Below are 42,816 nucleotides of genomic sequence, written 5' to 3'. Positions count from 1 at the left end.
AGCGCACCGAGCGCAACGCCTGCCGCCAAACTGGTGATGACCGGTCCCGGTGTGTTTTCAGTTACCTCGCGCGATACCATTAAAAGTCAGGTCACCCGGCTGTCCATCATCAGCGTCGTGCTCATTGCAAGCTTGTTATTGCTGGTCTACCGTTCCTTTACTGCATTGGCATTGGGATTTTTACCTGTGATCAGCGGCGCCCTGGCGGGTATTGCCGCAGTCAGTCTGGGATTCGGCGCGGTGCATGGCATCACCCTGGGGTTTGGCACCGCACTGATCGGCGAGGCCGTGGATTATTCGATTTATCTGTTTGTGCAATCCGAACAAAGCGGGGTGGATCAGCAAAACTGGATCAAGCGCTTCTGGCCAACTATCCGCCTCGGTGTGCTGACCTCCATCTTCGGCTTTGCTTCGCTGCTACTATCGGGCTTTCCGGGGCTGGCACAACTCGGTCTCTATGCGATTGCCGGTCTGATTGCTGCCGCGTTGGTTACGCGCTTCGTCCTGCCGCATCTGTTACCGACGAACTTCCGTATCCATGATGTCACGGCGATCGGTATCTCTCTCTCGCGCCTGGTTGGACGTGCCTCCATTTTGCGCTGGCCGGCCATCATTATCCTGATAGTGGCCTGCGCCATTCTTGTTGAACACCGCAACAACTTATGGAATGACAAAATTTCTTCATTAAGCCCGGTGTCGCAAGCAGATGTAAACCTGGATGCAAAATTACGGGCCGACATGGGCGCGCCGGATGTTCGCTATCTGGTGGTGGTACCCGGGCCAAGCCGCGAATCCGTACTTGTCTCCGCCGAACAGGTCTCCAAGGTGCTGAAAAAGCAAGTCGATCAAGGAGAACTTGCCGGATTTGAAAGCCCGAGCCGTTATCTTCCCAGCATAGCCACGCAACGTGCCCGCCAGGCCAGCTTGCCTCCCATGGCGGTCCTTGAATCGAATCTGGCGCAAGCCACCCAAGGCTTGCCGGTGCGTGCATCCCTGTTTGCACCCTTCCTGGCTGACGTCGCTGCGGCACGTCATCAGCCCTTGATAAAAGCCACTGACCTGGATCAGACCTCGATGTCGATGGCTGTGGATGCATTGCTCATCCACCAGGGTGGTCATTGGAGCGCACTCATGCCGCTCACCGCTCCTGCAGGCGCAAGCATCAACGCTGACCAGATCCGCACGGCATTAAGCAGCACGAAGCTGCCGAATGTCATGTTCATGGATATGAAAGCCGAATCCGACCGTCTTTATTCCGGCTATTTGCATGAAGCCATCCTGTTGTCGCTTGGCGGCCTGGCTGCCATTATTGCCCTGCTGTTATTCGTATTTCGTTCACCTGCGCACGTACTGCGAATCGTCATACCATTGGCGGCAGCAGTCATTACGGTTACTGCTGGATTGGCTGTGTTCGGACAACAGCTGATTATTCTGCATCTGGTGGGCTTGCTGCTGGTCGTGGCGGTGGGTTCCAATTACGCACTGTTTTTTGACCATGTTGATCAACCACCGACGGGTGGAGATACAAAGCCTGAAACCAGGCTGAATAACCCAAGCATATCACCTCGCACCCTGGCGTCCATGCTGTTCGCCAACCTCACCACGGTTGCAGGATTCGGTTTGCTGTCATTTTCCAATGTATCGATATTGCAGGCCATGGGCGTTACCGTGGCACCCGGCGTTATCCTGGCGCTGATTTACTCGGCTATTTTTGCGCGCAAATCCAATGCGTAATTCACCCTGGCAGCCCACACCATTGATCTACGCAACCCTCGCGTTGCATGTACTGGCAATTATTCTGGTCATCGCGGAACCTGCTCAATGGCGTTGGGCACTCGGTGCTGTGCTGGCAAACCACGCATTGCTGACGCTGCTTGGCCTATGGCCGCGCAGCCACTGGCTGGGAGCGAACTGGACGCGACTGCCGGCGGCCGCCACAGCCAGAAACGAAATTGCGCTGACTATCGACGACGGCCCTGACCCTATTGTCACCCCCCAGGTACTGGATATGCTGGATCGTTACGCGATTCAGGCCACGTTTTTCTGTATCGGTGAAAAAGCTGCGCATTATCCGGACTTGTGCCGCGAAATTGTGCAGCGCGGCCATGCCGTGGAAAACCACAGCCAGCATCACCGTCATTATTTTGCCTTGATGGGGTACTCCGGCTTCAGGCGTGAATTACAGGCCGCGCAAGACACGCTTACCACGATTACCGGGCAGCGCCCGCTGTTTTTCAGAGCGCCTGCCGGTTTGCGAAATCCTTTTCTCGACCCCGCGCTTGCCCAATTGGGTCTGCAGCTTGCCAGCTGGTCAGCACGTGGCTTTGATACCCGGATCAATGATGTTGAACGCATCAAAGCCAAATTATTGGATGATCTGTGTGCAGGCTCCATTTTGCTGGTGCATGATGGCAATGCAGCACGCACATCCAGCGGCATCCCCGTTATTCTTGACGTGATTCCCACCGTGCTTGCCGCGGCCACGACAGCCAATCTGCGTTTCGTTACTTTGCGTCATGCGCTTTCGTGATGCCGATCAATCGCACAGTAGCAGATGGAGGGCAAGCTGTGAGTAGCAGCCACTTGCAGATACCCTGGTACCGCCAGGCAGCGGCGGTAATCCCAAAATACTGGTATCTCAAAAGTACCGGCACCATGCTTTTTATCGGCGTGTTTTTCGGCGCTTATTTCTATTTGCTCAAACATCCGGCCTACCCGATCACCGTCATGCCCATCACCTGGCTGGATCGCTGGATCGCTTTCCAGCCGCGTGCCCTACCGATATATTTATCGCTGTGGATTTATGTTTCCCTGCCCCCGGTATTCCTGACCACACGGCGCGAGATGTATCGCTATGGAATAGCCATGGCTACAGCTTGTCTCGTGGGTTTAATCATTTTCTACTTCTGGCCTACCGCAGTCCCGTCAGCAAATATCGACTGGACCCGCTACCCGAACGTGGATTTTCTTAAAAATCTGGACGCATCAGGCAATGCCTGCCCTTCCCTTCACGTCACGACTGCCGTTTTTTCAGGCATCTGGCTGCATCACTTGCTACGCCGCTTTGGCACACCATTATGGGTACTCAGCTTCAACTGGATATGGTGTACTGCCATCCTGTATTCCACATTGGCCACACGCCAGCATGTGGTGATAGATGTATTGGCCGGTTTAACGCTGGGGGCGCTGGCCGCCCATCTGTCTTTGCGACTGTGCGACGCAGGTAAGATACGGTGCCAATCCGGCTGATCCAAACCGCATAAGCTTAATATCTGTTAAAGTTGCCTCGCTGAATATCCGTAATACAAAATAAAACAAAAGCTTGATGGTTGAGGGCAATGACCTGTCGGCGCGAATACCAAAGCGCCGCCTTTCACATTTCCGAGCAGTCATTCATTGGCTCGCCACAGCGTCAGCATTGTTGCCAGGCCCGGTTCTCGGTAAGTTTGCCCCTCAGCTTATCTTTTAAGATTATAGTTTGTAGCACTTTTTCGTTGATCAGCAGTTACCTGATTGAACTGCATCACAATCCGGAAAACCATGATGACTTATGAGTTTGGAATCACTGATTTTCAATACATTGCGGCGGGTGCAGCCATTCTTGGAAGTGGTGGAGGTGGTAGTTATGGCGATGCGATCAGAGTGATCGAAGAACTCGCCCAGCGCGGTTGGCAGGGTTCAGTGCAAATAAAAAACTATGATGGCGCAACAAATTGCTGTGTGCTGGCGATGATGGGTTCGCCGGATGCGGCGGACAGTCTCACCCTGGCAGATGTTGAATATTCCATCTTGAATACCATGAATGCCTTTGAAACCGCGGCCGGCACAGTGCTGGGATGCGTCATTCCCGGTGAAATCGGCCCGATCAATTCGATCGTGCCACTTATTGCAGCGGCTCTGTCCGATAATGCCATCTGGGTCGTCAACGGCGACGGTGCGGGACGAGCCGTCCCCGAACTGCCGCAAACCACCTATGGCGGCAGTCTCACACTTGCAGCCGGTCCATGCATACTGGCTAACGATGACCAGACGGCAGAAAATTCACAGTCCGCCACGCTGAATGCCCCGACCGCCGCTCAAATTGAAACATTGGCAGGCGGTATCGTTTCTGCCTTTGGCAGCTTTGCCGGAATCGCGCTTTGGCAGTCCAATTCAAACAATCATTATGCTTTGACAGGTAATTACATTGCCGGAACATTGACGCAGGTGTGGGCTTTGGGAAAATTCCTGCTAGACGCTTCCTCCCCGCCTTCCAGTGCGGATGTTGCAAACCAGATTACCGATATTACCGGACGTACGGCTACAGTCGCATTGAATAGCTTTTATATTACGGCGGTTACACAATCGACCAACAGCGCATCGCTCGATGCAGGCATCATCCGCCTTGATAATAATCCTGACCAGGAAAAAAGCACCGAGACACACTATATTTACAATTTGAATGAAAATCTGATCATGTATTCAAGCCAGAGCAGCGTACCGGATATCATCGCCCCTGATTCAATCTGTTATTACTCGGAAAGTACCGGACTCGGGTTTACCAATGCCACGGATGATCTTGGGGCTTATTTTGATTCAAAGAAAAATAAAAGTACCGGTTATGCTGTCAGTATTATCAAAATCGAAACCGCATCACAACTATACGAAACGGCCGGTGTGATCGCATCGTTCGCCGGATTGCTGCGTAACATCGGCTACGCCGGTGCGCTTCCCTACCCTGATCATTGATACATGGCTGAAAAAGACATCAATAAGGAACGCCTGGAGCTTGCCCTGGAAGCTGCAGGGCTTGACCTATGGGAAAACGATTTACTGACCGGGGAGGTGATCTGCAAATCGAACAAGATATTTGTCGAACTCGGTTACAGTGAAGAGGATATCGCTTCAAGCATGGACAGTATTTTTACTATCGTTCACCCTGATGATATCCCTCGAATCAAAAATGCCATCGCCGATCATTTAACTGGCGCTACGCCCCAATACCGGAGCGAGTTCAGGGCGCGCGCCAAGAATGGCCCATGGGTCTGGTATGCCAATTATGGAAAAATCATGGATCGCGCTGAAGATAGCCGGGGGCAACGGTTTATTGGCGTAACCTTCAATATCGATGACAGAAAACGACAGGAAGAATTACTTGCTGCACGCGAGATGGAGTGGCGTACTTTAGTCGAAAATTCCCCGAATACCATCGTCCGTTACGATAGTGAGTGCCGCCGGATTTATGTAAATCCATCCATGTGTGCAATGTGTGAGGGCGGAAAAACAGCATTGCTCGGAAAAAAACCTTCGGAATATCCTGGCGGTGAAAACCTGACGATATACGAGACAAAAATTCGACAGGTATTTGACACAGGAAATGATGTTGAATTCGAATTGAATTGGACAGGCCAGAACTGCAAGGAATTTTGCAGCCATATCCGGCTGACAGCTGAGCGCGATATGTATGGTGCAATCGTCTCTGTCATGGGTGTTGGGCACGATATCACCGAGCTCAATTCGCAGCGCCTGAAGATTCGTGAGATTGCGTTCTATGATCCACTGACCAATCTGCCCAACCGGCGACTTCTCATTGACCGGCTTCAGCTTGCATTGATTTCCAGCGCGCGTAGCGGCATGCAGAGCGCCCTGATTATTATTGATCTGGATAATTTCAAAGCACTGAACGACACGCTGGGCCACGACCATGGTGACCTGTTGCTGCAACAGGTCGCTCAACGGCTTACTGCTTGCATGCGACAGGAAGACACTGTTGCTCGTATGGGCGGTGACGAGTTTGTGATTATCCTGGAAAATCTGAGCGAAAAAGCTCAAGAAGCGGCATTCCAGGTCGAGGCATTTGGTGAAAAAATTCTAGCTATTCTCAACCAGCCATACCAACTCGCCAATCATAATCGCCATAGCACGCCAAGCATTGGCGCTGTTATATTTTCCGGCAACTCAATTTCCATTGAGGAATTGATGAAGCGCGCGGATATCGCCATGTATTCGGCTAAAAAAGCCGGACGTAACGCGATTCGCTTTTTTGATCTGGATATGCAGTCCGCAATCGAGAGCCGATCCTCCCTCGAGGAATCGATGAAACAGGCACTCACCCAACAGCAGTTCGTGCTTTATTATCAGTCTCAAGTGGACAATGCAGGCTCTATTATTGGTGCCGAAGTGTTGCTGCGCTGGCAACATCCTGTTCAGGGCATGATTCTACCTGATGATTTTATTGCGATAGCTGAAGAGACCGGATTGATTATTGCCATCGGTCAGTGGGTATTGAAATCTGTTTGTCATCAACTAAAAATATGGGAACTACAGCCGGGGAAAGCGCATCTGCACCTCGCTATGAATGTAAGCGCACGTCAATTTTTACAGGCAGAATTCGTCGACCAGATTATCGATATACTGAATGAGACCAAAGTTGATCCTGCGCACATCACCCTTGAACTGACTGAAAGCATGGTATTGAGCAACATTACCGAAGCGATCAATAAAATGCAGGCGCTCAAGAAATTGGGTATAAAATTCGCGATTGACGACTTTGGCACCGGGCACTCATCATTATCCAGCCTGCAAAAATTACCCCTTGACCAGCTGAAAATTGATCAGAGTTTCATTCACGACATCGCCGACAATCACGACGGTGTCATCATAGTGCAAACCATCATCGCCTTGGCGAATAACCTTGGTATGGAAGTATTTGCAGAGGGTGTGGAAACACAAGCGCAAAAAGATTTTCTTATCCAGCATCACTGCCTGAACTTCCAGGGGTTTCTTTTCGGGGAGCCAATGCCGGTGAATGAGTTTGAACAAGCATTGGAATGCTGGGCAACACCACCAGATGAATCACTGTCTGCATAACGCCAATCTCTCATATGGGCTACCCGCCTTACGAATCAAAATCATCGTCACTCAATGACGCCTCCCATTCAATTTTTTATTAACAGTTTGTTCTATTTGTACTGGGTTACCTGAACTTGAATCCGCTTTGGCTTTCTCATTTTACCGCGACCAGCAGCATCGGCTGTGGCCTTACCCAGACTCTGGATGCCTTGCGCCAAAGTCGTGCCGGATTGGCACCCTGTGCTTTTGACACCGTGGAACTGACAACCTTTATTGGCGAAGTAGCCGGGGTGGATGAAATGACACTCCCTGCGCATCTGTCAGAATTTGATTGTCGCAACAACCGCTTGGCGTTACTGGGATTGCTACAGGATAGCTTTGCTGAAGCTGTGCATGCCGCCATTGAAAAATACAGTGGCCAGCGGATAGGCGTCTTTCTCGGCACCAGCACTTCCGGCATCCTGCAAACCGAATTGGCGTACCGGCACCGTGATCCGGAAACCGGTGCATTCCCTGCTGACTTTATTTATGGAACCACACACAATACTTTTTCCGTCGCCGATTTCACGCGCCATTATTTTGGCTTGACCGGCCCGGCGGTGGTGGTGTCATCGGCGTGTTCGTCCAGTGCCAAAGTATTTGCTTCGGCGCGACGCATGATGGCTGCGGGACTGATAGACGCGGCCGTGGTGGGTGGCGTGGATTCGCTGTGCCTGACAACACTGTATGGATTCAATTCCCTCGGCCTGATTTCCGAACAGGCATGCCGCCCGTTTGATTCACAGCGCGATGGCATCTCGATTGGCGAAGCGGCTGCATTCGCGCTGCTGGAACGCGCTCCGGAGCATCCGGATACTGATGCCGTGTTACTGCTTGGCATAGGTGAATCCAGCGATGCCTACCACATGTCTTCTCCCCATCCGGATGGACTGGGTGCGCACATGGCAATGCAGGATGCATTGCAGATGGCGAGTTTGAGCCCCTCTGACATCGACTATATCAATCTGCACGGCACTGCCACGCAAAGTAACGACGCTGCAGAAGGCAAGGCAGTGACGGGTTTGTTTGGCTCAGGCATACCATGCAGTTCCACCAAAGGCGCAACCGGTCACACGCTGGGCGCTGCCGGTGGTGTGGAGGCCGTGATTTGTGCGCTGGCACTGCAACACAACTTGTTGCCTGCCGGGCTGGGCACCCGGCAACTCGACCCCGCGCTGAGTCTCGATTATATATTGGAGAATCGCGAGCAGTCAGTGACGCGCGTGCTCAGCAACTCGTTTGGATTCGGCGGCACCAATTGCAGCCTGATTCTTGGACGGGCGGACAATTCATGATACTCACTGCCTATATCGACGGGATCGGCCTGCTCGGTCCGGGCTTGACCAGTTGGCCAGATAGCCAGGCTGTGCTCGCCGGGCAAGCGCCCTATCAACCAAGCAAAACCATTCTGCCGCCCCCTGCCTTGCTGCCGGCAGCAGAGCGTCGGCGCAGCGGCGCGATCGTCAAACTTACCCTGGCAACCGGGCTGGAAGCCATCGCGGCAGCCGGACTCGATCCTGCCACGCTGCCTAGCGTGTTTTCATCCTCTGGTGGCGATGGGGAAAACTGCCATGTCATCTGCGAAATGCTTGCTACAGATGACCGGCAAATCTCACCAACCCGTTTTCATAATTCCGTGCATAACGCGGCATCCGGTTACTGGAGTATCGCCACCGGCGCGATGACCAGCTCATCGGTATTGAGCGCATTTGATGCCTGCTTCGGAGCCGGATTGCTGGAAGCGCTGACCCAGGTGGTAGTTGATGACACACGCAGCGTATTACTGGCGTGCGATACAGCCTATCCCGAGCCACTGTATAGCGCGAGGCCCATCCCCGATGCATTCGGCATTGCCTTGGTGCTGTCTCCCCAGCGCAGTGCACAGGCGCTTGCACAAATTACTGTCGACCTGACCGATGCCAGCGCAGACGAACTCGATGATGCCGCGCTTGAAAACCTGCGCAATACCATTCCCGCCGCACGTGGCTTGCCACTGTTGCGTGCAATCGCGTTGGGCCAAGACCGGCACGTGGTGTTGGACTACCTGGATAACACACGTCTTTCCGTGGCAATCACCCTATGCTGAATCCAGTTCTGGACCAAGCCTGGATTGCCAGCCATATTCCGCACCAGGGCAGCATGTGCCTGCTGGATTGCGTGGAGACATGGGATCAGCAGTCTATCCAGTGTCGCGCCAGCAGCCATCGTGCTGCCGACAATCCGTTGCGTGCTTACGGACGGCTCGGTAGCGCTTGCGGTATCGAATACGCGGCACAGGCCATGGCCGTACACGGTGCCTTGCTGGCGCCGCCAGACAGCACCGGCGCACGGGTCGGCTATCTGGTCAGCGTGCGCGGCACACAGTTGTATGTGCCGCGGCTGGACGACATCGCCGCCGATCTGCGAGTGGAAGCCACCTGCATCACGCGCAGTGAAAACAATATTCTTTATCAATTCAGCGTCAGCGCAGCGGGTTACCTGCTGCTGGATGGGCGCGCTGCGGTCGTGCTCGATGCTGACGCACTCACATCCCCTTCAGGAGAGGTTCCATGAAAAACGCTCTGGTTACCGGTGGCAGCGGCGGCATAGGCGCTGCCATCTGCCGCCGCCTCGCTGCCGATGGCTGCCATGTCTACATTCATGCCCATCATGGACTGCAAGCCGCGCAGACGCTGGCCGATGCCATTTGTGCAGACGGCGGTAGCGCACAGGCACTGACATTTGATGTGACTGACAGCACAGCGGTAGCGGATGTACTGACCCCGCTCGTCGAACACCAGCCGATCCAGATTCTGGTCAACAATGCAGGCATCCATGACGACGCCGTGTTCCCCGGCATGCGCGCCGAGCAATGGCACCGGGTGATCGACGTATCCGTCAACGGTTTTTTCAACGTCACCCAGCCGCTGATGATGCCGATGATCCGCAGCCGCTGGGGACGCATTATCAATGTGTCATCCATTGCCGCGCTGACCGGCAATACGGGCCAGGTCAACTATTCTGCCGCCAAGGGCGCGCTGAATTCGGCGACCAAATCGCTGGCCCGGGAAGTCGCCAGCCGCGGCATCACCGTCAACGCGGTGGCACCCGGCATTATCGACACCCCGATGAGCGAATCCGCGTTCGACGCCCAGGACATCGCACGCCTGGTGCCGATGAAACGCGCGGGTACCCCCGACGAAGTGGCCGACCTGATCGGCTTTCTCGCCTCGAACCAGGCGGCCTATATCACCGGGCAGATTATCTCCATCAACGGCGGCATGATTTAACCTTAAAAGCAGGTGGTCCACGAAAAACACGAAAGGCACGAAAAAAATGGGGGAAGAAATCCGCTATCGAGAAGAGTGTTATCAAATACAAGGGGCAATATTTGACGTGTACCGTGAGATGGAGTGTGGTTTTCTGGAGGCTGTCTATCAAGAGTGTCTTGCGAAGGAATTTTCAAAACGAGGGATTCCATTTGGAGAGCATCAAGAACTGAGGCTTTTCTATAAGGGCGAGCCCTTGCGGCAAACCTACATCCCCGACTTTATTTGCCATGAATCCATTATTGTTGAGATTAAAGCGCTTGCTGCCACAACGGGCGAACATAAGGCACAGGTACTGAACTACCTGAAAGCGACAGGAATGCGCCTGGGTCTACTAGCCAACTTCGGTTGCCATCCGAAAGCAACAGTCGAAAGAATTGTGTTATGAAGTCTTTTCGTGCCCTTTCGTGTTTTTCGTGGACATCAGTGATTTAACAGTGAGTGACAATATGAAAACACCCACCCCTACACCCGTGCATGCACCGCACATCCCGCTGACCGATTACTACCAGACCGAGCAGGATCGGCAAGCCTATCTGCGCCAGATTTTTGACAATACCGCGCCGGATTACGACTGTATCGAGACGATGCTGGCGTGGGGATCCGGTTCCCGCTACCGGCGCCAGGCGCTGATTCGCGGCGGCTTAAAGCCCGGCATGAGGGTGCTCGACGTCGGTGTCGGCACCGGCCTGGTTGCAGCACAGGCCTGCATTCTGACCGGTGATCCCGCCCTGGTTACCGGGGTCGACCCCAGCCCCGGCATGATGGCAGCCAGCAAGCTGCCCAGGACCATGGTGCTGATGGAAGGCCGGGCGGAATCCCTGCCTTTTCCCGACAATCATTTTGATTTCCTGAGCATGGGCTATGCACTGCGCCATATCAGCGACCTGGGCGTAGCGTTTACGGAGTTTGAACGGGTACTGAAGCCGGGTGGCCGTCTATGCCTGCTCGAAATCACCCAGGCGCAAAGCCGTGTTGGGCAATGGCTGCTCAAAACCTACATGCGCGGCGTAATACCGCTGCTCACGCGATTCATTTCCAGACAGAAGGATACCGCGACGATCTGGCGTTATTACTGGGATAGCATCGAAGCCTGCGTTCCCCCCGAACAAGTCATGGCAACGCTCAGCGCGGCAGGACTGACCCAGGTTAAGCGCCATCTGGAGGTCGGCATATTTTCAGAATACCAGGCGATCAAGATCAATCCCGGCCAGCCTGGCTGATTGCCCGCAAAAACCATGACGACAGCCGTTCACATCGCCGCGCATAAAACCGAAGCACTACTGTTTTTTACCCTGCTGCAACTCACCGTGATCGTGCTCGCTGCGCGCATCGGCGGTGGCATCGCGTTGCGCATCGGGCAATCAGCGGTGGTCGGTGAAATCGTGATCGGCATTCTGCTCGGACCTTCGCTGTTCGGGCTGCTTGCACCCGACGTATTTCAGTATGTATTCCACTCCGGCGCGCCCGAACCAATGCAAATGCTGTCGCAAATCGGTCTGGTGCTGCTGATGTTTCAGATCGGTCTGGAATTCGATTTTTCGCACCTGGGCGAACGCCGCAACCGCAGCGCAGTGATGTGGGTGGCGGGCGCCAGCCTGGTTGTGCCGTTTGCGCTGGGTTTTGCAGTCGGCCAGATCAGCGCGCCGATACTGTCCCCCGGCGCACATGCGTTGGGGTCTGCGCTGTTTGTAGCGACCGCCTTCTCGATCACGGCACTGCCGATACTCGGCCGCATCATGATGGAATTCGACATGACGCGCATGCCGATTGGCGTGATCGCCATCAGCGCGGCGGCGATCAATGATGTCATCGGCTGGCTGCTGCTGGCGCTGATCACCACACTCACGCTGTCCGATTTCAATGCCGCCAGCTTCGCTCTCAAAGTGCTACTGGTACTGGGATTTTTCCTGCTCAGCTGGTTTGGCGTGCGCCCGGTCATGAAGCGCATCCTGCATCGCTGCGATGCACGCTCGGGCGCGCTTTCGCACAACCTGCTCGGGATCGTGCTGGCAGCCATTTTCCTGTCGGCAATGACCACCTACCAGCTCGGTATTTTCGCCATCTTCGGCGGTTTCATGATGGGCGTGTTGCTGCATGACGAGCACGCTTTTGTGCGCACCTGGAAGGCGCGCATCAGCCCTTTCGTGATGGTATTTTTCCTGCCCATCTTTTTTACCTATACCGGGCTGCGCACCAATATCGGCAGCCTCGACAGCGCAGCCGCCTGGGGCTGGTGCGTGCTCATCGTGTTCCTCGCCACGCTGGGCAAGTACGGCGGCGCCTACGTGGCGGCACGTATAGCGGGGATGAGTCACCAGGAAGGCAAAGTCATGGGCATCATGATGAACACGCGCGCACTGATGGAATTGATCGTGATTAACGTCGGCTACGACCTCGGGGTGATCTCGCAGCAGATGTTCACCATTCTGGTGATCATGGCGATTTTCAGTACCGTGATTACCAGCCCGCTGTTGCGGCGCTGGCTGCCGCGTATCGGTATCCCGGTGCCATCGCGTTCAAATGCGGCCGAGCGCACGGCGCATGAGCAACACGGGTAAGCGCAGCACGAAGCCCAGAAACAGTCGCGTGTGCATCCAGCTCAATAACACGTTGTCTCGCAGGTAGCGGAAATGCGACACGCCGCCCTCCTCCGCGCGGTAGTAGCGCACCGGGGCAGGCAGATTCACCGGCCTGACCCCACGCCAGCACAGGCGCACCACCGCTTCGGGATCAAAGTCGAAGTGGCGCATCCACGGCTGATGGCGCATCACCTGCCGCAACGCTTCAACCGGATACACGCGAAACCCGAACAGCGAGTCGCCTATGCCTGCCCACAGCGTTTCCAGGTTGGCCCACCAGTTGGAGATGCGCCGCCCTTGCACGCGCAGGCCCGGCGCACTGGCATCGAACACCGGCACACCCAATATCATCGCAGCTGGCTGGCGCGCGGATTCCGTCATGAACGCCGGGATACGCTCGGGTGGATGCTGGCCGTCCGAATCCATGGTCAATACGTGGCTGAAACCCGCCGCAGCCGCCTGCTCCAGGCCGTGCAGTACCGCCGCACCCTTGCCCTGGTTGCGTGGCAGGATGATTACCCGCAGGCCGTCGTCTTCTGCCGCCATCGCCTGCAAACCCTCGATGCTGCCGTCGTTGCTGCCGTCCACCACCACCCACACCGGGGTCCAGTATTGGCGTGCCGCGCGCACGGTTTCATAGACTTTGGCGCCGGGGTTATAGCTGGGAATAAGGACGAGATGCGTGGTCGAGGCAGCGGTCATGGCGGCGAATAAGAAATCGAGTTAGAGCGCACGCTCAGCCTGCATAGGCAGGGAGTTGGTCGGGTAAAAAGCCGAGCCTTGCACCAGCTCGTGCGCAAAGTAATGTTCCAGCTCAGCCATGAAGTGCTGGCTATGTTGTGGCGGATCAAAGCGCCGCCCCAGACGCACCCGGTAATGGATCGGCATCGGCGGTTTGCGGAATAGTGTCCAACCCTTGCTCAGATACGCCGAGTCGGTTTCTATCAGCACTGTCTGCACCGGCACCTGCGCATGATGCGCGATCAGGCCGATACTGCCCTTGAGCGGATTGACAGGGTTCGTAATGGTGCGTGTTCCTTCCGGGAACAGCAGCAGATGGCTGCCGCTGGCGAAATCTTCTGTTGCCAGGTGCACCATGCGCCGCACCGGTTCATTGCGGATATAGCGCGCCAGCCGTGCACCTGCCCCGAGAAAAATATTGTTCATCAGATCTGCCTTAAGCACGCAGGCGACGTTCGGCAAGCGCGAAATCACCATCACGGCATCCAGCAGGCACGGATGATTGGGTGCAATAATCAGCGGCGGCTCATCGCGCAGCGCATCCAGCGCCTTCAGATCGAAGCTGCAGCGGCGCGACATGGTCAGGCTGGCAAGATACAGGCGAAAACCTGCCATGATGACGAAGCGCCCCAGTGCCTGTCCCTGGCGTGCCGGCAACAAGGGCATGAAGATCATGGCCAGCGGTGTCCATGCCAGGCAGACCACTCCCAGCCAGACCAGGCCCAAGTACAGCACCAGATAATCGTATAGATTCACCAGCACTCGCCATACGCCGCGCATGATCAATCGCTGTGACCAGCCAGGTTCATCAATGCTTGGCTTGCCGTCGCTTCGATTTCCACCAGCAGATCATTGCGGCACACATCCGCCTGCAGGTAGACTGCATTTGGCTCAGTACCAATGATGCGTTTCAGTTCGGTGCGGATTTGCGTCAGATCCGCGCTATGACGTACATATACCTTGTAATGCATGGTGGCCAGATCGAACCCGGGTTGGCTGGCCTGACGGTTTGCCTGCGTCAATACGGCCTCGATATTTGCCATGGTTTCGCGAGTCTGTGCCAGGATATCGGTCGGGTGCAACGTTTCATGCCCCACAATACTGGCGGTTCCGGATACGAACAAGACTTCGTCCTGTTCTAGCCGTACCAGACTGGCACGCGAAAACGTCGGACTGCGCGGGCCATATTGCTCAGGGTATTGATAGGCGCTCATCTGGCGCGGATTTTCTATACTCAGCGGCGCTGCACGTCCGGCCATGAACGCAATAGCCAATGGCCCCTGAGCAGAACCCAGGGCACAGGCGGCGGGGACATTTCCCACTACATCGCGTCCATGGGCCAGGAAAGCATCCTGACGCCCCAGATTGAACTGACGATAGCGTTCCAGTCCAAAGCTGTGGGTGTTGATATCTGCAATGTAATTCCAGAAACGGAACAGATAGGGGTAGTGAAGCCTATCAAGCAAGTTGAATATCTGACGGTAGGCTGATTCCGTGGCTTGTTGCAGCGGCGTCTTGGCAGGGTCGGGCGTAAACATTTTTTCGGGCAATTCGATCACACCGAACAACACGGCATCATCATGGCGATAACGGATTGCGCCACTTTTTCCTTCAGTCAGCGGGCTGTTGCTGTGCCACACCTCGCAAACAGAATCACCGGTACCCAGCCTTTGCATGGGCACACGCATGCATGGGATTCCCATATCGATTTGTATCGGACACTCCTCTGCATCTGCGGAAAAACACAGCGCGCCCAACACACTGTTTTTCCATTGTGGTGATTGCTTCAGGAATGCTGCGATGGACAGGCTGGCACTATGCAGGGGCGATACAGTATTGCGCATCAGCTCACCGTTGCACCAGCTTCATCCACCGGACGGATATTGCGTTTACGCATCCGCCACGCCTTCAAGGTACGCCTGAAATTGAGCAGGGATGCCGTGTAATACAGCCCCTTGAAGATCAGCAACGGGCCGTGAATCGGGGTCTTGCCAAACACATCGCCGGCCAGTATCGAGAGCAGCGCCTCTTTGACGCGGAAAATATTGCGCGGCCCCATGAACATATCGCGCATGGTGGGATTGGTTACCCGGTAAATAAACCAGGAAAATACTTTTGGCCCGGTCCGCATGGCCCGGTCGAATCTCTTGAAGGCCGCTGAAGCCTGTTCAGGGTGCCGCAGGCAGGTGTCGACGGTTTCTGCGCCGACAAAAGCGCTTTGCATGGCCAGCATCACCCCTGAAGAAAAAACCGGGTCGATGAACGTATAGGCATCTCCCAGCAACAAATAATTGCTGCCGTGGGTATGGTCGCAGGCGTAGGAAAAATTGCCGGTAGCTTCCACTGGTGATGACAATTGCGCGTGCTGCAGTTTCTCGCTCAGCGGCGCGCACAGGGCAATGGTTTCCTGCAAAAACTGTTCGAGCGGTTTTTTGTTACGGGTTTTCAGATAATACGGCCAGGTCACCGCACCGACGCTGGTCGTGCCGTCAGCCAGCGGAATGAACCAGAACCAGCCATGCTCGAACCAGAAAATGGTGATATTGCCGGCAGCCTTGCCCGTGTTGCGTTCGGCGCCCGTAAAGTGAGCGTAAATTGCGGTGCTGTTATGCTTTTCGTTGCGCTGTTTGGCTTTGAGGCGATTGCCGAGAAAGGTGTCGCGGCCTGAAGCATCAAGCACAAAACGCGCATGCACAGTTTCAGTGTGCCCATCATCGTGGCGGCCTTGCACCAGGGCACCCTCATTGCCGGGAAGAAAGTCGACGTTCTGCACCTGGCAGCCTTCAACAACGCGAGCATTTTTAAAGCTGGCATTGCGGATCAGGATTTCATCAAATTCGGCACGACGCACCTGATAAGCCATGGGCATGGATTTGTCCATGGCATCGGCGAATTCGAATGTCTGCTTGTGGTCATGCCAGGGCGAGACGAATTCCGCGCCCCATTTTTCCATGCCGATGGCCTTCACCGCATCGGCCACGCCCAGCTTTTCCAGCAGCGGCAAATTGGCAGGCAGGAGTGATTCACCGATATGGAAACGCGGATGGTGCGCTTTTTCCAGCAGCGTCACACGGTGGCCGCGCTCGGCCAGCAGCGCAGCGGCTGTCGAGCCTGCCGGACCACCGCCGATGACCAGGACATCACAGTCCGAAGTGCAATCGGCAGTTGCTGTGGAAGAAGTTTTCATGGAATGAGATGGCTTGTATTCATCTCCCGAATTGTATCGCATCGCTTCACCAATTATATGAATTTGTCATGCTCAAAAATTCACATTCATGCACTTGATTTTATATTAAATATCAGTAGTGTCCGGTTAAAAACCGAACAAATTTAGTTGGTTAGTAAAATCGGTCTGATCCGAGACTTGCCCACCGCCTGCAAAGGCTTGTGATAGCGGGGTTTTCTCAAAGGCAGACACCGAAAGAGCCTGTAGCAAAGTATAGAGCGAGGCATCCAATTGAAGCTTCTTTTTAACAATGGCAATCAGCACGTAAGTGGCGACGGTGCATCAGATCTGCGTCTTCACCGCATTCTCGCTGTTGCCGATGAAACGCTTGATGCGCAGATGCTGCTTGATCCACTTGAAGAACAATTCGACTTGCCAGTGGCTCTTGTAAAGCGCAGCGATGGTCAGTGCGGGCAAGGCGGTATTGTTGGTCATGAACACCAGCGTTTGGCCTGTTTCCGGGTCTTTAAATGGATGCGCCGCAACTGATTGGGATAGTCCTGCGAGATGTAGAACCCGTTCAGCGCGATGCGCTGGTCGCAGATGATGCCCGTGTTCCGATCAGTTGGCATCGAAATAGCTGCCGCCGTCCCCGCAGCCGAACAAGCGATGATTGCAGCGTTCAGGCATACCAGCTCAGGCCGCTGTGCTCAACAATCTGCAGCAAGCTTGATTCGCAAGTGCTCCTGAGTAGTTTTGTCCTATATTGAAGTTAATCAAATACCTTGTCTGGAGACATCGCATGTGGAATCAAATGATGAATAATGGTTCGGGTTGGATGGGGGTAGGCATGGCATTGTTTGGAGTGCTAGTAGTTTCCGGTATTGTGATTCTGGTTAAAGCGCTGCTCAGCGCAGCCGCGCCTTCTGTGACATCCCCGGAGAACGGGAGCGACCTCCTTAAGGCACGCTATGCACGCGGTGAAATCGGAGCGGAGGAATTCGCGCAAAAGAAACATGATTTAAAGCAGTAGATATTTGAATCTGGACACACAACGGGAGGATACATTGATTGTTGAAAGGAGTATTCATGGAAAAGCAAGACACCCCTTCCTCACGCCGGGCGTGGCTTAGAAAAGTAATCTTTCTTTCCGTGACTGTAACTGCCTTGCCAAAACTTGCACTCGGCGACAGCAAAGCGGCTAAGGCAAGCAAAATAGCGGTGCATTATCAGAATTATCCCATGCAAGGAAAAATGTGTGGGATGTGCCGGTATTTTATTCCACCAGGCGAAACCTCTCCGGGCAAAGGCATGATGGGTGCTGGCATGTCTGCCATGAAAGATTGCCAGAATGGCTCATGCCAGGTGGTTGATGGACAGATCAGCGCGATGGCTTACTGCATTATGTATACGCCAATTCCGGCATAAGCACATTGGGAAAGCTCGGGTGGAGGCAAGCTTCTTCACGCAACCAGTTCCGGAATGAAGGCAAAGTAAGCATTCAACATATAAACACCGGAAAGGATTAACAATACCGCACCGACTATCTCGAATATATGCTGGGAGTGTCGCAACGATTTCAAGCTCTCCAGCCAGCCGATTGCCCAAGCGCCCAATATGATTGGAACAGCGCGCCCCAGGGCAAAGGCCAGCAGCAAAGTGGCGCCAAATAATGGGGAACCGATCCCGGTCGCCACGCCCAGCAGAATAATGAGGACAGGTGTGCAAAACGGGCATATCGCCACTGAAAACGGGACCCCCAATGCGAATGCACCCCAACCGCTTGTAGCACGTTTGGCCCGGAAGGTGATGCTTGGAAAAGGAAGCTTGATCCATCCAGGCCACATCAAACCCAGCACTATCAATAGGGGACCCAGTACCAGTCCCCATTCACGCCCCATGATTTTTTGCACCCATTGTCCACCCAGGCCGGCGATAAATCCCATCAGCACGTGCGTCACAATCAGACCAAGAATGAACATGCCGCCAAACAGAACAGCTTTTTTGGTCTCGTGCGCCTTGGTGACATAGGCGAGTGACACGGGAATTGCCGCGAGTGCAACCGGGTTGAAGCTGAAAATAAACCCCGCCGTGAACCCTACCCCTAACGATGCCAGGCTAGCCTGTTCGAGCGTGCTGCGTAATGTTTCCAGGTCCATTTCAAACTCCTGTTTGCCAAATCAGCAGTGCACTACCCCATAACAATAGGGCAGTAATATAGGGGCTCAGACTGGCAACTTTGGCAAGGAATACGCGATGTTCCGCACTGAGTCCATGTGTGCTGTCCCACAGCGTAGGCAGGGTAAACATCACTGCAAACAGCAGACCTGCCAATATTGCGATAGCCGGTTGTTGTGTGAGGGCAGACAGGATACCGACAATGAGCACCAGCGGCAGGGTACACGCCGGCAATGTCAGACCTAATTTCAATCCTTGAGGCAGTTCCTCATGCTGGGGAAACAGTCGATAAAGCTCGATATGGGGTACTGGCAGATAAATTTTCCGTGTAATCAGATAGACGAAGCCAATTAAACCAAGTATCAGTTCCGCCATGTGAGAAGAAAGTTCTGCTAAACCGATGATGGCAGCAAGGCTGAATATGACCACCAGTAAAAATGCCCGAGACAGGATAAGTTGACCCAATATCAGCCATCTTTTCCTTGCGGTGTTCTGGCTGGTACGTACGGCAAACAGGGTATGTGTTGCAATCGTGCAGGGCTCGAAAAAAGACAAGAACCCCAACACTGCCGCAGCCAGCAACAGAATGTTATTCATCGCAACCACCTGTCCATTCGCTGGCCCGCCACCCAATAATTGTTCATGCCAGCCACTTGTTCAATGCACTCTGCAATTTTTTGGTGCTGGGTAATGATGAAAATACCAATTCCCCATTAATTGCAATGGAAGGCGAAGACATGACGCCCAGTTCCACCGCATAATCCATTTCTTCCAGAATATCGACCTCGCGCCAGGTGATCTGGCCCCGTCCCATTTCGTCTACCATCGCTTTAAGCATATTTTTAGCTTGCGTACATTTACCGCAACCCGGTGACGAAAACACTTCTACCTTAATCATGGCCTCACTCCTTTTGAACGGCGATCCAGGCTGTTTTCCAGTGCTGCGAGAATCGGGCATTCCACCAATGGTCTGGTTTCGTCATCGCAAATAGTAATCAGCTCGCCAAGGGCTTGCGACATCAGCTGCAAGGCTTTGATTTTGTGTTCCAGATACAGTTTTTTCTCAATCGCAACACTGCGCACATCGTTGCAGCAAGCGCTGTTCTCACGCTTGAGCTTCAAAAGATCGTTAATATTCGACAGGGTGAATCCGCACTGTTGAGCATGTTTGATGAAACGAATACGCTGCAAGGCGTTGTCGTTATAAAGCCGATAACCTGCGGCGGTTTTGGATACCGGCGTGATCAAGCCTTCTTTTTCGTAGTAACGCAGCGTGTCGGCGCTGACGCCCATTTGTTTGGCCACTTTACCGATGGTGTACATGAGACTCTCCATTCCCTGTAGCCAATATAAACCTTGGAGCAGACACCAAGGTCAAGCCATGGCTAAGCCGCAATTCCATGCGGCTTCCTTGTGTCTTAACCAATTATTTGGCGGGCGTTATCTTGGTAATGACATACTGCCCTTTGTTGCCCTCGGATAGTTCGAAGTCGACATGCTGTCCCGGTTTTAGCATTGCCAGGTCCTGTTTGTCGCTAACCTTGAAACTCATGGTCATCCTGGGCCAGTTGAGGCTGCGTATTGCTTCATGGGACAGGTTTACCTTGGCTTCTTTTATATCCACGCTGTTTACTATGCCTTTGGCTTTATGCACTTTGCCAGCGGTGGTTTGAGGTGCATCCATCTTCATGCCGGCCATATTGGGTTTATCGGCGGCAACAGCTGGCATCGCGATCAATGCGACCAATGCAACGGGAACGAGTATGAAATGCAGTTTTTTCATGATGATTTCCTTTTGAGTGAATGAATTTTAAAACCCAAGCGCTTCATTTCCTTCTTTCTACAACAGCTACAGCAGTACAACAAACATGCACGAACATCCCCATCCGGATCAAGGCTTGCTGCGGCGACGGCGCATCAGACTGTATGCCGCAGGGATGACGAACAGCGACAACAGCGGTGCGGTCACCATCCCGCCCAGCATGGGCGCGGCGATACGGCTCATGATCTCGCTACCCGTGCCGGTAGCCAGAAGTATGGGCAACAGGCCGGCTATGATGACTGCCACCGTCATGGCTTTGGGACGTATGCGCAATACCGCGCCTTCGCGGATTGCATCGAGCAGCCCGGCGTCATCGCCTTGCCCTGCCTCACGCCGGGCATCCCAGGCATTCTTCAGGTAGAGCAGCATGATTACGCCGAATTCGGCAGATACGCCGGCCAGCGCGATGAACCCCACGCCGGTTGCGACCGACAGGTTATAGCCCATCAGGTAGAGAAACCACAGACCACCAGTGAGTGCAAACGGCAACGTGACCATGATTAAGCTGGCTTCATCAAAACGCTTGAAGATGAAATAAAGCAGCACAAAGATGATCAGCAAAGTCGCCGGCACCACCAGCTTGAGGCGTGCGTTGGCGCGTTCCAGATACTCGAACTGGCCGCTGTATGCCACGCTCATGCCGGGTTCCAGCTTGACCTGGCGTGCCACCGCCTGGCGCAGATCGGCCACGGTTGAGGCCAGGTCGCGGCCCTTGACGTCCACATAGACCCAGCCGGTGGGGCGCGCATTTTCGCTCTTGAGCATGGGCGGGCCGTCGCTGATACCGACTTTAGCCACGGTGCCCAGGGTGATTTGTTCACCGGTGGGAGTGAGGATGGGCAAACGCGTCAGCGCTTCGGGTGAGCTGCGCCAGGAACGATCGTAGCGCACATTGATCGGGAAACGTGCCAGCCCCTCCACTGTCTCGCCCACATTCTCGCCACCGATCAGACTCGCCACCACCGACTGCACGTCGTTCACATTCAAGCCATAGCGGGCAGCGGCGCGGCGATCAATGTCGACATTGATATAGCGCCCCCCAGTGAGACGTTCCGCCAATGCAGAACTGATCCCCGGCACGGTTTTGGCAACATGCTCAATTGCCTGGGTGACGCGGTCGATCTGCTCCAGATTGTTGCCCGCCACTTTCACCCCGATCGGGCTTTTAATGCCGGTGGCGAGCATGTCGATGCGATTGCGGATGGGCGGTACCCATAAATTGGTCAGTCCCGGCACCTGGACTGCTTTATCCAGCGCCTTGACCAGCAATGCAGGGGTCATGCCGGGACGCCATTGATCGCGCGGCTTGAACTGGATGGTGGTCTCGAACATTTCCATCGGCGCCGGATCGGTCGCGGTTTCGGCCCGGCCAGCCTTGCCGAATACGCTTGCGACTTCGGGCACGGATTTGATCATGCGGTCAGTCTGCTGCAACAGCTGCGTGGCTTTCTGTACGGATAAGCCAGGCAGTGCAGTCGGCATATACAACAGGTCGCCTTCGTCCATGGCTGGCAAAAACTCGCCGCCCAGCTGGCTCACCGGCCAGGCGCTGGTGAGGAAGACCAGAAATGCAATCAGCAAGGTCAATTTGGGCCGGCGCAGCACCGCATTCAGCGCTGGCCGGTAAAGACCGATGAGCAGGCGGTTGAGCGGGTTGCTGCGCTCGTCGGGAATGCGCCCGCGTATCCAGTATCCCATCAGCACCGGCACCAGCGTGACCGACAGACCAGCCGCGGCCGCCATGGCGTAGCTCTTGGTAAAGGCCAGCGGGCCGAACAGCCGCCCCTCCTGCGCCTCCAGCGTGAACACCGGAATAAACGAAAGGGTAATCACCAGCAGGCTGAAAAACAGCGCCGGACCGACTTCAACGGCAGCTGCAGTAATCACTTGCCAGTGCGCCTCGCCCTGTAGCGTTTCGCCCGGATGCGTATGCTGCCAGGCTTCGATCTTCTTGTGCGCGTTCTCGATCATCACCACGGCAGCGTCGACCATCGCACCGATGGCGATGGCAATACCGCCCAGCGACATGATGTTGGCGTTAATCCCCTGATGGCGCATGACGATAAAGGCGATCAGCACCCCCAGCGGCAACGACACGATGGCCACCAGCGAGGAGCGCAGATGCCAGAGGAATATCACGCACACCAGCGCGACGACAATGAATTCCTCGATCAGCTTGTGGCTGAGGTTCTCCACTGCGCTGTCGATGAGCTGGCTGCGATCATAGGTGGGAACGATTTCCACCCCCGGCGGCAGGCTTTTTTTCAGTTCCGCCAGTTTGGCCTTGACTGCCGCGATGGTGGTGCGCGCGTTTTTACCGGAGCGCAAGATCACCACGCCACCGACGACTTCGCCCTGCCCGTCGAGTTCGGCAACGCCGCGGCGCATTTCCGGTCCGAGCTGGATATGCGCCACTTCGCCCAGGGTGACCGGCACGCCGCCCTGCCCGACTTTCAGCGGAATTTCGCGGAAGTCATCCAGCGTTTTCAGATAACCAGAGGCCCGTACCATGTATTCGGATTCCGACATGTCCACCACGCCGCCGCCGGTTTCCTGATTCGCGTTGCGGATGGCTTTGATGACCTGTTCGTGCGTCACGCCGAAGCTGGCCAGTTTCACCGGATCGAGCACCACCTGATACTGCTTGACCATGCCGCCGATGGTCGCGACCTCGGCAACGTTGGGCAGGCTTTTCAGTTCGTATTTGAGAAACCAGTCCTGCAGGGCGCGTAGCTGGGCGAGATCATGCTGGCCGGTGCGATCCACCAGCGCATATTCGTAAATCCAGCCCACGCCGGTCGCGTCAGGGCCGAGCGACGGCTTGGCGCCAGCCGGCAGCTTGCCCTGTAACTGGCTGAGATATTCGAGCACCCGCGAGCGCGCCCAGTACAGATCGGTACCATCCTCGAACAGCACATAGACGAAGGAGTCGCCGAAAAACGAATAGCCGCGTACCGTCTTCGCGCCGGGTACCGACATCATCGTGGTCGCCAGCGGATAGGTCACCTGGTTTTCCACGATCTGCGGCGCCTGTCCCGCGTAAGGCGTGCGGATAATTACCTGCACATCGGATAAATCCGGCAGCGCGTCGATGGGCGTGCTCATCACCGCCCACACTCCCCATGCTGTGGCGAACAGGGTCGCCAGCAGCACCAGGAAGCGGTTGTTGACCGACCATTCGATGACGCGCCGGATCATTTGGCGCCTCCGTTTTTCTCGAGGCGTTCGATCACCAGGCCGCTATCGGTTTGGCGCACGCCGACGCGTACCTTGTCGCCCACTTTGAATCCATGGATCAGGTGCGTGTTCGCCAGCGGAAAGCGCATGGTCATGGCGGGCATGTTGAGCGTCTTGAACGGACCGCTGTCAATGGTGACTTTGCTCTTGCCGATGCCGACAATACGGCCTTCTGCCTCGTGCAGCGCCACGGGTGTTGGCGCCTGGGGTGGCGCTGGTGCCGGTGCAGCGTCAGCACTGGTGTCAGGGGCGTCGGCAGCGGCGAAAATACCCTGCAGGCTGGCATCCGAATCGATCAGGAACTGGCCGGAGGTGACCACCTTCTGGCCTTCACTCAAACCGCTCAGCACCGCTGTTTGCCCGCCTGCCTCGGCACCGGTTTGTACTTCCACCGGCCGGTAATGGCCGCCGCTTTCGGCCACCATGACCATGGCGCCCTTGCCGGTACGGATAATCGCCTCGGTCGGTACCAGCAGCACACTTTGCTGATTGCTGTCCGCCAGTTGCACCTGTGCAGTCAGCCCCGGGCGCAGATGACCATGTTTATTCGGCAGCTCGACCCGCACCTTCAGAGTGCGGGTATCGAGGTTGGCCTCCGGCAGGATATCCGTCACGCGTCCCTGGATAACTTCACCCGGCAGTGCCGGCAGCCGTGCCTGCGCGCTTTGTCCGACCCTTATCTGCTGGGCCAGCGCCTCGGGCACCGCCACATCGAGCCAGACCGTGCCCAGGCCATTCACCTTGGCCAAGGTCTGGCCGCTGGTCACCGTCATGCCGGCGCGCACATCGAGTTCGCGGATCACGCCACTCATCGGGAAGCTCACGGTCACCACCGGATGCGGGACGCCGCTGCGCTCCACCTGCTGGATCAGTTGGGACGGCATACCCAGCACTTGCATGCGTTGCCGTGCAGCGTCCATCAGTCCCGCATCGCCGCTTTTTTTCAGCGCCAGAAATTCCTGTTGCGCACCACTCCATTCCGGCACCAGCAGGCTGACCAGCGGGCTGCCCGCTGCGACCACGTCACCCGGCGCCCGTGCGAATACCCGCTCCACGAACCCCGCCGCGCGCGCCTGCACAATGGACACATCGCGCTCGTTGAAAGCCAGAACACCGGTGGCTTCCAGCTTCGGCGTCAAACTGCCCCGGGTGACGCTGGCGGTGCGCATGCCCAGGTTTTGCACGACTCTCGGATCGATCTTGACCGACCCAGCCTCCGCTTTATTGCCACTGTCATCGGCATATTTCGGTATCAGCGCCATGTCCATGAACGGCGATTTACCCGGCTTGTCGAAATGCTGCTGGGGTACCATCGGGTCATACCAGTACAGCGGCTTGCGCTCGGCCTGGGCTGGCGAAGACGCAGTTTTTGCCGGGCTTGGGCTTATTTGGGCATGGTTTGCCCACCAGTAGCCACCTGCTGCACCGACGGCCAAAAGTACCAGCGTCAGCACGGCCAGTTTCAGGTATTTTGCATTCATTATTTATGCTCCCCGTAGGCATAGTGGAGGCGTGCGGCGACCAGTGCGCGCTGGCCTTCAAGATCGATGGCCTTGAGGCGGGCATCGATCCATTCGCTGCGTGCGGCAATCACCGTTGCCAGATCGGTTTGGCCGCCACGGTAGGCCGCTAGCGCCAATTGGACCTTCTCCTGCGCCAGTGGCATCAGGCTATCGTGCTGGCGTTGCACGGCACGGTCGAGTTGCCGGTAGGCAGCCAGGTCGGTCGCCAGCATCTGTGCGTGCTCGCGCAGAGTGTTTTCGCGCTCCGCGTCAATGCGGATCAGCTCTGCACGTTTGGCGGCAATTTGTGGATCCTGGCGGCGTGCGGCAAACACCGGCAAGTCAAAGGTGAACTGGATGGAGGCCATGTTGCTGAAATCCGGGCCGCGCTGCTGGTAGGCGAGCTCCACTGCCCAGTCGGGTTTTTTCGTGGATTCGGCCTCGCGCACTTCGGCTTCGGCCTGATTCGTCTTCGAGTCATAAACGGCGAGTTCGGGGTGGCGATGCAGATGGTCTGCGAGCGTGGTTGGCATAATCGGCCAGGTCGGCGCTTCGCCTGCCAGCGGTTCTCCTCCCTCCGGACCTATCCAGCGCTTGAGGGCGGCTTCGGCATCGCTGCGTTCGCGCTCCAGCTGGTCGTGGCGATCCGCCAGTGCAGCCGCTTCCTGGCGTGGCAGGATAGCGTCCATTGCCAGGCCGCGGCCGGCGGCAATGCGGGAACGCACCGCCTCCGCCAGCAACCGGTTTTCGCGATATAACTCGTCGAACAATGCCAGCTTGCGTTCCACGGTGTAGCGGGCAATCCAGGCCAGTGCGACTTCGCGCCGCACCTTGAGCCGTTCGATGCTGCGCTCGGCGACGGCCACCGCTATGCTGCTCTGCGCCACGTCGACACGTGCCTGACGCTTGTCTGAATTGGGCACTTCCTGACTGACCCCGATGCGCCGCATGGTCATGAAATCACGGTTGAGGTTAAAGCGATCCGGTCCATTGATGGGTAAATTGTCGATACCGAGCATCAGTTTCGGGTCGGGCAGTTCTCCGGCAGGAATGGCGGCCTGTCGCGCCGCTTCGATCCGAGCGTTGTCCACGGCTAGCGAAGGCGCGGTACGCTCGGCCAGTTGCAGGGCCTTTTCAAAACTCAGGGGTGCGGCGACGGCGGGCACAGCAATAATTGCCACGGTAATAGCCAGCACATTTCGCCGCCATGCAGGCAACAGGAATGTATTCATGCTCAAAACTCCCAGGATGAGCGCGCTCATAAGCGCACAGCCCCTCACACCAGGTGAGGGAACAACCAGATCAGAGAATCAGAGCAAGCGCGGCGGACGCCAGACGCCGGATGCGTCGGAGGAAATGATGCGGGTAGATAATGGTGGCAAGGATAGCCACTGGGGTAAGGCGAAAGGAACAAATTTCACGGACAGCGCCGGAAATGGATTGGCCGTTTTGCACATTTGTGCACATTGGTTTTGGTCGCATTTGCCTGGTGTACTGTGCTTGTCTCCGCTATCGTTGCAGTGGCAGCAACATGACTGATCATTCGACATCGAAGCCATATTCTGATCTTGCGACATGGGGCAGGAGCAAGAGGGAAGCACAGCCGCCAGCGCCGCATAGCCGTTTAACGGCAATGTGAGGCTAAAAAGCAGAATAAGCAGCTGGCGTAGCACTTTCATAACCGGATCATATTAGCTTTATGGCCTTTTGCGCAAATACCTGGCATTCAATATGCAATTATTCAAGCCGCTTGACCCGTTTGTCACCCGCGCATCAGCGTCTCAGTTTGCCTCCAGCATACGCTTGAGGCGCGTTTCGTTCATGCCTCCCAGATGCACCTGACGTATCGTATTGTCTTCCACCAAAACGAAACTGGGCGTAGCAGCTATCCCGAACGCCCGTGCCAGGACCATGGATTGCGCCACATCCACCTTCACCAGATTGCGATGCGTTTGCTGCAATCGAGCGACCAGCGGTGCCATGGCCCGGCACGGCCCACAATTCTCGGCAAAGAAATAATAAACACGGCGGCGTTCACTGGCGGCGATCCCATCCACGCTACTGGTATCGGGCGCGGCAATGCCCACAATGCGCCGGGCGCGCCAGTAAGCCGACAATTGCAGCGCCAATACGAGGCCAACAAATATGACGAAGCCTATGAATACCAGGGTTTGCATGGAGTCTCACCGCAGGAATGACAACGAAACCAAAGGTACAGATAAGTCGAATCTGCCTTTGGTTCCTTACTGATTGAGTACTGTGCTTATTTACCCGCCCGTTTCCAGTCCTATGAAAGCGACCATGCTATGTGAGGTATCCGCCGCAACGGTTACGCGCGCATCACCCGCATTGACCGTTTCTACACATAGCATTTCCTGATACTCGCCCGCAGCCATATCAGCAAAACCTTTCTCTTTTTCTGTCCAGGGATTCCACACCACTGTGGAAGTACTGCCCGATTTTGCTACACGAATTTTTCGATTCAGTTTTGCGTCATCAATCACGCAATCGGTAATGGTGTCGATATATACGCGATCGGTTTCACCATTGAAACTGACTGCTCCGATTTGAGTGTCACAGGCGAAATCCCGTACTTTATCCAGATACTCGGTATTTTCCAGACCCAGTACCTGCGTTTGATGGATGTTCCCTACATGAAAATAAGTATGCAATCCTTCGTTGATCTCAAATGCTGTCGCGCCCTTATTACGCGTCACCAGTTCCATCTTGAGCGCCGCCCCCACGGTGACAATCAGTTCCAGGTCAAAAGCGTAATTCCACAGCGCGCGCGTGGATTCGTCATCTTTCATGCCGAACCGGATAAATACGCTGTCGGCCATGCCCTGGCCGGTTTCGCGCACTTCCCACATGCGCGTGCGCACAAAACCATGCGCGGGCTTGCCCGCCTCACCCGCGCCGAACCACGGCCAGCATACCGGTACGCCACCGCGCACGCCTTTGCCTGGTTGATACACCGCAGCGCGGCTCACCCACAGCACCGGCAGCTGCCCGCTTGGCTGCCATTCCAGTACTTGCGCACCCTGTACTGCAATGCGTGCGCTTGCATGCGGCGTGGTAATTTCGACTACCGGCAACCCCGCTGCGGCATCGACAAATTCAAGCTTGCCGGCAATGGCAAACTGCTGGTTGAGCATATCGGTGTGTTGTTGCATAACAAGCTCCATACGTAGATGAGGAATATCGGCGTCGGGAAATTCCGCGCCAACGGGTTGAAAACCGAAGCGGGCATAAAATCCTGCGGCATGGGTCTGTGCATTCAGATACAGCCAGCCCATGTTCTTATGACGTGCGGCATCCAGCACGGCATTCAGCAATGCCTGCCCCACGCCTTTTCTGCGCCAGGCAGACAGTACCGCCATGCGCCCAATGTGGCCATTGGCAAGCAATCGCGTGCAGCCGATCACCTTGCCATCATCGAATGCAATAAAGTGTGTTGCGACAGCATCCAGCCCATCCCATTCCAGCGCTTCCGGTACGCCCTGCTCCTCGATAAAAACGGTGCGGCGCAGGCTTGCCAGTGTGTCGGATTGTTGCGCCCAGCTTACCGTTTCGACATGCAGGATCATGCGGCTTCTATCCTTTCTGCGGCTTCTTCCTGCTGCATTGCCCACAACCGCGCATACACACCGTTTTGCGCCAGCAACTCGCGATGGCTGCCGCGCTCCACGATTTCGCCCTGCTCCATCACCAATATTTGATCTGCGTCGATGATGGTGGAAAGACGGTGGGCAATGGTCAGCGTGGTGCGCGATTTGGCGATTTCCTTGAGTTCGGCCTGGATAATTTTTTCGGTGGTCGTGTCGAGTGCGGAAGTGGCTTCGTCCAGGATCAGGATGGCCGGATTTTTGAGCAAGGTACGCGCAATCGCCACGCGCTGCTTTTCACCTCCCGAGAGTTTGAGGCCACGTTCACCCACGGTCGTTTCCCAGCCTTTGGGCAAGGATTCGATAAAATGCAGAATGTGGGCAGCGCGCGCAGCCACGACAATTTCTTCTCGACTAGCCTCGGGGCGACCGTAAGCGATGTTGTAGTAGATGCTGTCGTTGAACAGCACGGTATCCTGCGGCACGATGCCAATGGCAGCTCGCAGGCTATGCTGGGTGACTGAGCGGATATCCTGACCGTCAATGCTGATGCACCCATCCGTTACATCGTAGAAGCGGAACAGCAGACGCGCCAGCGTGGATTTTCCGGCACCGCTGGTTCCGACCACAGCAACATTATGTCCTGCCGGAATGTCAAAGCTCACGCCATGCAGGATACTGCGGTCAGCATCGTAGCCGAAATGGACATTTTCAAAACGTACCACGCTGCCCTGGCGTTTCAAGGGTATCGCTTCCGGCACATCCTGGATTTCACGGTTGACATGCAACAATTTGAATAAACGCTCGATATCAGTCAGGGACTGTTTGATTTCACGGTACATGACACCCAGAAAATTCAGCGGAATGAACATCTGGATCAGAAATGCATTGATCATCACCAGATCGCCGATAGTCAGCTGGCCTGCAACCACTCCGCTGGAAGCCCGCAACAACATGATCGTCACGCCGCTGGCAATAATCGTCGCTTGCGCCGCATTCAGGAAACCCAGCGAGGTCTGACTTTTGATGGCCATTTTTTCCCAGCGTTGCAGGCTGGCATCATAGCGCCGCGCTTCGAAAGCCTCATTGCCGAAATACTTTACCGTTTCGTAATTGAGCAGACTGTCGATCGCCTTGGTATTGGCCTGCGAATCGAGTTCGTTCATTTCCCGGCGGATATGGGTACGCCATTCGGTGATGGTAATGGTCAATGCGATATACACGACTAACACCGCCAGCGTGATGGCAGCGAACACCCAGTCAAATTTGGCAAACAGGATTCCCGCCACCAGCCCGATTTCAATCAGTGTGGGCAGGATGGAAAACAGGGTAAAGTGGATCAGCGAGGAAATACCGCGTGCACCGCGCTCAATATCGCGCGATACCCCACCGGTCTGGCGTTCCAGGTGAAAACGCAGTGATAAATTATGCAGATGGCGAAACACCTCCAGCCCAACCCGGCGGATGGCATGCTGAGTCACTTTGGCAAACACAATGTCGCGTAAATCGGAGAACACCGTACTGGCCATGCGCAGTGCGCCATATGCCAGCAACAGCGCAACGGGTACCACCAGCATTGCTTTGGGCTGGTTAAGCGAATCCACTATGTGCTTCAATATCAGCGGCACGCTCACCACAGCCAGTTTGGCGCCAATCAAAAAACTCAGTGCAATGGCGACGCGCCATTTGTATTCCCAAAGATAGGGTAATAGCAAACGGATCGTACGCCAGTCGGCGGTGCCGGGCTGACCGCCATCAGAAGCGAAGCGACGCATGAGCAGTTCTCGATTAAAATAGGCAAAGTTATCACTATTCTATCGGCACCATGCACATTTACGGTATTTCCAATTGCACCACGGTCAGAAAAGCGCTCGCCTGGCTGGATGAACATCACCAGGTTTACGAATTTCATGATTTTAAAAAATCGGGTGTAAGCTTTGCATTACTGACAACTTGGGCGCAGCAAGTCGGCTGGGAAAAACTGCTTAACCGTCAGGGCATGACCTGGCGCCAACTGCCAGATACAGTCAAAACAAACATTACCACCCAGGAAGCCGCTTTTACGCTGATGATGGAAAAAACCAGTGTCATCAAGCGTCCCGTCCTGGAACATGCAGGTCGTATACTGGTAGGATTTAATCCGGCGGATTACGCTGCACTGGTGAATTCGGATGAAGTTCGTCAAACCTTGCCGGGTTGAGCGAACCCGCCAAGCGTTACCTGGTAACACTTGAATCAAAATCGATGCTACCTATTCCCATAAAGCCGCAAGCAGATAAATCACTATGACAGATACCCTCGCACTCGCCCAGCAGCTTATCTCGCGCCGCTCCAATACCCCTGACGACGCCGGTTGCCAGGATTTGATGCAAGCACGCCTGGCACCACTGGGTTTTCGTTTCGAGACCTTGACTTCAAACGGTGTCATTAATTTATGGGCGCGTCGCGGCGAGACCAGCCCGGTGGTGTGTTTTGCCGGACATACCGATGTGGTGCCCAGCGGGCCGCTCGATCAATGGCATTCGGATCCGTTTACCCCAACCATACGCGATGGCATTTTGTACGGACGCGGTGCGTCGGATATGAAAGCCTCCCTGGCCGCATTCGTGACATCAATCGAAGGGTTCGTCGCCCAACACCCCGACCATACCGGCTCGATTGCACTGCTGATCACCTCGGATGAAGAAGGCGTCGCCGCTGACGGCACCGTAAAAGTGGTGAAAATGCTGGCTGCGCGCGGCGAGAAAATTGATTGCTGTATTGTCGGCGAACCGACCTGTGTTTCGCAATTAGGCGATACCATCAAAAACGGCCGCCGGGGCTCACTGTCCGGCCGCCTTACAGTAAAAGGCATCCAGGGGCACATCGCATATCCGCATCTGGTGCGCAACCCCATTCATCAGGTAGCGCCCGCCATCGCCGAGCTGGCTGCGATTGAATGGGATAAAGGCAATGAATATTTCCCGCCGACCAGCTGGCAAATTTCCAATATTCACGGCGGCACAGGCGCAACCAACGTCGTGCCGGGCACGGTGGAAATTCGCTTCAACTTCCGCCATTCTACTGCCAGCACCAAGGACGACCTGAAGACACGTGTTCACGAAGTACTCGAACGGCATGCGCTGGAATACGATCTGGAATGGGAAGAATCGGGTAATCCCTATCTGACGCCACGCGGCAGCCTGGTGGAGGCGATCAGTATTGCAATCAAGGAGGTTACCGGACTGGACACCGAGCTTTCCACGACAGGCGGCACCTCGGACGGCCGCTTTATTGCGGATATCTGCGCCCAGGTTGTGGAATTCGGCCCGATGAATGCCAGCATCCACAAACTCAACGAAAATGTGCCGGTCGCTGCGCTGGAACCCTTGCGAGCCATCTATCAAAAAACTCTGGAAAACCTGCTGAGCAAATGAGTCACGATTATTTTCACGATACCGACGCATTGATCACCGTGCGCGACTGGCTACGTTTTGGCGTGAGCCGCATGAATGCGGCCAGTGTATTCTTTGGGCACGGCACAACAAATGCCTATGATGAAGCTGCTTATCTTATTCTGCATAGCCTGCACCTGCCGCTGGACAGACTGGATCCGTTTCTCGATGCCTGCCTCACCGAAGTGGAGCGCGAAGATTTAAAGCAGGTATTTGAAAAACGCGTAAAGCAGCGCATGCCGGCAGCCTATATCACGCATCAAGCCTGGCTAGGCGAATTCGAGTTTTATGTAGATGAACGGGTGATTATTCCGCGTTCGTTTATTGCCGAGCTTTTGCGCGAACAGCTATCTCCCTGGGTGGAATATCCGGAATCCGTGCACACAGGATTGGATATGTGCACAGGTTCTGGTTGCCTGGCCATTTTGATGGCACATGCCTTCCCTGATGCCGCGATTGATGCTGTGGACATATCCGCCGACGCACTGGCGGTAGCCGAGCGCAACATCAACGATTACCAGTTGCGTGCGCAAATACAGACGATTAAATCTGATTTATTCAATCAGCTTTCCGGCCGCACTTATGACGTGATCGTCAGCAACCCGCCCTACGTCAACGCGCCCAGCATGGCTATGTTACCTGCTGAGTATCGGGCAGAGCCTCAACTCGCACTGGCCAGCGGTGCTGATGGCCTGGAGCATATCCGTGCCATTCTTGCTACGGCACCTGATCACCTAAATCCGGGCGGTATCCTGATTGCCGAAATCGGCCATAATCGCGACGCGCTGGAGGAGGTGTTTCCGAATCTATCGTTCACCTGGCTGGATACCGGGGACAGTGATGAATATGTGTTTCTGGTGACAAGGGAACAGTTGCTGGGGGAATAAGGCAATCCAGCCAATCCTCCGTTACTTGACGATTTTCAAACTGGGCTTGGTCGGTTTTGGCGGTTCCGGTTCTGGTGGAATGGCTGTTTCGGTTTGTTTTTCTACCGCAAATCCCATACCTTCCCCATTTTCGCGGGCAAAAATACCGATCACGGCTGACATGGGAACGTGCAACTCGCGTGAAACCCCACCGAACCGGGCAGAAAACTGCACCCAGTCATTGTCCATGGTGAGATTGCGTGTCGCAGATGCGGACAAATTCAGTACGATCTGCCCATCCTTGACAAACTCCATCGGCACCCGCGTATTTTGATCCACGACCACCGAAAGATGCGGGGTAAAACCATTATCCACGCACCATTCGTAAATAGCTCGTATCAAATAGGGTTTGGTAGAGATCGATGCCATTTCCTTACTTACGCATGACTTTTTCGTTCGGTGTCAGCGCCTCGATAAATGCAGGCCGACTGAAGATTCGTTCTGCATATTTAAGCAGATTGGCGGCTTGGCGCGGTAGCTGGACATCATAGTGATCAAGACGCCACAATAAGGGCGCAATTGCTACGTCAAGCATGGAAAAGTCATCGTTCAGCATGTATTTCTGCTTGGCAAAAATCGGCGCAATCTGGGTCAGACTGTCGCGAACCATCGCACGCCCTTTTTCCGCCGCCTTTTGGCTACCGTGTTCAATTGCATGCACATGGCTGAAAAGATCCTGTTCAAAATTAAACAGGAACAACCGTGCGCGCGCACGCATGACAGGATCCGCCGGCATCAGTTGTGGATGCGGGAAACGCTCATCAATGTATTCATTGATGATATTGGCTTCGTACAAAATCAGATCGCGTTCAACCAATACCGGAACCCGGTTGTAGGGGTTCATCAGTGCCAGATCTTCAGGCTTGTTATGCAAGTCCACGTCGATGATTTCAAAATCCATGCCCTTTTCGAACAGCACGATGCGGCAGCGCTGGCTATAGGGACAGGTATTACCGGAATACAAAGTCATCATGATGCTTTACCCTGAAAATGACATGGCCGACGTAGTACCGCCGGCCGTGAGGAAACAATGATGGAAGTATGTTAAAACCTAGTGGATATCCTTCCAGAACTCTTTTTTCAGGTAGTAAGCCAGAATAAAGAATACACCCAGGAACAGTAACACCACTATCCCCAATTCCTGACGGGTCGTTTTGATTGGCTCGCCCATCCAGGTCAAATAATTGACCAGATCACCCACCATGGCATTGTATTCAATTGGCGTCATCTTGCCGGCTTTGACCAGTTCAAACTCTGGAGCAGCATGTTCATCATGAGGATCAGCACCTTTTTTGAGCACCTGCTCACCCTGCAAACTCCATAGAACATTCGGCATGCCTACCTTTTCAAACACCGTATTGTTCCAGCCAGTTGGGCGCGATGGATCAAGATAAAAACCACGCAGATAAGTATACAGCCAGTCAGGCGTGCGAGCTCGTGCCTCAACGGATAGATCCGGCGGTGCTGCACCAAACCACTCCTTGGCATTTTCAGGGCTCATGCTAATGCTCATGATATCGCCCACATTGGCAGCTGCGAACATCAGATTGTTCTTGATCTGATCTTTGGTCAGACCAATATCCTCCAAACGGGAATAACGCATGGCATTTGCACTGTGACAGCTCAGGCAGTAGTTGGTAAAAATGCGCGCTCCACGTTGCAGGGATGCGTAATCCTCGAGATTGACTGGCGCTTTATCCAGATGGACGCTCTCTTCCGAGCCAAAGGCAATCAGAGGCACAAACAATAGCGCTAACAGAAACTTCTTCATTATCCAGTTACCCTTTCTGGTTCAGGTTTGGTCTTGTCAATCTTGGTATACCAGGGCATCAACAGGAAGAAAGCAAAATAAACAACGCTAAATCCTCGTGCAAGATTAGTGGTAAGTACCGTTACGCCTTGAGTACCGAGATAACCTAGCGCAATAAAGCTGATCACAAACGATACCAGGAAGCCTTTATATAAGGTGCCGCGATAACGGATTGATTTTACTTTGGAACGATCCAGCCATGGCAGGAAGAACATGATGACCACCGATGCGCCCATTGCTACCACACCCAGAAATTTATCCGGCACGGCACGCAGAATGGCGTAGAACGGTGTGAAATACCACACTGGCTCAATATGCGGAGGCGTTTTCAATGGGTTTGCAGGAATGAAGTTATTTGCTTCAATGAACCAGCCACCCATAGTCGGCGCAAAGAAGACGATCGCCGAAAATATCATCAGAAACACCACCACCCCCATGATGTCCTTCACCGTGTAATACGGATGGAAGGGAATGCCATCAAGCGGAATGTGGGTGACAGGGTCTTTGTGCTTCTTGATTTCGATGCCGTCTGGGTTGTTCGAACCCACCTCGTGCAAGGCGATGATGTGAGCAGCGACCAGACCCACCAGTACCAGCGGCAAGGCAATCACATGGAAAGCAAAGAAACGGTTCAGCGTGGCATCGGACACCACGAAATCGCCGCGAATCCACAGAGACAGGTCATTACCGATAACCGGAATGGCGCCAAACAGCGAAATAATCACCTGCGCGCCCCAGTATGACATCTGGCCCCAAGGCAGCAAGTAGCCCATGAATGCTTCGGCCATCAGCGCCAGGTACAGGAACATGCCAAATACCCAGATCAGCTCACGCGGTTTGCGGTATGAGCCATACATCAGACCACGAAACATGTGCAGGTACACCACCACGAAGAACATCGATGCGCCGGTGGTGTGCATATAACGGATCAGCCAACCCCAGTCCACATCGCGCATGATGTACTCAACCGACAAGAACGCGAGCGCAGTATCCGGTTTGTAGTTCATGGTGAGGAAAATACCGGTGACAATCTGTAGTACCAATACCAACAGAGCCAGCGAGCCGAAGAAATACCAGAAATTGAAATTCTTCGGTGCATAATATTCGGACAAATGCGTTTTCCAGTTGGCAGTCAATGGAAAACGCGCATCAATCCAGCCAACAAATTTTTGCATGGTACTCATTCGTTACGCTCCTTTGCTGTCATCACCAACCAGAATCAGGTTGTCGTTGACAAATTTGTATGGTGGGATATCCATATTCAGAGGCGCCGGCACATCCTTGAACACCCGGGCTGCAAGGTCATACTTGGAACCGTGGCAAGGGCAGAGCCAGCCACCCGGCCAGTCCGCACCCAGGTCGGCAGCGCCGACTTCCTTACGAAAAGTCGGAGAGCAGCCAAGGTGGGTGCAGATACCAACCACGACCAGAAATTCGGGTTTGATGGAGCGCCATTCATTTTTGCAGTAAGCAGGCTGCTGAGGTTGCTCGGACTTAGGATCCAGCAGAAAAGAGTCATTTTTAGGCAGTCTGGCCAGCATTTCCTTGGTGCGGTTGACTACCCACACTGGTTTGCCCTGCCATGCGACTGCCAGCAACATCCCCGATTCCAGTTTGCTGATATCCACATCAACCGGCGCACCCGCTGCTTTTGCACGCTCGCTAGGCAGCATACTCATGACAAAAGGTACCATTACGGCGACACCCGCCACTCCGCCAACGGCAGTAGTAGCGGCGATAAGGAAGCGCCGTTTGCTACGATCCACTTGCTGATTGCTCATAAACGATCCCTGTTTAGGTGACTACGGACTTGCAAAAACCGCTATTTTACCCAAAAGCGGCTTGAAATATAAAGCCCCTGCCTGCATTTATGTGACAATTTAAATTATTGAACGTGAAATTACGGCTTTGTCTGTCCTGTATAATTTCCAATAATCTGTTTTAATCCATAGGTGTATTTTGATAATGCGGAAGTTTTGGCTGGTTTTTGCTCAAAGCACAACCATCGCACTCGGTGTGCTCTTTGTAGTTGTCATTTTCAGACCGGACTGGCTTACCTGGCGCAATAATACGCACAATGCGCCAGGCATTACTATTCGTAAAGTATCAGCACCCAGCATTGGTTCACAGGTTGACTCAATGAGTGCTGCGGCAAAAAAAGCCATTCCATCTGTAGTAAATGTTTTTACCAGCAAGGAAGTACGACTGCCCCGCAATCCGCTTGCGGATGACCCGATTTTTAAGCGCTTTTTTGGCGAACACCCCAATTCACGCTCGCAACGAGTCAACAGCCTCGGCTCAGGTGTGATCGTCAGCTCGAATGGTTATATCCTGACCAATCACCATGTAGTCGAAGCTGCGGATGAAATTCAGGTCGCACTGCATGATGGGCGTACAGTGTTGGCCAAGGTAGTGGGATCCGATCCAGACACAGACCTGGCAGTGCTCAAAGTCAATCTTACCGGACTGCCCGCCATCAGTTTCGCCCAGCCGGATAAAGGCAATGTGGGTGATTTCGTTCTTGCCATCGGCGATCCGTTCGGTGTCGGACAGACAGTCACGATGGGCATTATCAGCGCACTGGAACGCACCCACCTTGGCATTAACACATTTGAAAACTTCATCCAGACCGATGCAGCCATCAATCCCGGCAATTCAGGCGGCGCGCTCGTCAATGCACAAGGCGATCTGATCGGCATCAATAGTGCCATTTATACGCGTACCGGCGGTTCCCAGGGCATTGGTTTTGCCATTCCGGTCAGCCTGGTTGTCCAGATCATGGATCAGATTATCACGCACGGGTCGGTGACGCGCGGCTGGATTGGTGTTGAAGTTCAGGATTTGACGCCCGAACTGGCTGAATCATTCAAATTACCGAGCACTGATGGCGCACTCATCGCCGGGATACTTAAAGGAGGGCCTGCGGATTTGGCTGGTATCAAACCAGGGGATATCTTGATTGACGTCAATGGCAAACTCATCAAGGATTCTACTTCACTGCTGCAGTTGATTGCCGCACAAACGCCCGGTCAACTCGCCAAGTTGAAATTACTGCGCAGAACGAAAGAAATCGTTGCCACCGTCAAAATCAATAAACGCCCGAGAATTGAGCAGCCTGTCGATGACGGCGGGTAGAGATTCGGACAACAACAGACTCCAACCAGTTGAAGAAGCTGTATACACTCATTTTTAAAGTGCGTTACGCCATTCCTGATCTTCCGAATCGAACAACCGATTGGATTCCTGTGGCCCCCAACTGCCTGCACGATAGGTGTGAATGAAATCGCGTTCCTGAGCCCAATACTTGAGTATGGGATCGACCACGCGCCACGCCCATTCGACCTCATCAAAACGGATAAACAGTGTGCGGTCTCCTTCGATCACATCAAGCAGTAGTGTTTCGTAGGCATCCAGCGGTGCCTCATGAGTCTGCCGATAGCTGGCATTGAGCTGCATCATGCGTGTATCCATATCCAGGCCAGGCTGTTTGACCTGTATTTCCATGCGCATACTCTCTTCCGGCTGGATAGAAAGCACGATCCAGTTCGGGTCTATGGTTTCTAAAGGAGTTTCACGAAACAGTTGTTGGGGAGGATGCCGAAAACGTAATGCGATCATGGATGTCTGATCAGCAAGCCGCTTACCCGTGCGCAGATAAAACGGCACACCACGCCAGCGCCAGTTATCGATATAGAACTTGGCTGCGACAAATGTTTCGGTAATGCTATTGGATTCCACTCCCGGCTCCTGCTGGTAGCCTTGAACAGTCTCCCCTTCAATTGCACCAGGCGCGTATTGCGCCCGGAAAGCATGGGCATGAACGGAGCGCTTGGGTATGGGGCGAATGGAGCGCAATACTTTGACTTTTTCGTCGCGCAACGCATCCGCTTCGAGTGCTGGCGGTGGCTCCATCGCCACCACGGTAAGCAATTGCATCAAGTGGTTTTGCAGCATATCCCGCAAAGCACCCGCTTTGTCGTAATAATCAGCGCGGTTTTCGATACCCACCGTTTCCGCCACGGTGATCTGCACATGGTCGATAAAATTACGATTCCATAATGGCTCGATAAGCGTATTGGCGAAGCGGAACACCAACAGATTCTGGACCGTTTCTTTACCCAGGTAGTGATCGATGCGAAAAATTTGCTGCTCGTCAAAATGACGATGCAATAATTCGTTGAGATACTGGGCGGATTCAATATCCTCGCCAAAGGGCTTTTCAACCACGATGCGATGCATTCCGCGCGGCGTGCTGAGGCCGGATTTATCCAGATTCTTGATGACCGAAGAAAAATCGGTTGGTTTGATTGCCAGGTAGAAAATTACGTTGGAGCATACGCCTGCCTTGGGTTTTCCCAAATCCTCCTTGAGCCGCCGGTAGGATTCCACATCACCCAACTCACCCTGCAGATAATTGAAGCGCGCCACAAAACGTGCGCAAACGTCCTCATCGCCACGATCCTGGATTTTGTCATGCAGGAGCTCCATGACATGCTCGCGCCATATTTTATCGTCCCATTCGCGTCGTCCGAAAGCAATGAAGGTGAGGTTTTCAGGTAAACGTTTAGCCTGTTCCAGCCGGTATAATGCAGGAATCAACTTGTTTGAAGCGAGGTTGCCGGTCGCGCCAAAGATAACAAAATTACACGGATACATTATGGAGTCGCTCATGCTTCGCTCTCCTTCACCGCATGACCGCCAAATCCGTTACGCATCATCGCCAGCAACTTGTTTGCATAGTCGCCCTGCCCCTGTGACGCAAATCGCATCATCAACGCCATAGACATGACCGGTGCCGGCGTCCCCTGTTCGACAGATTCGAGCACAGTCCAGCGCCCTTCACCGGAGTCGGCAACGTAAGGTTGAATATCATCCAGAGCTTGATCACTTTGCAGGAATTCTGCAGCCAGATCCAGTAACCACGAGCGCACCACACTGCCATGACGCCACATTTCGGCAACGGCAGCCAGATCAATATCGAATTCGGATTTACCTTTCATCAACGCCAGACCTTCGGCCAATGCCTGCATCATTCCGTATTCGATGCCATTGTGTACCATTTTGACAAAATGCCCGCTGCCGGCAACACCACAATGGAGCCAGCCGGCATCAGGGGCCGGAGCAAGTATTTTGATATAGGGCTCTGCTGCAGAAAGCGCCGCCGCCCCCCCTCCTACCATCAACGCATAGCCGTTTTGCAATCCCCATATACCCCCGGAGACGCCTGCATCCATAAAATGCATACCTGCCTGCATCAACTCTGCCGCATGGCGCTGGGAGTCCTTGTAAAAAGCATTGGCACCGTCCACCACCGTGTCTCCGGGGGACAATAGCGGCAAAAGGGTCTGCAACGCCTGATCCGTTGCCGATCCTGCCGGCAGCATCAACCAGATTAACCGGGGGCTGGGAAGCCCGGCAACCAGTTCGCCCAAAGAACGCTGCGCCTGTACATTGGCATTTTCCTGCGCCAGATCGAGTGCAACTTCGGGACTGCGATTCCAGGCATGGACTACCACCCCTCCTCGCGCCAAGCGTCGGGCCATATTGGCACCCATTTTCCCTAATCCCAGCATACCAATCCGCTTCATTCGCTTTTCTCCGATATTGTCGACACCATCATGCCTCTAAGTCAGCCATGGATGGCTTTATGCTAGATGGGTAAAAGCGACAATACAACCGAATAAAGTAAATTTAAGCGCATTAAACCTTGATATAGGTCCAACCATGCTGCAGACGATTGATGATTTCCCCAATGGCAGTGGGCGCAACGCGGGTCTCGGGAAGCAACTTGACTTTAACGCCCTCCCGGCCCAGGCGACGCATTGTCTGACCGCATGCAACAAAACTTATATTGGCATGCTGTCGCGCAAGTTTTTCAATATGCGCTGCATAGGGCGTGACGTCTGTACGCAACAGATCCAGACCATAATTATTCGCAATGATTTCAATCTGAACGGGCTGGCCAATCACTTTCTGATGCTGTAGCAAATAATCCACGTCATCCAGCAAGGTTTGTAATTTGACCGGCTGATCGGAATCAATATGTAAAACAATTTTTCGCGTATCAGTTTTAAGACCAGACAAGCTGACTGGTCGCTGCATTGCGGCATGATTCTGGCTGAAGGATCGTTGGGGGCTACTCCAGTCACGCCCGAACCAGCCCATGGCTAGCCCTAACACCAGCACCATGCCTGTTGCTAAATAATGTGATGCAGAAAACCGGCGAGGACCAGGCTGTTGAAGTGCTGGAGGCGGTTCTTCATAGCTGTGACTGACCATTGCCTTGACTGCACGTAATTCACATAGCTGATGAGCGAGATCCGGATTATCTTGCAACGCAAAAAACAGCCGGTCTCTTTCAATCAAATCAAGCTCGCCGTCAATAAATGCATTTAACTGTTCTTGAGAAATTTCTGGTTTCATTTCACGCTCCTCAGCGCCCCTGCCTTCACCTGTGGTGCAAGTTCGATCAGTTTCACTTTCAGGGACTGACGTCCTCGACACAAACGGCTCATCACCGTTCCAACCGGAATTTCAAGAATTTCGGCCACTTCGTTGTAACTGAATTCTTCCAGATCGATCAGCGTCAGTACCTGGCGCTGCCCGATCGGCAATAGGGCGACGGCGGCCCGCACACGATCAATCACCTGACTAAGTGAATGGAGATGTTCCGGTGTGTCCTCATGGGCATAGTGGTAATCCTCCAACTCATCTATGTCCTGATTGTTTTTCTTGCATCGAAAACAGTCCCGCCAACAGTTATGCAGAATCTTGAATAACCAGCTATCCAGCTGTGCCGGATCACGCAACTGATTTAATCGAGCCAGACCACGTGTGAGCGCTTCCTGCACCAAATCATCGGCCAATGTGCGGTCATGACACCAGGAATAGGCGACACGATACAAGCGTGAACGCCGCTCCTTGAGTTGGGCACGGATTTCTCTATCACCAGCCAGCAAAGTCAGGAAACTCATAATCTATGCATTAAAGTTTGTTTTACTAAAAATATTCCATGATATAGATGTAGACGCTAGTACACATTTATTTATTCCATATAGTAATTTTCTCTCATTGACGGGAATATTCAGATGCCAATATTCGTATATACTTTAACCAAGCTTACAATATTGTAAGCTTGGTATTTAAGATTATAAATAATCAGGAGATGACACCATGTTTAACAAATTTTTTAAATTTCTAGCTGCAGGCTTCGCAGTAATGAGCATGGCAATGGCTCCTGCTGCCCACTCAGCAGATGCCAATCAAGAAAAAGTCGTATATCACATTAATGACAGCGCCAATGCCAGCGCACTGCTACGCAATGTGCGAAATCATTTAAGTGCAGCCCCAGGAACCAAAATCGCAGTTGTCGGACATGGCAAAGGCATTGATTTCATGCTAAAAGATGCGCAGGATGACAAAGGAAATCCCTATGCTGTCAGCATGGAAACACTCTCCTCGGAAGGGGTGGATTTCAAGGTCTGCAATAACACGCTGAACAGCCGCAAACTGACCGCAGAAGCGGTTGCCTACCCGGCTAAAATCGTACCCTCCGGCGTAGCAGAAATCGGCCGGCTACAGGCAAAAGAGGGTTACGTCTACCTCAAGCCATAATCAGATATTTGTAATCTGTTA

43 protein-coding genes and 1 pseudogene are annotated in these 42,816 nt (G+C 54.2%); 19 read left to right on the top strand and 25 right to left on the bottom strand.

The genetic code is table 11. The annotated features are described in order from the left end of the window. From ACYCZJ_RS03790 to ACYCZJ_RS03735, 12 genes are all read left to right on the top strand, one after another. Window positions 1–1,734 (top strand): MMPL family transporter (locus ACYCZJ_RS03790; RefSeq protein WP_461552888.1); only part of this gene is annotated, 1,734 nt, incomplete at its 5' end. Continuing rightward, window positions 1,727–2,530, top strand: a complete 804-nt coding sequence (locus ACYCZJ_RS03785; RefSeq protein WP_461552887.1) for a polysaccharide deacetylase family protein — start codon at window positions 1,727–1,729, stop codon at window positions 2,528–2,530. The genes ACYCZJ_RS03790 and ACYCZJ_RS03785, both read left to right, overlap by 8 nt. Window positions 2,531–2,568: 38 nt before the next feature. Further along, window positions 2,569–3,249 carry a phosphatase PAP2 family protein gene (locus tag ACYCZJ_RS03780; RefSeq protein ID WP_461552886.1) on the top strand — a complete coding sequence of 227 codons (681 nt, stop codon included), beginning with the start codon at window positions 2,569–2,571 and terminating at the stop codon, window positions 3,247–3,249. A 291-nt stretch (window positions 3,250–3,540) separates the two neighbouring features. Continuing rightward, a complete protein-coding gene (locus ACYCZJ_RS03775) occupies window positions 3,541–4,728 on the top strand; it encodes an S-methyl thiohydantoin desulfurase domain-containing protein (protein WP_461552885.1) in 1,188 nt (395 codons plus the stop codon). A gap of 3 nt (window positions 4,729–4,731) precedes the next feature. Continuing rightward, window positions 4,732–6,849, top strand: coding sequence for a putative bifunctional diguanylate cyclase/phosphodiesterase (locus ACYCZJ_RS03770; RefSeq protein ID WP_461552884.1), 2,118 nt, complete (start codon window positions 4,732–4,734; stop codon window positions 6,847–6,849). 116 nt (window positions 6,850–6,965) lie between these two features. Continuing rightward, window positions 6,966–8,165 carry a beta-ketoacyl-[acyl-carrier-protein] synthase family protein gene (locus ACYCZJ_RS03765; RefSeq protein ID WP_461552883.1) on the top strand — a complete coding sequence of 400 codons (1,200 nt, stop codon included), beginning with the start codon at window positions 6,966–6,968 and terminating at the stop codon, window positions 8,163–8,165. Continuing rightward, window positions 8,162–8,956 carry a beta-ketoacyl synthase chain length factor gene (locus tag ACYCZJ_RS03760; protein WP_461552882.1) on the top strand — a complete coding sequence of 265 codons (795 nt, stop codon included), beginning with the start codon at window positions 8,162–8,164 and terminating at the stop codon, window positions 8,954–8,956. The genes ACYCZJ_RS03765 and ACYCZJ_RS03760 overlap by 4 nt, the downstream gene beginning before the upstream one ends. Beyond that, the gene (locus ACYCZJ_RS03755; protein ID WP_461552881.1) at window positions 8,950–9,423 is read left to right on the top strand and encodes a 3-hydroxylacyl-ACP dehydratase; all 474 of its coding nucleotides are present in this window, start codon (window positions 8,950–8,952) and stop codon (window positions 9,421–9,423) included. Before ACYCZJ_RS03760 ends, ACYCZJ_RS03755 begins: the two co-directional genes overlap by 7 nt. Then, window positions 9,420–10,139 carry a 3-oxoacyl-ACP reductase FabG gene (gene fabG / locus ACYCZJ_RS03750; RefSeq protein ID WP_461552880.1) on the top strand — a complete coding sequence of 240 codons (720 nt, stop codon included), beginning with the start codon at window positions 9,420–9,422 and terminating at the stop codon, window positions 10,137–10,139. The genes ACYCZJ_RS03755 and fabG overlap by 4 nt, the downstream gene beginning before the upstream one ends. A 46-nt stretch (window positions 10,140–10,185) precedes the next feature. After that, a complete protein-coding gene (locus tag ACYCZJ_RS03745) occupies window positions 10,186–10,566 on the top strand; it encodes a GxxExxY protein (RefSeq protein WP_461552879.1) in 381 nt (126 codons plus the stop codon). Window positions 10,567–10,627: 61 nt separating this feature from the next. Next, entirely contained in the window at window positions 10,628–11,401 is a 774-nt protein-coding gene (locus ACYCZJ_RS03740) for a class I SAM-dependent methyltransferase (RefSeq protein WP_461552878.1), read from the top strand. Window positions 11,402–11,416: 15 nt separating this feature from the next. After that, a complete protein-coding gene (locus tag ACYCZJ_RS03735; protein ID WP_461552877.1) occupies window positions 11,417–12,739 on the top strand; it encodes a cation:proton antiporter in 1,323 nt (440 codons plus the stop codon). On the opposite strand, the gene ACYCZJ_RS03730 is transcribed toward ACYCZJ_RS03735, so the two are convergent. The 5 genes and pseudogenes from ACYCZJ_RS03730 to ACYCZJ_RS03710 form a co-directional block, all read right to left on the bottom strand. Continuing rightward, on the bottom strand, window positions 12,698–13,462 hold the full coding sequence (locus ACYCZJ_RS03730) for a glycosyltransferase family 2 protein (RefSeq protein ID WP_461552876.1): 765 nt from the start codon (window positions 13,460–13,462) through the stop codon (window positions 12,698–12,700). The two genes, ACYCZJ_RS03735 and ACYCZJ_RS03730, sit on opposite strands and share 42 nt — an antisense overlap. Before the next feature lie 21 nt (window positions 13,463–13,483). Next, complete coding sequence (locus ACYCZJ_RS03725; RefSeq protein WP_461552875.1) at window positions 13,484–14,281, bottom strand: lysophospholipid acyltransferase family protein; 798 nt, start codon at window positions 14,279–14,281, stop codon at window positions 13,484–13,486. A gap of 2 nt (window positions 14,282–14,283) precedes the next feature. Next, window positions 14,284–15,345, bottom strand: a complete 1,062-nt coding sequence (locus tag ACYCZJ_RS03720) for a chorismate transformation enzyme, FkbO/Hyg5 family (protein WP_461552874.1) — start codon at window positions 15,343–15,345, stop codon at window positions 14,284–14,286. Then, window positions 15,345–16,688, bottom strand: a complete 1,344-nt coding sequence (locus ACYCZJ_RS03715; RefSeq protein WP_461552873.1) for an NAD(P)/FAD-dependent oxidoreductase — start codon at window positions 16,686–16,688, stop codon at window positions 15,345–15,347. Before ACYCZJ_RS03715 ends, ACYCZJ_RS03720 begins: the two co-directional genes overlap by 1 nt. 126 nt (window positions 16,689–16,814) lie before the next feature. Beyond that, window positions 16,815–17,302: pseudogene (locus ACYCZJ_RS03710) on the bottom strand (transposase); the annotation flags it as partial. Between the two features lie 167 nt (window positions 17,303–17,469). Between ACYCZJ_RS03710 and ACYCZJ_RS03705 the strand changes: the two are divergent. Then, window positions 17,470–17,700, top strand: a complete 231-nt coding sequence (locus tag ACYCZJ_RS03705; protein WP_461552872.1) for an SHOCT domain-containing protein — start codon at window positions 17,470–17,472, stop codon at window positions 17,698–17,700. A 56-nt stretch (window positions 17,701–17,756) separates the two neighbouring features. After that, window positions 17,757–18,095 (top strand): hypothetical protein, encoded by a 339-nt coding sequence (locus ACYCZJ_RS03700; RefSeq protein ID WP_461552871.1) that lies wholly within the window; start codon window positions 17,757–17,759, stop codon window positions 18,093–18,095. Between the two features lie 35 nt (window positions 18,096–18,130). Here the strand turns inward: ACYCZJ_RS03700 and ACYCZJ_RS03695 are convergent, their stop codons facing one another. The 11 genes from ACYCZJ_RS03695 to ACYCZJ_RS03645 all read right to left on the bottom strand — a co-directional run bounded on the left by ACYCZJ_RS03695 (window position 18,131) and on the right by ACYCZJ_RS03645 (window position 30,786). Further along, entirely contained in the window at window positions 18,131–18,826 is a 696-nt protein-coding gene (locus ACYCZJ_RS03695; RefSeq protein ID WP_461552870.1) for a cytochrome c biogenesis CcdA family protein, read from the bottom strand. Between the two features lies 1 nt (window position 18,827). Continuing rightward, window positions 18,828–19,442 (bottom strand): hypothetical protein, encoded by a 615-nt coding sequence (locus tag ACYCZJ_RS03690; RefSeq protein ID WP_461552869.1) that lies wholly within the window; start codon window positions 19,440–19,442, stop codon window positions 18,828–18,830. Window positions 19,443–19,485: 43 nt separating this feature from the next. Next, window positions 19,486–19,743, bottom strand: coding sequence for a glutaredoxin family protein (locus ACYCZJ_RS03685; RefSeq protein WP_461552868.1), 258 nt, complete (start codon window positions 19,741–19,743; stop codon window positions 19,486–19,488). Continuing rightward, complete coding sequence (locus tag ACYCZJ_RS03680) at window positions 19,740–20,168, bottom strand: heavy metal-responsive transcriptional regulator (protein ID WP_461552867.1); 429 nt, start codon at window positions 20,166–20,168, stop codon at window positions 19,740–19,742. Before ACYCZJ_RS03680 ends, ACYCZJ_RS03685 begins: the two co-directional genes overlap by 4 nt. A 103-nt stretch (window positions 20,169–20,271) precedes the next feature. Beyond that, window positions 20,272–20,628 carry a copper-binding protein gene (locus ACYCZJ_RS03675; RefSeq protein WP_461552866.1) on the bottom strand — a complete coding sequence of 119 codons (357 nt, stop codon included), beginning with the start codon at window positions 20,626–20,628 and terminating at the stop codon, window positions 20,272–20,274. Window positions 20,629–20,736: 108 nt separating this feature from the next. Continuing rightward, entirely contained in the window at window positions 20,737–23,865 is a 3,129-nt protein-coding gene (locus ACYCZJ_RS03670) for an efflux RND transporter permease subunit (RefSeq protein ID WP_461552865.1), read from the bottom strand. Further along, the gene (locus tag ACYCZJ_RS03665; protein WP_461552864.1) at window positions 23,862–25,385 is read right to left on the bottom strand and encodes an efflux RND transporter periplasmic adaptor subunit; all 1,524 of its coding nucleotides are present in this window, start codon (window positions 25,383–25,385) and stop codon (window positions 23,862–23,864) included. Before ACYCZJ_RS03665 ends, ACYCZJ_RS03670 begins: the two co-directional genes overlap by 4 nt. Then, the gene (locus tag ACYCZJ_RS03660; RefSeq protein ID WP_461552863.1) at window positions 25,385–26,638 is read right to left on the bottom strand and encodes a TolC family protein; all 1,254 of its coding nucleotides are present in this window, start codon (window positions 26,636–26,638) and stop codon (window positions 25,385–25,387) included. Before ACYCZJ_RS03660 ends, ACYCZJ_RS03665 begins: the two co-directional genes overlap by 1 nt. A gap of 549 nt (window positions 26,639–27,187) precedes the next feature. Continuing rightward, complete coding sequence (locus tag ACYCZJ_RS03655; protein WP_461552862.1) at window positions 27,188–27,583, bottom strand: thioredoxin family protein; 396 nt, start codon at window positions 27,581–27,583, stop codon at window positions 27,188–27,190. Between the two features lie 90 nt (window positions 27,584–27,673). Beyond that, window positions 27,674–28,993 carry an aldose epimerase family protein gene (locus tag ACYCZJ_RS03650; RefSeq protein ID WP_461552861.1) on the bottom strand — a complete coding sequence of 440 codons (1,320 nt, stop codon included), beginning with the start codon at window positions 28,991–28,993 and terminating at the stop codon, window positions 27,674–27,676. Continuing rightward, window positions 28,990–30,786 (bottom strand): ABCB family ABC transporter ATP-binding protein/permease, encoded by a 1,797-nt coding sequence (locus ACYCZJ_RS03645; protein ID WP_461552860.1) that lies wholly within the window; start codon window positions 30,784–30,786, stop codon window positions 28,990–28,992. The genes ACYCZJ_RS03650 and ACYCZJ_RS03645 overlap by 4 nt, the downstream gene beginning before the upstream one ends. A 50-nt stretch (window positions 30,787–30,836) precedes the next feature. Between ACYCZJ_RS03645 and ACYCZJ_RS03640 the strand changes: the two genes are divergently transcribed. The 3 genes from ACYCZJ_RS03640 (at window position 30,837) to prmB (ending at window position 33,332) form a co-directional block, all read left to right on the top strand. Beyond that, window positions 30,837–31,211, top strand: a complete 375-nt coding sequence (locus ACYCZJ_RS03640; RefSeq protein WP_461552859.1) for an arsenate reductase — start codon at window positions 30,837–30,839, stop codon at window positions 31,209–31,211. Between the two features lie 85 nt (window positions 31,212–31,296). After that, window positions 31,297–32,427 (top strand): succinyl-diaminopimelate desuccinylase, encoded by a 1,131-nt coding sequence (dapE, locus tag ACYCZJ_RS03635; RefSeq protein WP_461552858.1) that lies wholly within the window; start codon window positions 31,297–31,299, stop codon window positions 32,425–32,427. Beyond that, the gene (gene prmB, locus ACYCZJ_RS03630; RefSeq protein WP_461552857.1) at window positions 32,424–33,332 is read left to right on the top strand and encodes a 50S ribosomal protein L3 N(5)-glutamine methyltransferase; all 909 of its coding nucleotides are present in this window, start codon (window positions 32,424–32,426) and stop codon (window positions 33,330–33,332) included. Before dapE ends, prmB begins: the two co-directional genes overlap by 4 nt. Before the next feature lie 21 nt (window positions 33,333–33,353). Here prmB and ACYCZJ_RS03625 read toward each other — a convergent pair whose 3' ends face one another. The 5 genes from ACYCZJ_RS03625 to petA all read right to left on the bottom strand — a co-directional run bounded on the left by ACYCZJ_RS03625 (window position 33,354) and on the right by petA (window position 36,962). Further along, the gene (locus ACYCZJ_RS03625) at window positions 33,354–33,740 is read right to left on the bottom strand and encodes a ClpXP protease specificity-enhancing factor (RefSeq protein ID WP_461552856.1); all 387 of its coding nucleotides are present in this window, start codon (window positions 33,738–33,740) and stop codon (window positions 33,354–33,356) included. A 4-nt stretch (window positions 33,741–33,744) separates the two neighbouring features. Further along, window positions 33,745–34,344: a glutathione S-transferase N-terminal domain-containing protein gene (locus ACYCZJ_RS03620; RefSeq protein WP_461552855.1), complete on the bottom strand. Its 600-nt coding sequence runs from the start codon at window positions 34,342–34,344 to the stop codon at window positions 33,745–33,747. 78 nt (window positions 34,345–34,422) lie between these two features. Then, a complete protein-coding gene (locus ACYCZJ_RS03615) occupies window positions 34,423–35,142 on the bottom strand; it encodes a cytochrome c1 (RefSeq protein WP_461552854.1) in 720 nt (239 codons plus the stop codon). Then, complete coding sequence (locus ACYCZJ_RS03610; RefSeq protein WP_461552853.1) at window positions 35,142–36,365, bottom strand: cytochrome b; 1,224 nt, start codon at window positions 36,363–36,365, stop codon at window positions 35,142–35,144. The genes ACYCZJ_RS03615 and ACYCZJ_RS03610 overlap by 1 nt, the downstream gene beginning before the upstream one ends. Before the next feature lie 3 nt (window positions 36,366–36,368). Next, entirely contained in the window at window positions 36,369–36,962 is a 594-nt protein-coding gene (petA, locus tag ACYCZJ_RS03605; protein WP_461552852.1) for a ubiquinol-cytochrome c reductase iron-sulfur subunit, read from the bottom strand. Window positions 36,963–37,146: 184 nt separating this feature from the next. On the opposite strand from petA, the gene ACYCZJ_RS03600 reads away from it, so the two are divergent. Further along, a complete protein-coding gene (locus ACYCZJ_RS03600; RefSeq protein ID WP_461552851.1) occupies window positions 37,147–38,316 on the top strand; it encodes a trypsin-like peptidase domain-containing protein in 1,170 nt (389 codons plus the stop codon). Window positions 38,317–38,370: 54 nt separating this feature from the next. Here the strand turns inward: ACYCZJ_RS03600 and zwf are convergent, their stop codons facing one another. From zwf to ACYCZJ_RS03580, 4 genes are all read right to left on the bottom strand, one after another. Continuing rightward, on the bottom strand, window positions 38,371–39,852 hold the full coding sequence (gene zwf / locus ACYCZJ_RS03595) for a glucose-6-phosphate dehydrogenase (protein WP_461552850.1): 1,482 nt from the start codon (window positions 39,850–39,852) through the stop codon (window positions 38,371–38,373). Then, on the bottom strand, window positions 39,849–40,769 hold the full coding sequence (gnd, locus tag ACYCZJ_RS03590; protein ID WP_461552849.1) for a phosphogluconate dehydrogenase (NAD(+)-dependent, decarboxylating): 921 nt from the start codon (window positions 40,767–40,769) through the stop codon (window positions 39,849–39,851). Before gnd ends, zwf begins: the two co-directional genes overlap by 4 nt. 112 nt (window positions 40,770–40,881) lie before the next feature. Then, the gene (locus ACYCZJ_RS03585) at window positions 40,882–41,604 is read right to left on the bottom strand and encodes a hypothetical protein (protein WP_461552848.1); all 723 of its coding nucleotides are present in this window, start codon (window positions 41,602–41,604) and stop codon (window positions 40,882–40,884) included. Then, window positions 41,601–42,155 (bottom strand): RNA polymerase sigma factor, encoded by a 555-nt coding sequence (locus ACYCZJ_RS03580; protein ID WP_461552847.1) that lies wholly within the window; start codon window positions 42,153–42,155, stop codon window positions 41,601–41,603. The genes ACYCZJ_RS03585 and ACYCZJ_RS03580 overlap by 4 nt, the downstream gene beginning before the upstream one ends. Window positions 42,156–42,354: 199 nt before the next feature. Here ACYCZJ_RS03580 and ACYCZJ_RS03575 point away from each other — a divergent pair, with 199 nt between their 5' ends. Continuing rightward, a complete protein-coding gene (locus ACYCZJ_RS03575; RefSeq protein ID WP_461552846.1) occupies window positions 42,355–42,795 on the top strand; it encodes a DsrE family protein in 441 nt (146 codons plus the stop codon). The last annotated feature ends 21 nt before the right edge of the window (window positions 42,796–42,816 follow it).

The organism is Sulfuriferula sp. (assembly GCF_054605375.1).
This window is presented reverse-complemented; position numbering and strand designations above follow the sequence as displayed.

Coding starts and splice junctions, on each gene's coding strand:
- ACYCZJ_RS03645 (WP_461552860.1), bottom strand. CDS start 30,786: ATGCGTCGCTTCGCTTCTGATGGCGGTCAGCCCGGCACCGCCGACTGG.
- ACYCZJ_RS03730 (WP_461552876.1), bottom strand. CDS start 13,462: ATGACCGCTGCCTCGACCACGCATCTCGTCCTTATTCCCAGCTATAAC.
- ACYCZJ_RS03725 (WP_461552875.1), bottom strand. CDS start 14,281: ATGCGCGGCGTATGGCGAGTGCTGGTGAATCTATACGATTATCTGGTG.
- ACYCZJ_RS03575 (WP_461552846.1), top strand. CDS start 42,355: ATGTTTAACAAATTTTTTAAATTTCTAGCTGCAGGCTTCGCAGTAATG.
- ACYCZJ_RS03610 (WP_461552853.1), bottom strand. CDS start 36,365: ATGAGTACCATGCAAAAATTTGTTGGCTGGATTGATGCGCGTTTTCCA.
- ACYCZJ_RS03740 (WP_461552878.1), top strand. CDS start 10,628: ATGAAAACACCCACCCCTACACCCGTGCATGCACCGCACATCCCGCTG.
- petA (WP_461552852.1), bottom strand. CDS start 36,962: ATGAGCAATCAGCAAGTGGATCGTAGCAAACGGCGCTTCCTTATCGCC.
- ACYCZJ_RS03720 (WP_461552874.1), bottom strand. CDS start 15,345: ATGCGCAATACTGTATCGCCCCTGCATAGTGCCAGCCTGTCCATCGCA.
- ACYCZJ_RS03665 (WP_461552864.1), bottom strand. CDS start 25,385: ATGAATGCAAAATACCTGAAACTGGCCGTGCTGACGCTGGTACTTTTG.
- ACYCZJ_RS03640 (WP_461552859.1), top strand. CDS start 30,837: ATGCACATTTACGGTATTTCCAATTGCACCACGGTCAGAAAAGCGCTC.
- ACYCZJ_RS03680 (WP_461552867.1), bottom strand. CDS start 20,168: ATGTACACCATCGGTAAAGTGGCCAAACAAATGGGCGTCAGCGCCGAC.
- ACYCZJ_RS03615 (WP_461552854.1), bottom strand. CDS start 35,142: ATGAAGAAGTTTCTGTTAGCGCTATTGTTTGTGCCTCTGATTGCCTTT.
- prmB (WP_461552857.1), top strand. CDS start 32,424: ATGAGTCACGATTATTTTCACGATACCGACGCATTGATCACCGTGCGC.
- ACYCZJ_RS03700 (WP_461552871.1), top strand. CDS start 17,757: ATGGAAAAGCAAGACACCCCTTCCTCACGCCGGGCGTGGCTTAGAAAA.
- ACYCZJ_RS03580 (WP_461552847.1), bottom strand. CDS start 42,155: ATGAGTTTCCTGACTTTGCTGGCTGGTGATAGAGAAATCCGTGCCCAA.
- ACYCZJ_RS03675 (WP_461552866.1), bottom strand. CDS start 20,628: ATGAAAAAACTGCATTTCATACTCGTTCCCGTTGCATTGGTCGCATTG.
- ACYCZJ_RS03655 (WP_461552862.1), bottom strand. CDS start 27,583: ATGCAAACCCTGGTATTCATAGGCTTCGTCATATTTGTTGGCCTCGTA.
- ACYCZJ_RS03770 (WP_461552884.1), top strand. CDS start 4,732: ATGGCTGAAAAAGACATCAATAAGGAACGCCTGGAGCTTGCCCTGGAA.
- ACYCZJ_RS03695 (WP_461552870.1), bottom strand. CDS start 18,826: ATGGACCTGGAAACATTACGCAGCACGCTCGAACAGGCTAGCCTGGCA.
- ACYCZJ_RS03585 (WP_461552848.1), bottom strand. CDS start 41,604: ATGAAACCAGAAATTTCTCAAGAACAGTTAAATGCATTTATTGACGGC.
- ACYCZJ_RS03690 (WP_461552869.1), bottom strand. CDS start 19,442: ATGAATAACATTCTGTTGCTGGCTGCGGCAGTGTTGGGGTTCTTGTCT.
- ACYCZJ_RS03600 (WP_461552851.1), top strand. CDS start 37,147: ATGCGGAAGTTTTGGCTGGTTTTTGCTCAAAGCACAACCATCGCACTC.
- ACYCZJ_RS03685 (WP_461552868.1), bottom strand. CDS start 19,743: ATGATTAAGGTAGAAGTGTTTTCGTCACCGGGTTGCGGTAAATGTACG.
- ACYCZJ_RS03650 (WP_461552861.1), bottom strand. CDS start 28,993: ATGATCCTGCATGTCGAAACGGTAAGCTGGGCGCAACAATCCGACACA.
- ACYCZJ_RS03755 (WP_461552881.1), top strand. CDS start 8,950: ATGCTGAATCCAGTTCTGGACCAAGCCTGGATTGCCAGCCATATTCCG.
- gnd (WP_461552849.1), bottom strand. CDS start 40,769: ATGAAGCGGATTGGTATGCTGGGATTAGGGAAAATGGGTGCCAATATG.
- ACYCZJ_RS03715 (WP_461552873.1), bottom strand. CDS start 16,688: ATGAAAACTTCTTCCACAGCAACTGCCGATTGCACTTCGGACTGTGAT.
- ACYCZJ_RS03775 (WP_461552885.1), top strand. CDS start 3,541: ATGATGACTTATGAGTTTGGAATCACTGATTTTCAATACATTGCGGCG.
- ACYCZJ_RS03760 (WP_461552882.1), top strand. CDS start 8,162: ATGATACTCACTGCCTATATCGACGGGATCGGCCTGCTCGGTCCGGGC.
- ACYCZJ_RS03705 (WP_461552872.1), top strand. CDS start 17,470: ATGTGGAATCAAATGATGAATAATGGTTCGGGTTGGATGGGGGTAGGC.
- ACYCZJ_RS03745 (WP_461552879.1), top strand. CDS start 10,186: ATGGGGGAAGAAATCCGCTATCGAGAAGAGTGTTATCAAATACAAGGG.
- ACYCZJ_RS03660 (WP_461552863.1), bottom strand. CDS start 26,638: ATGAATACATTCCTGTTGCCTGCATGGCGGCGAAATGTGCTGGCTATT.
- ACYCZJ_RS03785 (WP_461552887.1), top strand. CDS start 1,727: ATGCGTAATTCACCCTGGCAGCCCACACCATTGATCTACGCAACCCTC.
- fabG (WP_461552880.1), top strand. CDS start 9,420: ATGAAAAACGCTCTGGTTACCGGTGGCAGCGGCGGCATAGGCGCTGCC.
- ACYCZJ_RS03670 (WP_461552865.1), bottom strand. CDS start 23,865: ATGATCCGGCGCGTCATCGAATGGTCGGTCAACAACCGCTTCCTGGTG.
- zwf (WP_461552850.1), bottom strand. CDS start 39,852: ATGAGCGACTCCATAATGTATCCGTGTAATTTTGTTATCTTTGGCGCG.
- ACYCZJ_RS03735 (WP_461552877.1), top strand. CDS start 11,417: ATGACGACAGCCGTTCACATCGCCGCGCATAAAACCGAAGCACTACTG.
- ACYCZJ_RS03625 (WP_461552856.1), bottom strand. CDS start 33,740: ATGGCATCGATCTCTACCAAACCCTATTTGATACGAGCTATTTACGAA.
- dapE (WP_461552858.1), top strand. CDS start 31,297: ATGACAGATACCCTCGCACTCGCCCAGCAGCTTATCTCGCGCCGCTCC.
- ACYCZJ_RS03620 (WP_461552855.1), bottom strand. CDS start 34,344: ATGATGACTTTGTATTCCGGTAATACCTGTCCCTATAGCCAGCGCTGC.